This is a genomic window from Sedimentibacter acidaminivorans (genome assembly GCF_017873955.1).
Classification (GTDB): domain Bacteria; phylum Bacillota; class Clostridia; order Tissierellales; family Sedimentibacteraceae; genus Sedimentibacter; species Sedimentibacter acidaminivorans.
Genome location: NZ_JAGGKS010000009.1, coordinates 115343 through 173013 on the forward strand (window position 1 = coordinate 115343; position 57671 = coordinate 173013).

Annotated in this window: 52 protein-coding genes, 2 riboswitches and 1 other annotated feature (2 of these 55 running past the window's edge); of the genes, 19 read left to right on the forward strand and 33 right to left on the reverse strand. The window is 30.5% G+C overall.

The features are described 5' to 3' along the window. The 8 genes from J2Z76_RS14080 to nhaC form a co-directional block, all read right to left on the reverse strand. Positions 1-879, reverse strand: the 5' end (the start) of a protein-coding gene (locus tag J2Z76_RS14080) for an LTA synthase family protein (protein WP_209512712.1). It extends 1164 nt beyond the left edge of the window; only the first 879 of its 2043 coding nucleotides appear in the window; the start codon lies at positions 877-879; its stop codon lies off the left edge, out of view. A 33-nt stretch (positions 880-912) separates the two neighbouring features. Next, a complete protein-coding gene (locus tag J2Z76_RS14085; protein WP_209512713.1) occupies positions 913-1821 on the reverse strand; it encodes a D-2-hydroxyacid dehydrogenase in 909 nt (302 codons plus the stop codon). An 89-nt stretch (positions 1822-1910) separates the two neighbouring features. Continuing rightward, positions 1911-2774 carry a nitroreductase family protein gene (locus J2Z76_RS14090; protein WP_209512714.1) on the reverse strand — a complete coding sequence of 288 codons (864 nt, stop codon included), beginning with the start codon at positions 2772-2774 and terminating at the stop codon, positions 1911-1913. Positions 2775-2877: 103 nt separating this feature from the next. After that, positions 2878-3702, reverse strand: coding sequence for a DegV family protein (locus tag J2Z76_RS14095; protein ID WP_209512715.1), 825 nt, complete (start codon positions 3700-3702; stop codon positions 2878-2880). A 72-nt stretch (positions 3703-3774) separates the two neighbouring features. Beyond that, positions 3775-4023 (reverse strand): GIY-YIG nuclease family protein, encoded by a 249-nt coding sequence (locus J2Z76_RS14100; RefSeq protein WP_209512716.1) that lies wholly within the window; start codon positions 4021-4023, stop codon positions 3775-3777. A gap of 172 nt (positions 4024-4195) precedes the next feature. Next, positions 4196-5821 (reverse strand): amidohydrolase, encoded by a 1626-nt coding sequence (locus tag J2Z76_RS14105; RefSeq protein ID WP_209512717.1) that lies wholly within the window; start codon positions 5819-5821, stop codon positions 4196-4198. A gap of 234 nt (positions 5822-6055) precedes the next feature. Then, a complete protein-coding gene (locus tag J2Z76_RS14110; RefSeq protein WP_209512718.1) occupies positions 6056-7246 on the reverse strand; it encodes a M20 family metallopeptidase in 1191 nt (396 codons plus the stop codon). 32 nt (positions 7247-7278) lie between these two features. Next, positions 7279-8700 carry a Na+/H+ antiporter NhaC gene (gene nhaC / locus J2Z76_RS14115; RefSeq protein WP_209512719.1) on the reverse strand — a complete coding sequence of 474 codons (1422 nt, stop codon included), beginning with the start codon at positions 8698-8700 and terminating at the stop codon, positions 7279-7281. 277 nt (positions 8701-8977) lie between these two features. On the opposite strand from nhaC, the gene J2Z76_RS14120 reads away from it, so the two are divergent. Next, positions 8978-9670, forward strand: a complete 693-nt coding sequence (locus J2Z76_RS14120; protein ID WP_245210472.1) for a 5'-methylthioadenosine/adenosylhomocysteine nucleosidase — start codon at positions 8978-8980, stop codon at positions 9668-9670. Positions 9671-9725: 55 nt separating this feature from the next. Here the strand turns inward: J2Z76_RS14120 and cls are convergent, their stop codons facing one another. Further along, on the reverse strand, positions 9726-11171 hold the full coding sequence (gene cls, locus J2Z76_RS14125; protein ID WP_209512720.1) for a cardiolipin synthase: 1446 nt from the start codon (positions 11169-11171) through the stop codon (positions 9726-9728). Between the two features lie 196 nt (positions 11172-11367). Here cls and J2Z76_RS14130 point away from each other — a divergent pair, with 196 nt between their 5' ends. Further along, positions 11368-12264, forward strand: coding sequence for a DMT family transporter (locus tag J2Z76_RS14130; RefSeq protein ID WP_209512721.1), 897 nt, complete (start codon positions 11368-11370; stop codon positions 12262-12264). Between the two features lie 66 nt (positions 12265-12330). On the opposite strand, the gene J2Z76_RS14135 is transcribed toward J2Z76_RS14130, so the two are convergent. After that, positions 12331-13932 (reverse strand): CTP synthase, encoded by a 1602-nt coding sequence (locus tag J2Z76_RS14135; RefSeq protein ID WP_209512722.1) that lies wholly within the window; start codon positions 13930-13932, stop codon positions 12331-12333. 514 nt (positions 13933-14446) lie between these two features. Here J2Z76_RS14135 and J2Z76_RS14140 point away from each other — a divergent pair. Beyond that, positions 14447-15994 (forward strand): DUF3794 and LysM peptidoglycan-binding domain-containing protein, encoded by a 1548-nt coding sequence (locus J2Z76_RS14140; protein WP_209512723.1) that lies wholly within the window; start codon positions 14447-14449, stop codon positions 15992-15994. A gap of 108 nt (positions 15995-16102) precedes the next feature. Here the strand turns inward: J2Z76_RS14140 and dnaB are convergent, their stop codons facing one another. Genes dnaB through J2Z76_RS14160 form a run of 4 tightly spaced genes read right to left on the reverse strand, consistent with a single transcriptional unit; the run spans position 16103 to position 20890 of the window. Continuing rightward, a complete protein-coding gene (gene dnaB / locus J2Z76_RS14145) occupies positions 16103-17437 on the reverse strand; it encodes a replicative DNA helicase (RefSeq protein WP_209512724.1) in 1335 nt (444 codons plus the stop codon). Between the two features lie 11 nt (positions 17438-17448). Then, positions 17449-17895, reverse strand: a complete 447-nt coding sequence (gene rplI, locus J2Z76_RS14150; protein ID WP_209512725.1) for a 50S ribosomal protein L9 — start codon at positions 17893-17895, stop codon at positions 17449-17451. After that, positions 17892-19901 (reverse strand): DHH family phosphoesterase, encoded by a 2010-nt coding sequence (locus J2Z76_RS14155; protein WP_209512726.1) that lies wholly within the window; start codon positions 19899-19901, stop codon positions 17892-17894. Before J2Z76_RS14155 ends, rplI begins: the two co-directional genes overlap by 4 nt. A 23-nt stretch (positions 19902-19924) precedes the next feature. Beyond that, a complete protein-coding gene (locus J2Z76_RS14160; RefSeq protein ID WP_209512727.1) occupies positions 19925-20890 on the reverse strand; it encodes a YybS family protein in 966 nt (321 codons plus the stop codon). 138 nt (positions 20891-21028) lie between these two features. Between J2Z76_RS14160 and J2Z76_RS14165 the strand changes: the two genes are divergently transcribed. The 5 genes from J2Z76_RS14165 to leuB all read left to right on the forward strand — a co-directional run bounded on the left by J2Z76_RS14165 (position 21029) and on the right by leuB (position 27297). Further along, positions 21029-22402 (forward strand): S41 family peptidase, encoded by a 1374-nt coding sequence (locus J2Z76_RS14165; RefSeq protein WP_209512728.1) that lies wholly within the window; start codon positions 21029-21031, stop codon positions 22400-22402. 150 nt (positions 22403-22552) lie between these two features. Further along, positions 22553-22809: a binding site (T-box leader), on the forward strand. A 61-nt stretch (positions 22810-22870) separates the two neighbouring features. Next, complete coding sequence (locus J2Z76_RS14170) at positions 22871-24388, forward strand: 2-isopropylmalate synthase (protein WP_209512729.1); 1518 nt, start codon at positions 22871-22873, stop codon at positions 24386-24388. A 16-nt stretch (positions 24389-24404) separates the two neighbouring features. Continuing rightward, on the forward strand, positions 24405-25679 hold the full coding sequence (leuC, locus tag J2Z76_RS14175) for a 3-isopropylmalate dehydratase large subunit (RefSeq protein WP_209512730.1): 1275 nt from the start codon (positions 24405-24407) through the stop codon (positions 25677-25679). Beyond that, a complete protein-coding gene (leuD, locus tag J2Z76_RS14180) occupies positions 25679-26173 on the forward strand; it encodes a 3-isopropylmalate dehydratase small subunit (protein WP_209512731.1) in 495 nt (164 codons plus the stop codon). The genes leuC and leuD overlap by 1 nt, the downstream gene beginning before the upstream one ends. 65 nt (positions 26174-26238) lie before the next feature. Then, complete coding sequence (gene leuB / locus J2Z76_RS14185; protein ID WP_209512732.1) at positions 26239-27297, forward strand: 3-isopropylmalate dehydrogenase; 1059 nt, start codon at positions 26239-26241, stop codon at positions 27295-27297. A 169-nt stretch (positions 27298-27466) separates the two neighbouring features. Here the strand turns inward: leuB and J2Z76_RS14190 are convergent, their stop codons facing one another. After that, the gene (locus J2Z76_RS14190) at positions 27467-29455 is read right to left on the reverse strand and encodes a sigma-54 interaction domain-containing protein (RefSeq protein ID WP_209512733.1); all 1989 of its coding nucleotides are present in this window, start codon (positions 29453-29455) and stop codon (positions 27467-27469) included. A 236-nt stretch (positions 29456-29691) separates the two neighbouring features. Here J2Z76_RS14190 and J2Z76_RS14195 point away from each other — a divergent pair, with 236 nt between their 5' ends. From J2Z76_RS14195 to J2Z76_RS14210, 4 genes are all read left to right on the forward strand, one after another. Then, entirely contained in the window at positions 29692-30261 is a 570-nt protein-coding gene (locus tag J2Z76_RS14195) for a M15 family metallopeptidase (RefSeq protein WP_209512734.1), read from the forward strand. Between the two features lie 50 nt (positions 30262-30311). Beyond that, a complete protein-coding gene (locus J2Z76_RS14200; RefSeq protein WP_209512735.1) occupies positions 30312-31697 on the forward strand; it encodes an APC family permease in 1386 nt (461 codons plus the stop codon). Positions 31698-31749: 52 nt separating this feature from the next. Continuing rightward, positions 31750-33390 carry an amidohydrolase gene (locus tag J2Z76_RS14205; protein ID WP_209512736.1) on the forward strand — a complete coding sequence of 547 codons (1641 nt, stop codon included), beginning with the start codon at positions 31750-31752 and terminating at the stop codon, positions 33388-33390. A 94-nt stretch (positions 33391-33484) separates the two neighbouring features. Further along, positions 33485-34654 carry a hypothetical protein gene (locus J2Z76_RS14210; RefSeq protein ID WP_209512737.1) on the forward strand — a complete coding sequence of 390 codons (1170 nt, stop codon included), beginning with the start codon at positions 33485-33487 and terminating at the stop codon, positions 34652-34654. Positions 34655-34719: 65 nt separating this feature from the next. Here J2Z76_RS14210 and yyaC read toward each other — a convergent pair whose 3' ends face one another. The 13 genes from yyaC to ribD form a co-directional block, all read right to left on the reverse strand. Then, positions 34720-35268, reverse strand: a complete 549-nt coding sequence (yyaC, locus tag J2Z76_RS14215) for a spore protease YyaC (RefSeq protein ID WP_209512738.1) — start codon at positions 35266-35268, stop codon at positions 34720-34722. 89 nt (positions 35269-35357) lie between these two features. Beyond that, positions 35358-35678: a putative heavy metal-binding protein gene (locus tag J2Z76_RS14220; RefSeq protein WP_209512739.1), complete on the reverse strand. Its 321-nt coding sequence runs from the start codon at positions 35676-35678 to the stop codon at positions 35358-35360. A 27-nt stretch (positions 35679-35705) separates the two neighbouring features. Continuing rightward, the gene (locus J2Z76_RS17020; RefSeq protein ID WP_209512740.1) at positions 35706-36467 is read right to left on the reverse strand and encodes a DUF975 family protein; all 762 of its coding nucleotides are present in this window, start codon (positions 36465-36467) and stop codon (positions 35706-35708) included. Positions 36468-36538: 71 nt separating this feature from the next. Continuing rightward, positions 36539-37372, reverse strand: coding sequence for a 4Fe-4S binding protein (locus tag J2Z76_RS14230; protein ID WP_209512741.1), 834 nt, complete (start codon positions 37370-37372; stop codon positions 36539-36541). A 560-nt stretch (positions 37373-37932) separates the two neighbouring features. Continuing rightward, positions 37933-38538, reverse strand: a complete 606-nt coding sequence (locus J2Z76_RS14235; RefSeq protein WP_209512742.1) for a DNA-3-methyladenine glycosylase family protein — start codon at positions 38536-38538, stop codon at positions 37933-37935. A gap of 59 nt (positions 38539-38597) precedes the next feature. Further along, a complete protein-coding gene (locus tag J2Z76_RS14240; RefSeq protein WP_209512743.1) occupies positions 38598-39251 on the reverse strand; it encodes an HDIG domain-containing metalloprotein in 654 nt (217 codons plus the stop codon). Between the two features lie 105 nt (positions 39252-39356). After that, on the reverse strand, positions 39357-39725 hold the full coding sequence (lpdD, locus tag J2Z76_RS14245; RefSeq protein WP_209512744.1) for a prenylated flavin chaperone LpdD: 369 nt from the start codon (positions 39723-39725) through the stop codon (positions 39357-39359). A gap of 2 nt (positions 39726-39727) precedes the next feature. After that, entirely contained in the window at positions 39728-40300 is a 573-nt protein-coding gene (locus J2Z76_RS14250) for a UbiX family flavin prenyltransferase (protein WP_209512745.1), read from the reverse strand. Positions 40301-40376: 76 nt separating this feature from the next. Beyond that, positions 40377-41498, reverse strand: a complete 1122-nt coding sequence (locus tag J2Z76_RS14255; protein ID WP_209512746.1) for a GGDEF domain-containing protein — start codon at positions 41496-41498, stop codon at positions 40377-40379. A gap of 310 nt (positions 41499-41808) precedes the next feature. Beyond that, positions 41809-42276, reverse strand: a complete 468-nt coding sequence (gene ribH, locus J2Z76_RS14260) for a 6,7-dimethyl-8-ribityllumazine synthase (RefSeq protein ID WP_209512747.1) — start codon at positions 42274-42276, stop codon at positions 41809-41811. After that, complete coding sequence (locus tag J2Z76_RS14265; protein ID WP_209512748.1) at positions 42277-43482, reverse strand: bifunctional 3,4-dihydroxy-2-butanone-4-phosphate synthase/GTP cyclohydrolase II; 1206 nt, start codon at positions 43480-43482, stop codon at positions 42277-42279. Positions 43483-43501: 19 nt separating this feature from the next. Continuing rightward, entirely contained in the window at positions 43502-44146 is a 645-nt protein-coding gene (locus J2Z76_RS14270; protein ID WP_209512749.1) for a riboflavin synthase, read from the reverse strand. Position 44147: 1 nt separating this feature from the next. Beyond that, on the reverse strand, positions 44148-45251 hold the full coding sequence (gene ribD, locus J2Z76_RS14275; RefSeq protein ID WP_209512750.1) for a bifunctional diaminohydroxyphosphoribosylaminopyrimidine deaminase/5-amino-6-(5-phosphoribosylamino)uracil reductase RibD: 1104 nt from the start codon (positions 45249-45251) through the stop codon (positions 44148-44150). A gap of 88 nt (positions 45252-45339) precedes the next feature. After that, positions 45340-45457, reverse strand: a riboswitch (FMN riboswitch). A gap of 276 nt (positions 45458-45733) precedes the next feature. After that, positions 45734-45864, forward strand: a riboswitch (TPP riboswitch). Positions 45865-45946: 82 nt separating this feature from the next. On the opposite strand from ribD, the gene J2Z76_RS14280 reads away from it, so the two are divergent. The 7 genes from J2Z76_RS14280 (at position 45947) to J2Z76_RS14310 (ending at position 51245) form a co-directional block, all read left to right on the forward strand. Continuing rightward, entirely contained in the window at positions 45947-46243 is a 297-nt protein-coding gene (locus J2Z76_RS14280; RefSeq protein WP_209512751.1) for a thiamine-binding protein, read from the forward strand. Further along, entirely contained in the window at positions 46212-46988 is a 777-nt protein-coding gene (locus J2Z76_RS14285) for an ABC transporter permease (RefSeq protein ID WP_209512752.1), read from the forward strand. Before J2Z76_RS14280 ends, J2Z76_RS14285 begins: the two co-directional genes overlap by 32 nt. A 22-nt stretch (positions 46989-47010) precedes the next feature. Next, complete coding sequence (locus J2Z76_RS14290; protein WP_209512753.1) at positions 47011-48012, forward strand: ABC transporter substrate-binding protein; 1002 nt, start codon at positions 47011-47013, stop codon at positions 48010-48012. Between the two features lie 24 nt (positions 48013-48036). Next, the gene (locus J2Z76_RS14295) at positions 48037-48777 is read left to right on the forward strand and encodes an ABC transporter ATP-binding protein (protein WP_209512754.1); all 741 of its coding nucleotides are present in this window, start codon (positions 48037-48039) and stop codon (positions 48775-48777) included. A gap of 183 nt (positions 48778-48960) precedes the next feature. Continuing rightward, positions 48961-49851 (forward strand): dipicolinate synthase subunit DpsA, encoded by an 891-nt coding sequence (gene dpsA / locus J2Z76_RS14300; protein WP_209512755.1) that lies wholly within the window; start codon positions 48961-48963, stop codon positions 49849-49851. Between the two features lies 1 nt (position 49852). Then, the gene (locus J2Z76_RS14305) at positions 49853-50431 is read left to right on the forward strand and encodes a dipicolinate synthase subunit B (protein ID WP_209512756.1); all 579 of its coding nucleotides are present in this window, start codon (positions 49853-49855) and stop codon (positions 50429-50431) included. 142 nt (positions 50432-50573) lie between these two features. Next, the gene (locus tag J2Z76_RS14310) at positions 50574-51245 is read left to right on the forward strand and encodes a YczE/YyaS/YitT family protein (protein WP_209512757.1); all 672 of its coding nucleotides are present in this window, start codon (positions 50574-50576) and stop codon (positions 51243-51245) included. A gap of 90 nt (positions 51246-51335) precedes the next feature. On the opposite strand, the gene J2Z76_RS14315 is transcribed toward J2Z76_RS14310, so the two are convergent. The 5 genes from J2Z76_RS14315 to J2Z76_RS14335 form a co-directional block, all read right to left on the reverse strand. After that, positions 51336-52604 carry a quaternary amine ABC transporter ATP-binding protein gene (locus tag J2Z76_RS14315; protein WP_209512758.1) on the reverse strand — a complete coding sequence of 423 codons (1269 nt, stop codon included), beginning with the start codon at positions 52602-52604 and terminating at the stop codon, positions 51336-51338. Next, a complete protein-coding gene (locus tag J2Z76_RS14320) occupies positions 52604-53470 on the reverse strand; it encodes an ABC transporter permease (RefSeq protein WP_209512759.1) in 867 nt (288 codons plus the stop codon). The genes J2Z76_RS14315 and J2Z76_RS14320 overlap by 1 nt, the downstream gene beginning before the upstream one ends. 32 nt (positions 53471-53502) lie before the next feature. Then, on the reverse strand, positions 53503-54543 hold the full coding sequence (locus J2Z76_RS14325) for a glycine betaine ABC transporter substrate-binding protein (protein ID WP_209512760.1): 1041 nt from the start codon (positions 54541-54543) through the stop codon (positions 53503-53505). Positions 54544-55267: 724 nt separating this feature from the next. Then, entirely contained in the window at positions 55268-56626 is a 1359-nt protein-coding gene (locus J2Z76_RS14330) for a transglutaminase-like domain-containing protein (protein WP_209512761.1), read from the reverse strand. 30 nt (positions 56627-56656) lie between these two features. Continuing rightward, positions 56657-57671, reverse strand: partial view of a UDP-N-acetylglucosamine 1-carboxyvinyltransferase gene (locus tag J2Z76_RS14335; protein WP_209512762.1) — the 3' portion only. 251 nt of this gene lie beyond the right edge of the window; the window shows 1015 of its 1266 coding nt (coding positions 252-1266); the start codon falls outside the window, past its right edge; its stop codon occupies positions 56657-56659.

The window sequence follows — 57671 nt, forward strand, 5'->3', positions numbered from 1 at the left end:
TCTAATTTTTACGTTTTGCTCATTTTTAATTAAAGAATCAAAATCAATATTCATAACATTGTATTCTATTTTAGGTTCTGGTTTTTCATCATTTACTAAATTTTGATCGTTTTCTATACCCTTATTGCTTTTATTATTCTCAACAGCTTCAACTATGCTGGTATTTGTTGTAGATTTACCAATTGCATAAACGTTAGCATCTTTTTTGTACTGCTTTTTATTATTTTTTTCCCTATCTTCTAATAACATTAAAATTAAATTTTTGCAATCAAGCCTCTCTGTTGTCAAAAGTCCAAAGCTACTTACGGATTTATCTATAATAAATGACTCTGAATACAAATAATGATGACTTATCTCACCAGTATTTGAATTTATAACAACGAGTAATATAATAATATGAACTAATGATGCAATTCCAACAATTTTTAATTTAAGTTTTTTATTGTAGATATATATAGGTTTTATCTTTTTATTAAAAATAATAATTAACACTAACGGTAAACATAAAAATATAAAAGAACCGATGTCTTTTGATATTGCTCTTATAATTTCTTCCCAAAACTGCATAGCTTGGCTAGCACCTATAAAAGAGTATAATGATAAAAAGGTTGAAAAGATTTTATAGTAAATATATTGAATTATATAAATTGTTGATAATAAAATTAAAAGCAATATCAATACTATCTTATTTTCTTTTTCGCTGAAGTTCGTAATCAGCAAACCCATTAACAACCCTATTGGAACAGAAAATAATATCATATTTATATATCCTAAATCAAATAACGTTTTAAATACTGATATTCGTAAAACACTTTCAAAATAAATTATAACAATAGGGAAAAAAATAATATAAATTAAATTTTTTTTCAAATTTTCCATTTAAATATCCTACTTTACCTCTACAATATTAATCTATCTAACTACATTTGCCAATTGATCACTTTCAATGTATCTTTTAATATTTTCAACTATTAATTTTTTTAGTCTGTCTTTATTGTTCTTTACAACCCCTGACGCATGAGGAGTTATATATACATTATCTAAATCCCATAACTCATCTTTCTCAGGTAGAGGCTCAATTTCAAAAACATCAAGACCAGCATAACTTATTTCGTTATTTTTCAACATTTCTGTTAAATCTTTTTGATTAATTACACTTCCTCTTGCTATATTAATAATAGAAGCTTCCTTTTTCATGTTTTTTAAATTATTCTTATTTAGCATATGATATGTATCTTTATTTAAATCAACTGTCATTACTATATAATCACTTAAGGATAAAATTATATCTAACCCTTTATGTCCAGAATATACTTCGTCAAAATACGGTATAGTGGAAACAGGTGTCCTTTTATATCCAATTACTCTTACTCCAAAGCCTTGAAGTCTCTTTGCAATCTCTGTTGCAATAGAACCAGTTCCTATGATTCCTATGGTTTGAGAACAAAATTCTTTTCTCTTAAAACCCTTTGTCCATGTGTGATTTTTTTGATTTTTTATATAATCCAGTGCATTTGTATTATGCATAAGCATTTTACATATTACATCTTCTGCTATTGGTACTGAATATATATCTTTTCCATTGGTATAAATTATACCTCGATTTTTTATATATTCCATATCTATAGTGTCAAATCCTGCACGCAGAGATTGTATCCACTTAAGATTAGAAAGTTTTTCTAACTTATCTCTTGTAATATGATGTGGTTCACCAATTAACACTTCTGATTCTGGACACTCTTCTTCCACATCAATAAATTCTATTTCCGGAAAAATTTCAGAAACATACTGCAAGTATGGCTTAAAAATAGATATTTTCACTGTATTTCCTCCTCTTATAAATTTATTTTAACAAACCCGCTTAAATATTAAGCGGGTCTTATATTCATTATATGATAAATGTAATATTATTATAAATTACAATATCCAACTATTGAATACTCATCAGGTATATTGTATTCTTTTTCTGGTTTTCCAATATTCCATTCTACGTCAAGCAATGTAGCGTCAATTACTGATTCGAAAAATAACATTATAATACCAGTATCTATTTTAGCTTCATAGTTATTAACATAAGCATCTGACCTTAGAGCTAAAACTATAATTCCATCATCTACAATAAATCTCCAAGGTTGTCTATTTAGTGTTGATGGTGCAAGTCTAGCATATGTAAATCCTTCTAGTATACCTCTATTGCTTAGGTCATCAGCAGTTGCATTGTTACCCCACTGCCCAATATATACTACTTCTTCAACATCTAATCTATATGAAGTATTATCTTCAACTACCTTAATATCTGCTCTAGATGGGTTGTATTCAGAAACATTGTCATACACTATTTTAGTTTTATTATTATCATATCCTAATGCTATAATTGCTGTAAGCTTCTTTTCAGACTCAAAATTAAGTTTTTTCTTTATTTCATCTCCGTTTTTAAATGTTATCCAGCAAGATCCAACACCAAGTTCAAATGCTTTTAACATTATGTTTTCGCATATATAACCAGTATTCTCTATGTAATAATCGCCTTCGTTAGAAGCAACTATAAGATAGTGTGGCGCATCTATCATATTTTCCTTATATCCTGCAATGCCTTTAAGTTGTTCAAAAACATCCTCTCTATCTTTAACAATAACGTCTACATCAATACCTTCAATTAGTTTCCTTTCATTTTGATAAAAACTTTTAATCTCATCGAGAATTTGAGGACTTACTAAATCGGCCTTATAATCTCTAACTGATTTTATTTTAGGTATTAAATTTTTATAATCCATAATATTCCTCCGTTTTTTAGCTTATATTTATTTCTTATATATACCCATTATTTAAGTAATTTAACATTTTTATTAACCACTCAAATTATACTACGCAAAAATATCAAAAAGCAATTACAATTCCACCATCATAAGCATAAACACTACTTAATCCACTTGCCGTGAAAATTTTAATATCTTTAAATGGATATTTTGCTTTAATTTCGTCTCTTAATTTTTCTGCCTTTTCAAAACAATTACAATGAGTTATTCCAAGTGTTGTATTTTCAAAATCCACATTATATTCACCAATCATATCCACTAATCTTGAAAAAGCTTTTTTCTTTCCCCTAATTTGCTCTTTTAAAATAATACTACCATTGCCGTCTTCTCCCATTATAGGAACAATGTGAAGAACATTTCCAATTATAGCTTTAAAATTAGTTATTCTACCATTCTTAGCTAAATTATCTAATGAATCCAAGATAAAAAATGTTCTAAGTTTTGAAATATACTTATTTGTATTTTCAATTATTTCAGGTATATCTATATTATCTTCAATCATCTGCTTGACTTTCAAGGTAACTAAAGATTCACCTGCAGCAGCAGATTTAGAATCAAAAACATGCACAAAATTTTCCGGAAATTTTTCTTTCATTAAATTGACAGCTAACATTGCACTGTTGTATGACCCGCTCAATGCACTTGAAATTGTAACTGCAAAAGTATCCTTGCATTTTTTAAATGCATTAATAAAATCTTCAGGTGAAGGACATGCAGTTTTAGTGTGACTTTTACTATTTTTCATTTTCACTAACAAATCCATTGTATCAAGATCTGAATCAATAAGCTCTTCATCTTCAATTATTATTTTAAATGGTATTTTTTCTATATCCTTTGTATCGATATTACAATCAACACAACTATCTACAATCAAATTAATATCCATGTAGTATCGCTCCTATATAATATTTACTATATTATAACAAAAAAACAATTGTTATACAAATCAATTTTAAAATTATACTTTAAATTTCTCAATAAGCTCGATTTTTTTTATTTTTTTTAACTTCTTTATTTCTGATTCTCGCCTTAAAGCATCATTTTTTGAATCAAATTCTTCATAATACTTTAACACAAGCGGTGTTCTTCCTCTAGTGTACTTAGCACCTTTACCTTTATTGTGAACTTTTATTCTTTTTTCTAAATCTACTGTAAATCCAGTATACAATGTTCCATCTCCGCATTCTGCGATATATATATAATACATCTATATCCCCTTAATTTTATTATATTATATATATTACCACTATTTATAAAAAAATAAATGAAAAATTTAATTATTTATATAAATATATAGTTAATTTACGATAAAAACCCCTTTGTTTATATAAACTAAATTATATCCAAAGGGGTATCATATGAATTTTTAAAAGTTCTTATTATCCATAAACTTGTTTTCCTGCTACAAATGTTTTTAACACTTTTATGTTTAAAAGTTCATCCTCTAAAGACTCAAAAGGATCTTTTTCAAAAACAACCATATCAGCAAACTTACCAACTTCTAATGTACCTAATTTATCCTCTTGACCGGTTGCATAATGAACATTTTTTGTAAACAGCAAAAATGAATCATAAACAGATAGCTTTTCTGTTGGCATATACCCTCCATCTGGATATCCATTCATGTCTTTTCTCGAAGCAGCACCATAAATTCCTTTCATTGGGTCAAAGTACTCAACAGGACAGTCTGACCCCCCAGTTTGTATTAAGCCTGCATCCTTCATTGTTTTCCAGCAGTAAGCATTTTTAGCTCGCTCACTACCTATTCTATCCTCAATCCAATGTAAATCTGTACATAAAAATATTGGCTGTATATCAAGAACTAAAGGAAGTTTTTTCATCCTATCAAGTAATTCTTCATCTATCATTTGTGCATGTATAATTCTAAATGGCAACCTTGAATTTTGTTCTATTTCTGTCATACCTAATTTTCTAGTAGTTTCTAATGAATACTCAATAGCTGATAAAGTCATATCTAAAGCGGCATCACCTATTGCATGAATTGCAGGTTGGAGACCTTTTTTGTAAGCAATTAAAACTCTTTCATTTAATTCATCTTGAGTACATATTACAAAGCCTTTATTTCCTACATCATCACAATATGGCTCCTTTAGCGCTGCCGACCTTGAACCTAATGAACCATCAGTAAATAATTTATATGAACCATATTGAACCATCCTGTAAGGATCATCCTTTTTTTCTTGAGTTATAAATTCAGGCTCAAAAAGTTCATCTAAACATACTGTAACTCTTACAGGTAATTCTCCTTCTTTTTCTAGAGTTCTATATAATTCTATATCCTCATCATATCTCCATATCCTAGCTGCATATGTGTGAATCGTAGTGACTCCCTTTGATGCCATATCTTTTAATACTTCCTGCATTATCTTTCTTTTTTCTTTTTCATCAAGTAATGGATCTGGAATTATTTCATCAAATATTTTAGTGCATTGTTCTCTAAGTATACCATTTGGTTCATTATCTGAATCGAACTCCACAATTCCACCAGTTCCTCCGTCATATCCCTTCGCAACTCCAGCAAGTTTAAGCGCCATGGAATTCGCAACAACAGCATGTAAACAACACCTTTTTATTACGATAGGGTGCTCTAAACTGATTTTATCTAAATCATATCTAGTTGGAAATCTATTTTCTTTAAACTTGCTCTGGTCAAAATTAACTCCTTTAATCCAATTGCCACATGGTGTGTCTTTTACTTTTTGTTTCATTAGATAGATCATATCATCAATACTTCTAGCTGATTCTAAATTTACTGAAGTTTGATTTTGGCAATAAGCATACATATGCATGTGAGAATCTGCAAGACCTGGAACTACTGCTCTTCCCTCTAAATCTATAATTTCACTGCTTTTAAAAAATGATGCTTCTTCATTTGTTCCTAAAAATTTAATTATTCCATTCTTTATGCCAATCGATTCGACTCTTTTACCATCTGCTTCCATGGTATATATTTTTCCATTTATAAATAGTTTATCTAATTGCATCTATTTTCCTCCATTTTTTCAAAATAAATTTAACAGAATATCTCTATATTTTATTATACCATAACGGTCTATAACGGTGTGTATTAAAAGCTCACCTTACGTTTCAAGATTACTAACGTTAATATTTAATAGAAAAGCAATATGTATTCCTTTTTATTTTCATAATATAATAACTTGAACAAAAAGGGAAGACAAATTTAATCGTCTCCCTTCTACTTATTTCAAATTAATATTTTATGAACATAACACCTTTTCAAGAAAAGCATAAACAACTTCCGCAGTTTTTACAACTGAATCTAATTCTACATTTTCATCACTTCCGTGAAAATTGCTGCCAGCAGCCCCAAAAATAACAGCTGGTGCTCCTAACCTTGAACCCAAATAATTAAAATCTCCAATACTTTGAAAATATGAAATACTTGGTTTTACTTCGCATATATTTTCAACTGTCTCTATAAAATCTTTTGCAATAGGCTCCTTTCCTGTTATTGTATAAGGCATGAAACCCTTAGACCCTTCGGAAGGTGCCTCCCTAAAATTAATTTTATATTCACTTTTTATATTTGCTCTTTTTATTGCTTTTTCAATTTCTCTAGTTATTGTTTCTTCACTTTCACCTACAACTATATGCCAAAACAACTTAACTTTAGCATAATCAGGTACACTACATGCTCCTCCGTCGCTTTCAATTGCTACAACACAAGCTGAACCCTTCCCTAAATATGGATCAACTATATAATCCACATTTTTTAGTTCTCCTACAACCTTAGATGCACACTCTGCCGCATTTAGTCCAAGTTCTGGAGTAGCAGCATGAGAAGACTTTCCAAAAAACTCTATTTCTAGTCCATATCCACCACGTGCTCCAAGGCAAATATTAGGGAATTTATTGCCTGTAAATCCTGAACTCGGCTCGGTTATAATTGAAAAATCGATATCTTTAATAATTTCTTCTTCGATTAAGGCATTGGTTCCCATACCATAAGGTCCTTCTTCTACCGAAACATATGTGGCAATAATTTTACCATTAAAATCCTTATGATTTTCAACAAAAGCTTTTAATGCAATCATTGTTGCTGCACATCCAGATTTCATATCTAAGGCACCTACTCCATAGAGTTTATCACCTTTTATTTCTCCTTTTGGATTGGCAGTCCACCCATTGCACAATTTAACGGTATCCAAATGTCCATTTAGGCATATTACAGGGCCATCTCCTTTACCTTGTAGGGTTACAACAACATTCTTACCCTTGAAGCCTGTAACTTTTTTTTCATGATACTCATGAATATAGACTTCTATGTTGTTCTGTTGAAACCAGTTATAAACGTACTCCATAATTTTTTGTTCTTCAAAATATGGACTTTCAATTGAAACTAGATCCATCAGTAATTTTGTTGTTTGTTCCTTCTCGATTTTATACATTTTTTATACCATTTCCTTTTTAATGTTACTATTTATTTTGATACATTCTTTACACTATTTTCGTCTTCTTTCCAAATGAATTTTCCTGTAAATGCGTAAATTATAGCTACAACAGGAGTTAAATAACATAGGAATGCGTATGGAAGATACTCTAAGGTACCTACTCCTAATGCTCCTGCAAAGAATACTCCACAAAGTCCCCAAGGAACTAATGGAGAAGTTACTGTACCTGAATCCTCACAAGTTCTTGAAGCTACGTCGCCTCTTATACCAAGTTTCTTATACGCTGGAAGGTACATTCTTCCCGGAATAATTATAGCTACATACTGACTAGCAGATATAAAGTTTATAACAATTGATGACAGGATGTGAGTTGTTATAAGGTTTCTTGCACTTTTTGTTAAACCAGCCATCTTGTCTAATAAAGATTCCAAAGTTCCTGTTTTCTCAAGTATACCACCATATGAAAGTCCTAAATAACCTAAAGATACCGTCCACATCATTGACTGAATACCGCCTCTATTTAAAAGCTTATCGACATTAGCAATACCTGTGTCTATAACAAATCCATAATTCATAAATGACATCATTTCTAAAATATTATATCCTTGAGTAAGCATTGCAAGCAACATTGCAATAATTGATGCTATTACCATAGCAGCTAAGGCACTTATTTTTTTAATAGCCATAAATATAACAGCTGCAAGTGGAATTAAGCTAATTAACGCATACATAGGTTCTACATTAAAATTGCTTGAAATACCTGCCAAAATAGCATCAACTGCAGTTGTGTCAATTGTAGATGCTGTATATCTCATGCCTAAAATTGTATATATTACTAATGAAATAATAAATGCAGGTACAGTTGTAAAAAACATACTTTTGATATGAGCAAAAAGATTTGTTTCACAAACCCCTGCAGCTAAATTTGTTGAGTCAGATAGTGGAGATAACTTATCTCCGATAACAGCACCCGAAACTACAGCACCTGCTGTTAACGCTGGTGGTATTCCAAGTCCCATACTTATTCCCATAAAAGCTACACCAAAAGTTCCACCTGTAGTCCAGCTACTTCCTGTACATATTGATGAAATACTACATATAACTGCGGCAGTCAATAAGAATACCGATGGGTTAATGATTTGAAGTCCATAATAAATTAACATTGGGATTGTTCCTGCTGCAATAAGAGCCGGAATGAGCATTCCAATAAACATAAGTATCAACATTGGAACAGTTGCAATTTTGCATCCATGCATGATACCGTCTTCCACTTGAGACCACTCTGTTCCAGTCATCATGAGAAGCAATACAGCAAATGCAATTGAAAATACAAGAGTCATGTGGATATCTGGGCTACCAGCCACAAGCACTTGAGCTACGATAATTACAAATAAAAATGCCACTACTAATAGTGAGATTGAAAAAGATGGTTTCTTTGAAGTATTTTCCATAAATTATTCCTCCTTTATAATATATTATTATTATATACTAATAATGTTGTAAACATTGTGTCATTACATGTTTTAAAATTTAATTTTTAAATAATAGTTTTTATAAAATAAACGTTTTTTTAAACATGTTTTAAACTTATGTTTAAATTTATGTTCATTTAAATTTATATGGAAACAATGTTTTCTACTATAAAATATCATTAACTTACCCTATCAATCAATTGACAATTCAATTATACTATATTAAAATGTTTATATTACTTTCGGAGGTCAAAAAATGATTACAGGCATAATAGGAGCTATGGAAATAGAAATAGCAGAACTTAAAGAATCAATGGAAGATATTACGCAAGAAGAAATAAGCAGTATTATATATTACAAAGGCAAAATTCACGGGAAAGATGTAGTTGTAGCTAAAAGCGGTGTAGGAAAAGTACATGCTGCAGTATGTACTCAAACTATGATAATTAAATATTCACCAAATTTAATTATTAATACAGGGGTTGCAGGAAGCCTCAATTCTAAATTAGATATTGCAGATTTAGTAATTTCTGATTTTGTAGTCGAACATGATATGGATACTTCTGGTTTAGGAGACCCCCTAGGATTGATATCAGGATTAGATATAATAAAAATACCAGTTGCTAGTCATGTCATTGATAAAATAAAAACTGCTGCTAGTTTCATAAAAGACACAAATACTTATATTGGAACAATTGCAACAGGTGATCAATTTATTTGTAGTGCTGAGAAAAAAAATCATATAGTTGATAACTTTGACGCTTTGTGTGCTGAAATGGAAGGTGCCGCTATTGGACATGTGTGCTATTTAAATCATATTGATTTTTGTATAGTAAGAGCAATGTCAGATAAAGCTGATGGAAGTGCTCACATGGATTTTCCATCGTTTGTTAAAGTTGCAGCTAAAAAATCAACAGAATTAATACACAACTATTTAAAAAGTTTATAAAAACTAAAACGAGGATACTATTTGCATCCTCGTTTCTCATTTCTAGCTTATTATTTTACAAAAGTGGAGCCAACAATCTTGATATTGATTCTTTAAACCTTATCATAATACCTCTCTCTAAGTAAACTTCCCTAGTCAACTCAAGTGAATAATTTAAATCATCTATAAAGTGATTTTTTAACTTAGTTGATATTTCAGTATCATAAATTATTGCATTACCTTCAAAATTAAGTTTAAAGCTTCTCACATCGAAATTTGCTGTTCCTACAGAAGATACAATCCCATCTATTACAAGTGTTTTTGCATGAATAAAACCATTTTCATACGTATAGACCTTTACACCATATTTCAACAACTCTCCACAATACCAATATGTAGCCCAATAAACAAATGGATGGTCTGGCTTACAAGGTATCATAATACTAACATCCACACCCGAAGAAGCAGCAATTTTAAGCGCCTCAAGAACGCTGGCATCTGGTACAAAATACGGAGTTTGAATACAAATACTTTCTTTTGCTGAATTAATCATCTTTACATAGTTTCTTTTTATGGCTTCATCTTGTTTATCTGGACCACTACTTATAATTTGAATACCAACTTTACCATCATTGCCTGTGTCAGGGAAATATTTAGGACGATACATCATATCCTCCTTTGTTGCATGACCCCAGTCTAAAAAAAATCTAGTTTGCAAATCAATAACCGCATCACCTTTGATTTTTATATGCGTATCTCTCCAATACCCTATTTTAGTATTCAAGCCAATGTACTCATCACCTACATTAAACCCACCTATAAACCCTATTTCACCATCTATTATTACGATTTTTCTATGGTTCCTATAATTTATTTTGAAGTTTAAAAAAGGTATGCTACTAGAAAAAAACGATGCAACCTTTACTCCAGATGCTTTAAGTTTGTCTATTCTATCTTTAGTTATATGTCTACCCCCTAGAGAATCAAACATTAACCTTACTTCAACGCCCTCTTCTGCCTTTTTTTCAAGTAGATTCATAAATCTATTTCCTAAATTATCGTTCTTTAATATATAGTATTCAATATGTATGTTACGTTTAGCTCTCTCTATGCACTTAAACAATTCATAAAATTTTTCTTTCCCATCTACAAATATTTCAACATCATTATTTTGAGTGTATGATGATTTATTAGTAAACAAATTCATTTTTATCATGTCTTTATATGATTCAACATTTTTATCATTAAAAACTAAAGCACCAGAATTAAATAATTCTTCTTGACATTTAATATAATCACCAAAAGTTTTTTTAGCATAAATTTTCATTGTAAATAATTTTTTTCTGCTAAAATTCTGTGATAATAATAAATAAAAAACAAAGCCTCCAACTGGAAAAACAAGCAAAACTAAAACCCATGCTAAAGTTGCAGTTGGATCTTTTCGCTCAAGAAAAATAACTACTAGTGCCATAATAATATTTAATAAATAAAATGTGGAAATTGAGCCTACAAAGTTAATCATATTTCCTCCATTATTTGTTATAATTTCAAGTATTAACAATTGTAATTATAGCAGATTTCATTAGTCTTTGCAATTATCATAATTATATTTAATAATGTTTTTATATATTTATTTTATTCTATTTTGAAACAAATATTGAATATATATCCTAAATATGATACTATTCTAAAATATAGATCAGTTAGGTAGGTTTAAAATGGAAAAATCATCAGCAAAATATTTAGTGCTAATAGGAGTATTTTTTACTTCTCTTTCATCAATAATAGTACGTATATCTCAATCTCCATCCCTTGTAATATCCTTTTATAGAATGCTTTTTACAGTTTTTTTACTATTGTTTCCTGTAATTTTGAAGGAAAGAAAAGTTATAAAAAGTATAACAAAAAAAGATCTTATTTTATGTATTGTAAGCGGGACATTTCTTGCGTTGCATTTTGCTTCGTGGATTGCATCAATAAATATGACTACTATATCTAATTCAACTATCCTTGTATCTTGTAGTCCTATTTTTGTATCACTAGCAAACTACCTTATATTAAAGGAAAAATTTACATCTAAAATGTTGATAGGGCTAACTATGTCTTTAATCGGAACTGGAATTATCGCAATGGGCAGTAGTGGTGGAAGTACTAATGATATGATGTTAGGAAATATCCTTGCGTTTATGGGAGCAATCTTCGTAGCTGGTTATTTCGTTATTGGGGGAATAGTACGTAAAAATTTGAGTGCTGGTTCATATGTATTTATTGTTTACTCAGCTTCAGTAGTAGTGCTATTTTTTATGTGCTTATTAACTAAAACACCCATATATCCATATTCACCAAAAGAGTTCTTGCTTTTTTTTGCCTTAGCTTTTTTCTGCTCTATACTTGGTCACACTGTTTACAATTATCTTATGAAATATATTTCAGCAACTATGATTTCTATATCCACATTGTGCGAACCTATCTTTGCAAGTATTTTAGCTTTAATTATTTTTAAAGAAATACCATCTATATATACTTTAATAGGTGGAACAATTGTATTATCTGGAGTATTTTATTACATATTATCTCAAACCAGTAAAAAAATCAAAAAACAAAATATACAGTGATCTATTCTATCTATAAAAAACGGGAGGTGCGTTTCTCCCGTTTTTTATATGTTTAATTCTTATATTCTATTTGTTTTCTATTGAAGCTTTAATTAAATTTTTAAACAAAGGATGACTTCGTGTAGGTCTTGATTTAAATTCAGGATGGAATTGAGCACCTATAAACCATGGATGATCTTTAAGCTCTACAATTTCTACAAGCTTATTGTCTGGTGAAACTCCAGATATAATAAGTCCATTATCTTCACACACCTGTCTAAATTGATTATTAAATTCATATCTATGTCTATGTCTTTCAGATATTAACTCTTCACCACTGTAGGCTTCACTAGCTTTTGAACCTTCTTTTAATTTACAAGGATAGCAGCCTAATCTCATAGTCCCACCCTTATTTTCAACATCTTTTTGATCGTTCATCAAATCAATCATAGGATATTTTGTATTTTCATTAAATTCTGTACTATCTGCATCGCTATATCCAAGCACACCTCTTGCAAATTCAGAAACTGCCATCTGCATACCAAGACAAATGCCAAGAAATGGCTTCTTATTTACACGAGCATACCTTGCAGCAAGTATTTTTCCTTCTATACCTCTGTCTCCAAACCCGCCTGGAACCAATATTCCATCGCAATCCTTTAACATTTCATTATAATTTTCTTCTGTTACATTTTCTGAGTGAACCCACTTTATATCTACCTCAGAAGAATTATCTATACCTGCATGTCTCAATGCCTCAGCAACCGATAAATACGCATCCTTTAATTCACAATATTTACCCACTAATGCAATTTTAACTGAATGAGTTGGTTTCTTTGAACGGTTAACCATATCACTCCACTCTGCAAGGTCAGGCTCTTTGCACTTAATATCGAAGTGCTTGCAAACTAATTTTGCCAGACCCTCTCTTTCTAACATTAACGGAACATCATACAATGAATCTGCATCTGCATTTTGTATAACATTTTCTTTATCTACATTACAAAATAATGCAATTTTTGCTCGTAGATCAGACGTTAATTCCTTTTCCGTTCTACAGACAAGCAAATCTGGCTGAATGCCTAAGCTTAGAAGCTCTTTAACGCTATGCTGAGTAGGTTTAGTTTTGAGTTCTCCTGCTTTTGACAAATATGGGAGTAGAGTAACATGGATATACATAACATTTTCTCTACCAACTTCATACTTCAATTGTCTTATTGATTCTAAAAATGGTAAGCTCTCAATATCTCCAACAGTACCCCCAATTTCTGTTATTACTACATCAACATCTTTAATTGTTGAAACCCTTTTTACCATACTTTTAATTTCACCAGTTATATGAGGTATTACTTGAACAGTTCCTCCAAGATAATCTCCTCTTCTTTCTTTATTTAAAACAGACCAATAAATTTTACCAGCAGTAACGCTACTATATTTTGTAAGATTTATATCAACTATTCTCTCATAATGACCTAAGTCTAAATCTGTTTCTGCTCCATCATCTGTAACATACACCTCGCCATGCTGATATGGGCTCATTGTACCTGGGTCCACATTTAAATATGGGTCAAATTTTTGTAATGTTACCTTTAGACCTCTAGCTTTAAGCAATCTTCCCAAAGACGCTGCTGTTATTCCTTTTCCTAGTGAAGATACAACTCCACCCGTTATAAAAATGTACTTTGGCATTTCATCCTCCTGAATTTCCTAAATCTTATAATATACTTAATTATCTACAATTATTTTTATCATAATAAACAAAAAAATCTTCACCATAGACAAATATGGTATAGATATCCTATGACATAAAAAACAGAGACAAAAAAGGGGTTTTTTTTTTAGTCTCTATTAAATCTATTCCTATATTAACATTATTGTTGTTTTTCTGCTAAAGCATCAGAACAGTACATATAATATTTAGTTGTAGTCAAAATTTATTATAAAACAAAATTTATTATTTACTAACCAATTTTATATTAAAACAGGCAAAAGGTCAATGATTTTTTAAAAAATTTTATGTTTATGTTGTACTATTGAATAAATTTTAGCATATATATTTATAAAAGAATGCAATCTATTATCGACTCGTGTGTAAAGCAAATTTCGTGCGTACACAGTCTGGTTAAAATACATGCTTTTTAATATTTTAACCGTTAGGTAATATTAATAAATAAAATAACAAGCATTTAAAGGAGGATTTAATTTGTTTAAATTATTAAGCGATACTTTTATTATTAATGAAATTATTGATTCAAACACTAGTGAAGCTTTGTTAGAAAATGAAATTTCAATTTCTGAAAACATGCCCGATATAGAAAAAATAATTTCAACTGAAGGAAAAATAAAAATTAACAGTGTTACTGTTCATAATAACAGTGTAACTGTTAATGGAGACTTAATCCATAACATTATATATCGTTCAAACGATGAGGATGTATCGGTAGCTTCAATGTCAGGCAAAATAAACTTTACAGAAGAAATTCCAATGGATGGAGCAACAGAAGATATGGATGCACAAGTTAATTCTTTTATTGATTATATCGATTCAGAATTATTGTCTGAGAAAAACTTTTTAATTAAGGCTGTTGCAAATATTGATGTTGACCTAATACATAAAAGACCAGTAGACTTTATTTCAAGCCTTGAATCAGACGGAAGTTTTCAAGCAAAAACAAAAAATATTATTTATACTGATATTGTATCTCATAGCTCAGAAGATATTACTGTTAACGACTCAGTAGAACTTAATCAGAGCACAGATAAAATTAAAAGCATACTAAAATCTGATTGCGATGCTTATATCACTAATGTTGATATTATGAATGACAGAATGCTTGTTGAAGGTATATGCAAGGTTGGCTTCTTGTATACAGAGGATAATAACTTATCTACAACTGGCTATGTATCGGAAGAATTTCCATTTACTCACTACATAGAGCTAAAAAACTCAAATTCTGATATGCTCCGAGATATTAATGTAACTTTTAACGATTTATCATACACCATAGATGAAAATTATGATGATGAAGATAAAATAGTATCATTTACTGCAAATTTTACTATTGATGCAAAGCTTTATGATACTGTTGAAAAGAATATAATTCTAGATGGATATTCAACTGATTCTGAAATAGAAATTGATTCATCTAAAATAAATTTAGTATCAACTCGTAGTATAAAAGATGTAATAACAAAATATGAAAATAACTTTGATGTGATGACTGGAGCAATTAAAGACATTTATACAATAGATATAAGTCCTAAGGTATCAGAAAAAAGAGTTTTTGATGACAAATATGTTGTAGATGGTTTTTTAGATGTTAACTTATTATACTTAAATGGTGATGTTAATAAAATTGATAGAGCTTATGTATCAATGCCATATACTACTACAGTAGATTTATCAGATGAGGAAAAGGATTGTGATATAGTTTCAGATGTAAAAATATCTAAATGCAGTGCATATAGAAAAGGAAATAATTCAGTTGTTGTTAACTGCGACATCAAAATAGATATGAAAATGAAAAAGAGTGACGAAATATCTATCATAAGTAATATAAATGAAATTGGTCCTATTGATTACGGAAAAATGCCTAGCTTAATTTTCAGAGTAGTTCAACAGGGCGAAACAATTTGGGATATAGCTAAAAACTACAGCGTATCAATCAATTATCTAAAAGAATTAAATGAATTATCCGAAGATGAAGCGTTAATACCAGGAGATAAAATTATAATAGCTAGAAAAGTATAAAAACAAAGGAATACACTACAAAACAACAGAACAACATTTAAATAACAATAAAGAGACGCCTTAGCGTCTCTTATTTTCATACAATTATTCACTATCATTGTACTATTTTTATTTTTGTATGTTTCCAAATTTTGTATATTGTCCTATCCATGCAAGTTCAACAGTTCCTACCGGGCCATTTCTTTGTTTTGTTATGATTACTTCTGTGATACCCTTTTTTTCTGATTCTTCCTTGTGATAGTACTCATCACGATATAGCATCATTACAACGTCTGCATCCTGTTCTATTGCTCCAGATTCTCTCAAATCCGACATTATAGGTCTATGGTCTGTCCTAAGTTCCGGAGCACGAGATAACTGAGACAGTGCAACAACAGGACAATTTAACTCTCTAGCCATTGCCTTAAGCCCTCTTGATATATCAGAAATCTCTTGTTGTCTATTGCTGTTGTTCTTGCCACCGCCAGACATTAATTGCAAATAGTCTACAATAATTAAATCTAATCCTTTTTCTATTTTTAGTCTTCTACACTTTGACATCATTTCAAATAATGTTATAGATGCAGTATCATCAACATGAATTTTATAATTAGATACGACACTCATAACAGATAAAAGTCTGTTCCAATCCTCATCATCTAAGTTTCCCGACCTAAGCTTACCGCTTTCAACCATAGATTCCATGCTTATGATTCTCTGTACATATTGTTCTTTTGACATCTCTAAACTAAATAAAGCTACTGAAACACCTGTCTTTACTGCATTAATTGCAATATTAAGAGCAAGTGCTGTTTTCCCCATAGATGGTCTAGCTGCTAGTAAAATTAAATCTGACCTTTGTAATCCAGCAGTCATCCTATCTAGGTCTTCATAGCCTGTTGTTATTCCAGTTAAGCTTCCTTTGTTCATAGCTCTTTCTTCAAGCTGATTAAACACTTCAAGCAAAACATCTTTAATTTCAGAAAAACTATTTATATTTCGATTTTGCGAAATTGCAAATATTCTAGTTTCGGCAAGTTCTATGATCTTTTGAACTTCATCATTTTCTTTATAGCCTTTTTCAATTATTTCATTTGATGCATTAATAAGTTTCCTTAATGTTGACTTTTCTTTTATTATATTACAATAAGCCTCAACGTTTTTTGATGTAATAATATTTTCTGTCAACCTAGCTAAATACTCAAATCCACCTACATAATCTAGCTTTTCTCTTTTTTTAAGCTCTTCGGTTACCGTAAGTGCATCCACAGGAATATTTTGCATGTTTACATCTTTTATACTTTCAAATATTTCCTTATTAGCTTCATAATAAAAATCTTCAACATTTAAAAGATTAATAATCTTTTCAACTGCTGTATGATCTAACAACGCGGATGCTAATACAGTTTGTTCAGCCTCTGCATTATGAGGAGGAACTTTACCGAAGTTAGTTAATTCTGACATATAGTCACCTCTTATTTTTCCGTAACTATAACTTGTATTTTAGCTACTACCTTTGGATGAAGTTTTATTCTAACAGAATATTCTCCAACAGATTTTATCGTATCATCTAATTCAAACTTTCTTTTATCTATACTTATTCCACTTTTTTCTTCTAACTGCTCTGCAATCTCTTTAGTAGTTATTGAACCAAATAATTTACCATTTTCACCAGCTTTAGTTTTGATAACTATAGCAACTTTCATTAATTCTTCTTCAAGCTTTTTTGCTTCCTCAAAAATTTCCGCTTCTTTTTCTTCTTGTTTTCTCTTAGCGTTTTCTAATTTTTTTAGATTTGCTGGTGTTGCTTCTATTGCTAACTTTTTAGGAAATAAGAAGTTATTAGCATAACCATCCTTTGCATTTATCAATGCACCTTTTTTCCCTACATTTTTTACATCTTCTAATAATATTACTTTCATTTGTTTTGACTCTCCTTTTTATATCTATTTATAGCATCATATAATTCTAGTTTTGCTTTATCCATATCTGTTGTTTGTATTTGAGCCCCAGCCATATTAAGATGACCGCCTCCACCCAAGAATTCCATTATAATTTGAACGTTTATTTGACCCGTAGAACGTCCACTTATATTTATATAATCCTTGTTTCGCACAAGAACAAAGCTTGCTTTTACATCCTTTATAGTGAGTAATTCATCAGCACTTTGTGCAGCTATTACATTTGAATTTTCGTCTAAATCATCTATATATGATATTGCAACATCTCCAAAAACTATTTCTGACTTTTCTATGATTTCTGTTTTCTTTTTCATAGAATCTAGGCTTTCATTAAAAAATTCCTTAACATCAACTGTATCTGCTCCATTTCTTCTCAAAAATGATGCCGCTTCAAATGTTCTTACACCAGTTTTAAATGTAAATGAATTAGTATCAACTATGATTCCAGCCATTAGTGAATCCGCCTCAAATTTAGTCAACTTAATATGGTCATCCATGTATTGTATTATTTCTGAAACTAGCTCACATGTTGATGAAGCATAAGGTTCTATATAGTCAAGAAGCGTATTTTCAATATACTCTTCACTTCTCCTATGATGATCTATAAGCACAACCTTCTCAATTTTATTTAACAGCTCAGGAGCTTCTGTATAGCTACCCCTATGTGTATCAAGAACTATACAAAGTGTATTTTGATCTGATAAACTTAAAGCAGTTTCTGTGTCAATCAAGGATTCTAGATACTGAGAATCTTCACTTTTCATTCTTTCATGCATGTTTTTCAAAGCATAATTAATTGTGTTTAAAACAATGTATGCTTTTTTACCTCTACTTTTAGCAATACTATATAATCCAATAGATGCACCTAAACTATCCATATCACCTATTCTGTGACCCATAATAATAACATTTGAACTTTGATCTATAATCTGTCTCAATGCATAAGATATAATTCTAGCTTTAACCTTAGTACGCTTTTCAACAGCTTTACTCTTTCCACCATAAAATTTTACTGAATTTATTTTTTTTACAACAGCTTGATCTCCGCCCCTACCTAATGCTACATCTAAAGCACCTTTAGAATATTCAATAAGCTGTCCTAAATTTTTAGCAAATGCCCCAACACCAATACTTAAGGTAAAATAATAGTCTGCTGAACCTTTAATTGCTTTAACTTCTTCCAATATAGAAAACTTCTTTGATTCAAGGGATTCAAGATATTTATTCTCAACCATCATGAAAAATCTAAATGTATCATATTTTAATACAAAACCATTCATTTCAGAGGCATATTTATTTAATATTTTCTCTACCTCTGCAGTCATTGCAGATTTTTCACCCTTATCCATCTTTTCAGAAATTTCATCATAATTATCTATTTGTACCAACATTGCAATTGGACGTTCATCATTGTATTTAGTTTTTAAATTAGAATATACCGTATTATCAATCCAATAAAGTACGAAAGATTTACCGTCTCCAAACTTACCCTCCTTAAGTACATTATATGGTATATTATAACTTTTACTAATTTGAGACATTTCTATGTTGTTTATTATTCCATCTATACTAGCATCGAGTGTTTTAATAGGGAACTCCGGATAGTAATCTAATAGATTTTCTATTTCTTCAATTTTTTCTCCTACCAAATCTCTAAATTTAGAATTATACCAATGTAATTTTCCTTGTTCATCAACTATACTTATAGGCATTGGAAAATTCAGAAAAGAACTAACTGACAAATTTTCAATATTATTAGTATAGTCTATCATGTATTTTTTAAGCTCTTTTTCTCTATGCATCTGTTTCCGGAATGTCATAGCAGATACAATCAATAAGGCAACTGCAGAAGCAATAGCATAAAAGTACATTTTTTCAATAAGCAAAACCACAATTATTAAAGTTAATAAGATGAAATAAACAAAACTATCATCCTTTAAAAACTTTGGAGTTTTAATATTATCCAAATTGACACCTCCAATACATTTAGTTATACAATTTTATGCCTTATTTTCCTTATATCAAATACTAAATCTACTATGCCTACTAGTGCAAGTACTTGCGCAAATCCAACCATTAGAAATATTGATATTAAGATTAAGGTTCTTCCAACTTTGTTAACATTCCACTTAATTAAATAAAATTTTGCTACCGCGAAACCTTGAATGAACATAGCCATGTAGCAAATCATAAATAAATTCATCTGAACAACATTAACATTTACATTGAATATACTTAGCAAATATGATAATAATAACAATCCTGCCATAGCTAGTATAAATGTATTTGGAAATGAAAAATTACTTAGTCCTTCATGTTTTCTCATGTCAATTGAAAATCTTTTAGCAAATCTTTCTACCGCAAAATAATTTATATATGAAGTTAAAACAGACGCACTAATCAGCATTGAAGGAAATTGCTGACTAACAAAAGTTACCATTGCCATGCCAGTTTCCTCAAAATACTTTAAAGTCTCTTTAAACTTATCTGAGTTAGTATCGCCCGCTGTTTTCAATAGTATTTCTTTAGACATATTAAAGCTTTCTTTTGTAATTTCAACCATTTGTTGAACGAAATTTATACCCATTACAACCTGTATCACCAATATCATGGCTACAAATGAAACCATAAAAGCTATTGCACCGTACATAATTGTTTTATTTGGATCTTCATCCTTGCAAATTCCATATGAAATAGCAATTGCCAACGGAGAAAATAATATAACAAAAGTTATTCCAATTTGCACTCCTAATAGCATAATAATTATTAAATCAGCTGCAGCTAATGACAATACTGCATATTTCAAACCCCTTCTTTTAGCCAAAATTATCGCAGGTACTGGATAAAAAAACATTAATAGTGAGATTAAAAATGATGATATATAAGCAAATAATACAAGTATACCAGAAATCATTGCAGCTTCAGTCATACTTGAAGTTTTTATATTTCTATTCATACTGCCCTCAATTCTAATTTAAGTTTCTAATTCTATTATTTTACCCTAAAACAGTAATAAAGTCAAAATTAATTTTTCCTTTACAGTTTGAGTTTTTTTAATTATACTGTATAAAAGAACGAAAAAAGAGGTGTCTATATGAAAAAGAAAATTTGTATGTTAATTGTTGTTTTAATATTAATTTCTTCAATATCTTTTAGTGCTTTTGCACAAGAATTAGATAAAGAAAAATTTGATTCTGATGTTGATTTTATGAAAAATGTAATATACTTTGTACTTAACCAATATCAATATGATGTTGACCAAAATGAAATAATGAATGGCCTATACAATGGTTTTTTTAGTGTTTTAGATGAATACAGCATTTACTACACTGAAGAAAAATATCAATCCCTAATTACCGATACAGCTGGTGAATTTGTTGGTATAGGAGTGCAAATTATAGATTCTGATGGAAAAATTGTCGTTGTAACTCCATTACCTAACTCTCCTGCACTTGAAGTTGGTATTAAGGCTGGTGATACAATAAAGTATGTCGATGATATTGATATTACAGGTTATACAAGTTCCGAAGCTGCTAACAAACTTATAAAAGGGAAAGAAGGAACCCCTGTTAAAATAGGTATAGTTCGTGATGGCAAAAATTTAACATTTGATATAATTAGAAGAACTATTGTAACAAGTAAAGTTGAAAGTGAGATTATGGACAATGAAATAGGTTATTTAAAAGTTACTGAATTTTCAGATAATACAACTGACCTTGTAAAAAAAGAATTGTCAAAATTTGACGATAATAATATTAACAAGATTGTTATCGACCTAAGAAATAATGGCGGAGGAACACTAGGCGCAGCTGTGGACATGTTAAACCTATTTGTAACCGAAGGACCCTTAGTATATGTTGATTACGCAACTGGTAAAGAAGACATATATACAAGTGACTTAAAAGAACAAAAATATAAAATTGCCCTGCTAATAAACAGTGGAAGTGCAAGTGCAACAGAAATATTTGCTGGTGCTGTCAAATATAAAAATGAAGGAATACTAGTTGGAACACAGTCATTTGGTAAAGGTATAGTTCAATCTCTCTATAAGCTAAATGGAGCTGGAGTAAAATTTACCACTGCTGAGTATTTTTCTGTAAACAGAACACCTGTACATAAAATTGGAATTACTCCTGATATACTTGTTGAAAACCCAACTATTGATTTTGCAAAATACCCTCAGTTCAGCAAAGAAAATAAATCAAATTTAGGTGATGTAAGCCTTGATGTACTATCTGCAGAAATGATACTTCAGACATTAGGATACTCAGTGAATAAACCAGATGGAGTTTATGACAAAACATCATTTGAACAAATACAAAAGTTCCAAGATGATAATAATTTATATGCATATGGTATAATAGATATTACAACTCAAAATACATTATATGCAGCACTAGATAATTATGCTAAAAATAGTTTGCCAGATTTACAACTTCAAACAGCAATAGAGCAATTAAATAAATAATTATAGTTAGTACTATCTAAGGAGCAGTATATTGCTGTTCCTTTTATATTATAAAATTATTCTTATCTATGAAATTTAATTCATAAATAAATTTATAAAAAACTATTGACAAACATATATTTAGAATGTTAGAATCATAAAAATCAATTAATACAAGCTGTGAAGGAGAAAAAACTTTTCTTTTATGACAAGTTATAGAGAGTCGGCGTATGCTGGAAGCCGATACTGTCAAGAAAACACACTCACTCCCGAGCTTATTTTCTGAAATTAGTAGGAAAATACGTGTGCTGCGTTACAAGCTAAGATTTGTTAGAATCTGAATCGAGCAGGTTTTCTTTAGTGATATAATAATATATTGTTAATGAGAGCAATTTGGGTGGTACCGCGGAACTATATCCGTCCCTGATAGCATATTTATATGCATCATGGGCGGATTTTTTTTATATAAACTTTAAAAGGAGATTAACAATGGCTAAAACAATTAAAATTTTTGACACTACATTAAGAGACGGTGAACAATCACCAGGGTGTAGTATGAACTTAAAAGAAAAAATTGAAATGGCACAACAACTTGAAAGAATGAATGTGGATGTAATAGAAGCAGGCTTTGCGGCAGCTTCACCTGGAGACCTTCACTCTATTCAGGAAATATCAAAGCACATTAAAAACTGTACTGTAGCAAGCTTAGCTAGGGCCCACAAAGATGATATAGACAAGGCGTGGGAAAGTTTAAAGTTTGCTGAAAAGCCACGTATCCATGTTTTTTTAGCAACATCACCTATTCATATGGAATACAAGTTAAAAATGACCCCTGAAGAAGTACTTATTTCTTCGGAAAAAATGGTGACATATGCAAAATCTCTTTGTAATGACATTGAATTTTCAGCAGAAGATGCAACTAGAAGCAATGTTGATTTTCTTGCACAAGTTTTTGATAAAGTTATTAAAGCAGGTGCTACAACAATTAACATACCAGATACAGTAGGTTATACAACCCCTGATGAATATTATGACTTTTTAACAGCAATTATTGAAAAATGCCCTGCTTTAAAAACAATTGACATATCTGTTCATTGTCACAATGATTTAGGACTTGGCGTTGCAAACTCTATAGCTGCAATTAAAGCTGGAGTTACTCAAATTGAATGTACTGTAAATGGAATTGGTGAAAGAGCAGGCAATGCAGCTCTTGAAGAAATAGTTATGTCTCTTAACACAAGAAAAGATTATTATGATATTGAAACAAGAATTGACACTAGACAAATAGTCAGAAGCAGCAACCTTTTATCAAGAATAACAGGGGTGAAAGTTCAACCAAATAAAGCAATTGTAGGAGCTAACGCATTTGCACATGAATCTGGCATTCATCAACATGGTGTTCTTAACAATAAAGAAACATATGAGATTATGACTCCAGAATCAATAGGTCTTGATACAAATAGATTAGTGCTTGGAAAACATTCTGGTAGACATGCTTTTAATGACAAATTAACTCAGCTTGGTTATGAATTAACAAAAGAAGAATTAGATATGGCATTTAAAAAATTTAAAGACCTTGCTGATAAGAAAAAAGATGTATATGACAAGGATATTGATGCATTAGTTTCAAGACAAAAAATCGAAGTACCAAAAATATTTGAATTAATAAATTATGTCATAAATTCTGGAAATGTAATAACATCTACTGCAACATTAACAATCAGAAAGGGCGATAATCTTATAGAAGAGGTTGCGGTAGGGGAAGGTCCTATATATGCTTCATTTAAAGCTATTGAAAAGGTTATTGGAAAAGATCTTGAATTAGATGACTTCTCATTAACTTCAGTAACAGAAGGTGAAGATGCATTAGGAGATGCTGTTGTGAGGCTAAAGGAAAATGGACGTGTTTATGTAGGTAGAGGGCTAAGTACAGATATAATTGAATCAAGCATCATAGCATATATAAATGCTTTAAACAAAATGATGTTTGAAAATGAAACTATATAAAACAGGAGGCAATATTATGGGAATGACAATGACACAAAAAATCCTTGCAAAGCACGCTGGATTAGAAGAAGTAAATGCAGGTCAATTTATTGAAATGGATTTAGATATAGTTTTAGGTAATGATATAACAACACCTGTAGCAATAAAAGAATTCGAAAAGATGGGTGCTAAAAAAATATATGACAAAGACAAAGTCGTCGTTGTGTTTGACCACTTTGTGCCTGCTAAGGACATCAAATCAGCAGAGCAATGCAAAGTTTCAAGATGTTTTTGCAAGGAACAAGGGGTAACAAATTTCTTTGATGTAGGACAAATGGGAATCGAACATGCATTATTGCCAGAAAAGGGATTGGTTGTTGCTGGTGACACTGTAATTGGAGCGGACTCTCACACATGCACATATGGGGCTTTAGGTGCATTCTCCACAGGTGGAGGTAGCACAGATATGGCAGCTGGAATGGCAACAGGTCAGCTATGGTTTAAGGTCCCTTCAGCTATTAAATTCAATTTGACAGGAAAATTAAATAAATGGGTTAGTGGAAAGGATGTAATTCTTTATATCATAGGTAAAATAGGTGTTGATGGTGCTTTATATAAATCAATGGAATTTACAGGTGAAGGCGTAAAGGAATTATCAATGGATGATAGATTTGCAATATGCAACATGGCAATTGAAGCTGGTGGGAAAAACGGTATTTTTCCTGTAGATGAAAAAACTATAGAGTATATGAAAGAACACTCAACCAAAGAATACACAATATATGAAACTGATAATGATGCTGAATATGATGAAGTTATAGATATTGACTTAAGCACTTTAAAATCAACTGTATCATTCCCACATCTTCCGGAAAATACTAGGTCAATTGACAATGTTGGTAACGTAAAAATTGATCAGGTAGTAATTGGCTCATGTACTAATGGAAGAATTGAAGATATGAGAGTTGCTGCTGAAATATTAAAAGGTCATAAGGTTCATCCAGATGTACGCACAATAATTATTCCAGCAACTCAAGCTATATATAAACAATGTATAACAGAAGGCTTAACAGAAATATTTATAGATGCTGGAGCTGCAGTAAGTACTCCAACATGTGGACCATGTCTAGGTGGATACATGGGAATATTAGCCGAAGGTGAAAAAGCACTTGCAACTACAAACAGAAACTTCATAGGACGTATGGGGCATCCAGGATCAGAAGTATATCTTGCAAGCCCAGCAGTAGCAGCAGCTTCAGCAATAGCTGGTAAAATTGCAGATCCTAATTTCATCTATGGAGGTAACAAATAATGAATGCACAAGGAAAAGTTTTTAAATATGGTGATAATATAGATACAGATGCAATAATTGCTGCAAGATACCTAAATACACCAGACTACAAAGATTTAGCAAGCCATTGCATGCAAGATATTGATACAGTATTTGCTAAAGCGGTAAAAGAAGGAGACATAATCGTAGCCATGAAAAACTTTGGTTGCGGTTCATCTCGTGAGCATGCTCCAATTGCAATAAAGGTTGCAGGTATTTCATGCGTAATAGCTAAAAGTTTCGCACGTATATTTTATAGAAATGCATTTAATATCGGACTTCCAATCCTTGAATGCGAAGAAGCAGCAGATAAAATAGAAGCTGGCGACGAAGTTAGCGTAGACTTCAAAAGCGGAAAAATAACAAATGTTACCAAAAATGAGACTTATCAGGCTGAGCCATTTCCTGATTTTATTCAACAAATAATCAGCAGTGAAGGATTAGTTGGCTACGTTAAAAATAAATTATCTAAATAAAGATATGATGTGGTGTGAGGAACGAATTGTATATGCGTTCTGCTTAAAACATTGAGGAGGAAGAAATGAAATACAAAATAGCAGTAATAAAAGGAGATGGAATCGGACCAGAAATTGTAGATGAAGCCATCAAAGTTTTAAAAAAAATGGGTGAAAAGTACAATCACAACTTTGAATTTACTGAAGTTTTAGCAGGTGGAATTGCAATAGATAAGACAGGAAAAAATCTTCCTGAAGAAACTTTACAAGTATGTAAGGAAAGTGATGCAGTAATACTTGGTGCTGTAGGTGGACCAAAATGGGATAGTCTACCAGGAAATGAACGTCCAGAAAAAGCACTTCTTGCATTAAGAAAAGAATTAAATTTGTATTCAAACATTCGTCCTGCAGTTATGTTTGATATATTAAAAGATACATGCCCTTTAAAGCCTGAAATAGTGGAAGGTGGTATGGATATAGTTATAGTTAGAGAACTAACTGGCGGAATATATTTTGGTAAGAAATTTACTGAAGGAAATTATGCCTGCGATTGTATGGAATACTCGAAATATGAAATCGAAAGAATTGCTCATCAAGCATTTAAAATAGCACAATCACGAAACAAACATGTAACTAGCGTAGATAAGGCTAATGTTCTTGAAACATCAAGACTTTGGAGAAAAACAGTTGAAGAAGTTGCAAAAGATTATCCGGATGTAAAATTAAATCACCTTTACGTTGATAATGCCGCAATGCAGCTTGTAGTAAATCCAAAACAATTTGATGTAATAGTTACAGAAAACATGTTTGGAGATATACTATCAGACGAAGCTAGTATGATAACAGGCTCAATAGGTCTGTTACCATCTGCATCACTAGGAGATAATAATTTTGGTATGTATGAACCAATACATGGCTCTGCACCAGATATTGCAGGTCAAGGCAAAGCTAATCCCATAGCTACCATACTTTCAATTTCAATGATGTTAAAATATACATTTGGTCTTCAATCAGAGTCTGACTGCATTGAAAATGCTGTTAAAAAAACATTATCAGATGGACACAGAACCGCTGATATAGCTAGAAAAGGTGAAAAAATAATTACTACAGTTGAAATGGGTAATATAATTGTAGAAAGTATATGAAAACTATATAAAAAAAGGGAGTTTGTTCTAAATGAACCCTCCCTTTTGAATGCTTACTACAAAATTCAAGCTTCCTCTTTTCCTATCATATTATTCATATTGAGTTAAAGTCATTTGTTCCACTGGTTTCTCTTATATTTTGAGCCTTGATTTATATAGTATTTCAATCTCAAAATTTATCTAAATAATCTATACCTTGCTGAGTTATTCTGTTGCCTGATCTTCCTTTTCGTGTTTCTATATAACCTTTTGTATTTAACCATTCAATTATTGATCTAACCTTAGAATCGCTTATTTTAATACCCTTTTCCTTTAACAAATATGTTAACTGGGTTCTGCCTATTCCATGAAAACGATCAGTATTATCCTTTATAATTTCTAAAATATAATATGTATTATCATACAAAATATATTTTTTTGAATTATTAGTTAGTTTATTTATTATGTAATTTGGGAATTCATCTAATGTTTTATAATAATTTGTAGCGCTTTCTAACTCTCTGACGTTGCCAGGCCAGTTATAACTTAAAATAGCACTTTTTTCTTCATCAGTAATATTGGAATAAGTTTCGCCTGAAAAGTTTTCTAGTAATAGAAATATATCTTCTTTTCGTTCTCTTAGGGCTGGTATTTCTATTGGTATTACATTGAGTCTATAAAATAAGTCGCTTCTAAAATTCTTTTTTTGTACTTCTTCTTCAAGATTTTTATTTGTAGCTACTATAATTCTAACATCAATATTTATAAGCCTGTCACTTCCTATACGCATGATTTGTTTTTCTTGAATTACCCTTAACAGCTGACTTTGAAAGTTAGAAGATATATCACCAATTTCATCTAAAAACAATGTTCCTGTATTAGCTTGTTCAAATAAACCTACTTTTCCGTTTTTTCTTGCCCCTGTAAATGAGCCTCCTTCATATCCAAACAACTCGCTTTCTAATAATGTTTCTGGCAATGCTGCACAATTAACTGCCACAAATGGCATATCTTTTCTATTCGAAAAATTATGAATTGATTGTGCTAAAAGTTCTTTTCCTGTACCGCTTTCACCTTGAATTGATATGGTATAATCTGTTAGAGCAGCTTTTTTTGAAAGTTTTATCAATTGCAACATTTTATTTGATTTGTATATTATATTTTCAAAAGTATACTTTGCAAAAAGACCTTTCTTCATTAGATGGTTTTTTAAACTTATTTCTAATTCTCTTATATCTTTTTCATTTCTTAAAATAATGCTGTATCCAACAATTTGATCCATCAGCATTACATTATTTTTTTCAACTGTGTAATTTTCATCATGGATCTTAATGAATTTGCTTTTTGATTCCATATCAGTTATTTTTTTAAATACTTCTATATCCATAAAACTTTTTATATTTTTTTCGGAATTATTATCTTCAATGTTGAAAGTTTTATTTAACTTTTCATTTGAATAAACTAAATTATAATCACTGTCTGTTAGCAATATTCCTTCATAAGAATTGAAAATAATTTTGTTTAACATTTCACTTTTTAAATAACTATTTAGATAATTGCTTTTAAATGTTGCATTAGGCTCTACTATATCATCCATGTGTTTAATAATATTTCTATTTACGGATTTATAACTAAGCTGTTGTTTTTGCATTATCTTAATAAAAGTATCATAACCAATTTCTCGGTACCCTATATTTATAATGGTTTTAATAAATTTTGGTACCATGTTAGTTTCATCAGGTGTTATAGCTATTTTAATATCACTATAATAATTATTTACATCTAACTTTTCTTCGTAAGGAATAAAGTTAATGTGGCTTATTCCAAGTTCATAAAAGGTATTTGTCGTTTGTATTGTGCTTTCGTAAGAATCATTTACTACTAAAACATCTGTGTTGTTTGGAATATTTCGAATTTCATTGATATATTTTCTGCTTATACCTCTTGTCATAACTACTACGTTGTTAAAATTTTTAATGTGTTTTTTCAAGGGATAAATCATTTGCTCAAATAAAACTAAATATATGTCACCTTCAATTATTTCATGTTCTTTAAGCTCGTTTAAAAAAACATTATTTACTTGTACATATTTTTCGAAAATAGATTCCAAATTACTTTTTAAATATTCTATAACCGGCCAATTTTCTCTATTGTTATAAATCATCGATATTGTTTTCATAAAGTGATACCTCCAATTCCATATCCAAACTAATTATAACATAAATATGGTTAAATAATAGGATTAACTTGCGGAGTTATCCTATTATTTTTATTAATTTAAATATTTAAAATATAAATATCCACTGTTATTAATGTATTTAATATCTTTTATATATGGCACATAAATTGCTAACATATGTATGATGATAAAGTTTATCTACAAATATAAATAATAAATTTTTAAGGAGGTTATAAATGAGTGACAAAGATAGCTTAGTCAGGTTATTAGATTTAGATCCTGAATTTATCATTGACATTAAGTATGCAACAGACAACAATTTTACAAAACAAAGAGTATATAATTTTAATGATTGTTACTTAAACAAGGACACTGCAATATTACTTATTAAAGCAAAGAAAATATTTAAAAAAGATGGGTATAAGGTAAAAGTTTGGGATGCATACAGGCCTATAAGGGCACAAAAGCTATTGTTTGAAATTGTCCCAATTGATGATTTTGTTGCAACTCCACCAGATATGAGAAAACCAATTATTTTTGAATACAGCCATATGAATGGTTTAAGTGTAGATATAACTTTGGTGGATTCAAATGGAAATGAACTTGAAATGCCAACAGAATTTGATGATTTTACGGAAATGGCAGGGCTTGGGTGCGATAAAATACCACCTCAAGCAAGAAAAAATGCTGAATATTTAAAATCGGTTATGGAAAGTGTAGGATTTAAAGCTTATAGAAACGAATGGTGGCATTTTAATGATGTTGTTACAAAAGCTACACCATATTCTGATGTAGAATTTAATTAAGTTTATATTTAAAGTTATATGAAAAATAATTACTAACAAGGAGATATAAAATGAGTGATAAAGTTAAAAATTTAGAGCCTGTTAAATCAGAATTTAAACAAGAAATTGGAGTTTTTGGCGGCGTAAGTATTATTGGCGGTATCATGGTAGGTTCTGGTATATTTTATTTAGGTTCATATGTTTTAATGCGTACAGGCATGAGCTTAGGTCTAGCTTTATTATGCTGGGTAGTTGGTGGAATAGTATCACTGCTTGGAGGATTGTGTTTTGCTGAACTTGGTGCTTCTAGGCCTGTAGCAGGTGGAATGGTTGTTTATTTAAATGAAGCTTATCATCCTATTGTAGGTTTTTTGTTTGGATTTGTTAGCTGGTTACTTAGCGGTGCTGGATCTATTGCAGCAATTGCTGTTGCACTGCCAACTGCCTTAAGAACTTTTTTTGACCTTAGTGATTCGGTAATTAAACTTATAGCAATTGTATTGATTGTAGCTCTTACTGCGTATAATTATTTTGGAGTAAAAAAAGCATCTATATTACAAAATGTTTCAATGGTTGCTAAATTAATTCCAATCGGAATTATTATGTTTGGTGCTTTAATGTTTGGTAAGCAAACACCTGATTTAAGCCTTTTACCTCAAGATGGCAGTGTTGTAAGTTTTGGCAGCATTATAGGTATGATTGCATTTGCTACTGTTGCAACATTGTGGGCATATGAAGGATGGACTAATTTAAATACCGTAGCTGAAGAAATGAAGAACCCTAAAAGAAATTTACCTCTTTCTTTAGTTGTAGCAATTGGAAGTATTTTGGTTTTATATACTTTATTTAACTATTCAATATATAGAGTTTTGCCACATAATGAAATTGTCACTATGATTAATGATGGAAACTACTATCTTGGTACTGAAGTAGCTAAACGTATTTTTGGTAATGTTGGTGGTACAATAGTTCTAGTTGGTATGATAATTTCTATGTTTGGTTCATTAAATGGAATGATACTTGCTTTCCCAAGAACTTATTATGCAATGTCTAAAGAAGGACATTTCTTCAAAAGTTTTGGTAAATTGCATCCTACATACAAAGTTCCATCTTCTGCATTAATAGCACAATGTATAATAGCAGTAATTTTAGTATTATCTAGAAATCTTGATCAATTAACATCAATGGTAGTGTTTACTGGTATGTTATTTAATGTTTTAGTTGTTGGAGCTGTTTTAATTTATCGTAAAAAATATCCTACTTTAGAAAGACCTTATAAAATATTTGCATATCCAGCAACAGTAATTATAACTATATTAATTTTTGCTGGACTTATGATTAACACATTTATTGAAGATCCAGTTACTGCATTAATAGGATTTGTTGTTCCCGCTATTGGTTGTTTCGTTTATTATTACTTTGATAAACAACTAAAAAAGGATAGTAAAGGTATATAACTTTTAATAAATAAAAACATAATAAAATACAAGTTATTTAAGGAGAAATAAAATGATTACTTTATTTAAAAATGGTAACATTCGTACAATGGATTGCATGCATCCAAATGCTGATTGTTTTGTAGTTCAAGACAATAAATTTGCATATGTAGGTACTGAAGATGTTGCCCTTGAATATATCGAAGCAAACAGTAAGGATTTTGAAGAAGTTGACTTAAGTGGACATTGTGTTTTACCAGGTTTTAATGACTCGCATATGCATTTTATACATTTTGCTAAAAGTTTGCGCAGTATAAATTTAGTTGGTACAAAAAGTATTGATGAAATTAAGGAACGCTTAAAGGAAGGTATTAAAAATCGAAAATCAGATGATAAAACTTGGTTTGAAGGCGAAGGATGGAATCATGATTATTTTTTAGATGAAAAAAGATTCCCAAATAAATTTGATTTAGATGAAGTAACTGGTGATGTACCTACACTTATTATGCGTGCTTGCTTCCATATCGGAGTACTTAACAGTGCTGCTATGAAAGCTGTAGGACTAAATAAAGATACTGCATCTAAATATGGTAAGTTAGTTGGACTTTTACCTAATGGAGAACCAGATGGCATCATAAAAGAAAGTTTGTTAGATGATGTTAAAACTGAAATTTCCAGCTTAACATTAGACATTTTAAAGGAAATAATTGTAGCAGCTCAAGATAAAGCTTTTGCTCAAGGACTTACATCAGTACAAAGTGATGATGTAGGGTACACGCCTAACTATGATTATGATTTGCTTTTTCAAGCTTTTCGTGAATTAGACGAGGCTGGTAAGTTAAAAATTCGTGTTGGTGAGCAATGTTTATTACAAAAAACAGAAGCCATTCAAAAATTCTTTGATAAAGGATATAAATATGGTTTTGGCAATGATAAATATCGTGTAACTTGCGTTAAGCTGCTTAGCGATGGCTCTCTAGGTGCACGTACTGCTGCTTTGAGAAATAATTATGCAGATGATGCTAGTACAAATGGTATATCAATGTTTTCTCAAGAAGAATTAAATAAATTAGTGCTGCTTTCTCATAAAAACAATTGTCCTGTTGCAATACATGCTATAGGAGATAGAGCTATTGAAATATCATTGAATGCAATTGAAAATGCTCAACAATTGGATCCAGATCATCATCCTCGACATGGCATTGTACATTGTCAAATTACTGATTATGCTTTGCTAGATCGTCTTGTAGAATTGGATGTGTTAGCTTTTATCCAACCTATATTTATAGACTATGATATGAATATTGTTTATGACAGAGCAGGTGAAGAATTAGCAAAAACATCTTACGCATGGAAAACTATGATTGATAAAGGGATTTATGCATCATTTGGAACTGATTGTCCAGTTGAATCTTTCAATACTATGCCAAATATTTACTCAGCTGTAGCGAGAAAAAATATAACTGGAACTGAGAAGAAAACATATCTTCCTAATGAAAAGCTGAGCATTTATGAAGCAATAAATGCATATACAGTTGAAGGAGCATATGCTTCAGGGGAAGAACAAATAAAGGGAACAATTTCAGTTGGAAAATTAGCAGATTTTATTTTGCTAGATAAAGATTTGTTTAATTTACATTCTGATGAAGAAATTCTTGATACAAATGTAATTGAAACATATGTAGATGGGAATATGGTTTATACAAGTAGATAGAAATAATAAACCCCATGCAATATAGTAAGTATGTTGCATGGTTTCTATGTTTCTTTAACAAGTATTAAATAAGTTAAAATTAAGGAGATTAGATATGGAAAATTGTACAATTTCAATTTCTGATAAAAAGCAAGGTTCATTGGCTGTAGTTGGACATGTAGGGGTAGGTCATGTTCATAGCCATAGTTCATTTGTACAAGATGACTCAGCAGGATTTGCAGTAGTTGCATCTATAATGAAAAAAGCATTAAAAGTTAATACTCGAATTAAATCTGTTACAGGTGACTCTTCTACAGGGACAATAACTGTTAAAACATACGAAGGGGGAATTGGAAGAACATATTCTAGACGTGGATTAACACCTTATGAAATTGAATTATTGAATAGAGTTGTTGATGAAGATGGGATATATACACAAACTGCAGCAATAAAAACTTTTGGAAGAATGTATGGCCAAGGAGTGATGGAAACAGTAGTTTCTCTTCAAGGAGCTATCGCATTATCTGTGCTAGATTCTTTTTATAAAAAAGCTCCTGATAAAGTTTATATAACTACAGATAAGTTTGAAGGATTAATAGATAAAATGGCAGCAACAGTAGTTGATATAAATGGAATTCCTGTTTCACTATTATTAAATATTAATGGTTCCGATGGTGGTATTGGCCCAAATGAAGATAACGAAGGCAATACTTTATTTGGACAAAAAGGTGAATTGATGAAAATGTTAGGGATGGACAAGGTTCCTAATATCATTGTTGAGAGTAAAGCATGCATACCAGATATGGCTAAAAACATTCCGATGAATACATTTTTATTTCGTGCCCAAGATGAAATTGACAATTTGTCTGTTGCTAATGCATTAGTAGATGCAGCTGAATATTTAGATATTCCTTATATACTTAAAACAGATTCACTGCCTTTAGTAAAAGGTCAACTTGAAAAAGCTACAAAGGATTTTGCTGAAAAAATAGTAAGCTTAGGTGAATGTTTAAAATTATCTGATACTTCCAAAGATAAGGTGTCTTACATAGCTGAAATAGCAAAGTTAATAAGCGAAGACGCTGGAGGCATAAGTTTTATGTCAAATAGCCTCCATGAAGTGGTAAGGTCAGCTGGAATAGTGCCAGGCACCGCAGCTATTATTTCTTTATTAGTACCTCAAGAATATATAAATTATTGGAAAATTCCTATTTTGGATCAAGAAGATGTTTCGAAATATTTAGAAATAATTTTACTAGCTATCACAAAAATATATTTTAAATAAGAAAAGAAAATAAATAAACCTCATGATAATTGTTGAGCAAACGAGCTTGTCAAGTTAAATGCTTACTACAAAATACAAGCTTCTTCTCTTCCTATCATATCATTCATATTTACTGCAGTTACTATTCCTTCAGTTATTACCTCTGACATTTCATATATAAAAGACAATCTCGTATCTTGTACCAAATTATAAAAATCTTTATCATTAGAATCCACTATTCCAATTATAGATAAATCGCCTATTTCAGGCAATATTTTCCCGATGCCTTTTCCAGGCGTTATTGGGCCTTCTCTTACTTCAACTATTCCTTGGCTTTTCTTTGAACTCAAACAAGCATCTATAGCAATCACATTATCATAATTTTTACTTTTTATAGTTTTTATATACTCATTCATATTAATTGCATGAACAGGTTTATCCAAAGTTCCATATATGTCAATTTCTATATTTTCCTTTGTAAGCATAGTTCCTACTAAAGGGCCTAAACTGTCAACTATGCATTTATCAGTTCCTATACAAATAATTGCCGTGTTGCTACGTATATGTTCTGCTAAATAATGACCTATTTTTATTGCTGCAAAACTGTTTTTGTAATGAACTTCGATCGGATTCAAAAAAAACACCCCCTATGTATACTAGTATATACAAGTAGGGGGTATATTATTCTCTATTTAAACCTTGAAAGGTTTAATTTGCAGACAAATTATCCTACTACAACAGCTGTTCCAGAGGCTGTAACCATGAGCATGTTATTTGCTTGACCTAATACCTCATAATCAATATCTACGCCTACAACTGCATTAGCACCCATACTACTAGCCCTTTTCTTCATTTCTTCAATTGCATTTTCTCTAGCTTCTATTAATTCTCCTTCATAAGAACCTGACCTGCCACCAAAAAAATTAGTAAGTCCTGCAGCAAAATCTTTAATAAAGTCTACTCCCGATATAACCTCACCAAATACAATACCTTTGTATTCAGTGATTTTTTTACCTTCCAAAGATGGTGTTGTTGAAATAATCATAATAATCCTCCTGTAAAATTATTTTTTTTATTCTATGTTATTTATATCATAGTCAAATACTATTTTTTCATAATTATCATATTTATTTTCTATTGCATTGTTACGCAATACCAAATATAATTCAGCTTCTGTTGCAAATACATATGGATATACAAATAATATTCCTACACCTAAAGCTAATGCACCTAAAAGAAACCAGCCAATAAAAGATAAATCTAAAATAAAGATATCAAATTTATGTCCTTCTGTCATATCCATACTTAATTTAATTGCATCTTTAGACCCTATGATAGGATTATCCGCCAAAATATAGGGTACCATCCTATATTCATAATATTTAATTATACCTGGTATAATTAGCAACAAAGTCCATAGTGCATTATAAATAGCCTTGCGAATCATTGTACCAACTATATAACTATAATTTGGCCCCGTAAATGCAAAATTAAAGCAATTTTTGCTATCCATATATCTTGCAGATTGAACGAAATATTTTCTCCCACCAATTTCTAGTGAAAATCCAATCAAAATACGAAAGGCTAACGTTGCCAAGACAAGTCCAATTATTATAATAAAAAATTCTCGGTTATCTAATGAATAATTAGTAATTTCATCAATTGCATGTCTAAGAAAACCTCTAGAACTAGCTCTGTGTTCATTTACTTTATAATTAATTTCATCTCCATTAATTGACGCTATAACAATTACTATACTAATCAAAAAAGACTTCCAATAATTTATTGCTAAAACTGCCTTTGCCCTAGATTTTAATTCCTCTCTAGTCCACACTAATATGTTCCCCCTTAAATTCTTTGAAATTATTACTATATCAAATCATTATAACATAATTATTCTCAATATCATTTGTAATTTAATCTATTCTTTGGAACTATATTTTCGCAAGGAACAGCAACTTGACATTTTCCACAGCCATATCTAGGATTGTGTTCTTCAAAAATACTATCCAAAAATTCAGAACATTTAATATGGTCTTTTCCATTTTCAATTGATATAGCACCAGCTGGACAATTCTTTGAACACACCCCACACATAGAACAATATTCATAAATATCATCATAGTTTTTTTCACAAGGTTCCAAATATAATTCGGTAACTATACTGCCCAATCTCCCAGCCATACCTTTTCTAGTTATAATACCTTTAGAAAGTCCAAATGTTCCTAATCCACAAATAAATGCAACATGTCTCTCAGACCAATTGCTTGAAAAAGATGACTCTATTTTATCACTTTTTGTACTTGACCAAAATTTATTATCTAAAGCTGGAACAACACTATCAAATCCAGCTTCTTTTAACTTTGAATTTAAATATCTACAAAAACTGTTTAAAAATACTTGACCTTCAATACGCCCATGAAGCCAACCTGCTGATGGCCATATCATATCTATTTTATTACTTTCCCTAACTGCTTCGCTAAAAGGCAAAAAGAAAGAAACCACAGTCCTTGCTCCTGGCAACCATTCTTTAGGTAATATAAAATGTTCACCTATTACTGATGTTTCCTTAAGTACTTTAAAATTATTATCATCTGCACTTCCAAAAGCAAAAATAGGTTCTTCAAAAATTTTCATTCCCATTAAATTTTCTGATATTGCATTTTTTTCTGATATGTAATTTCCCTCTGATTTTTCAATGAAATCTGATGTAATCTTTATTATTTCTGATTTTAACATTAGAACCATCCCCTAATTTTTTTAATATACATTACAAGATATCATATCATAAAGCAAGCCAGAAACGGCTTGCATCACAACGATTCAATAAATACATCAAGACAAAGACGAATATCTTTGTTTCATTAATTGTGTTTATTATATCATATAAACTTAAAATAGGAAACAAATTACCCCTTATGACATCTTTATAATTATTAATATAATACCATATATTATATATTATGACTTACCTTTGTTGCATAGAAAACACAAAAAAACACTTCCTAATGTAATTATAAAGATAGGAAATGTTATTTTAATATGCCAAATTTTCGACAGTTCTTGTATGTTTTTATTTATATAAATAAGATTTCTCTTGCTTCATCTGGTGTAGCTATTTCACCTCTTAGCAAAATAGCCATTTTTATTTGTGTTACTCTATTAATTGGTATATTAACCAGAAGTATGTTTTAAAACAAAGTTTATTTAATATTTATCAGGGAAAATTTCTCTTTTAAGATTTATACGTTGTTATTTAAAAAATATTCAATTTAATTTACTGCTTATTCATTTATAATTTAACTTTCTACCGAAAGTGCCCAAAGATAAAGTGAAGCAACCGATCCATAGGGAGAATATCTTTTCTTATAACGCTCAAATTGTGTTTTAGTTAGTTCCTTGTGATGATATAAATTACACATCCCTCTTCTTATTGCAAGATCTCCCCAGCTTACGACATTTGGTCTTTGCATAGAAAAAATCATCAACATTTCGGCTGTCCAGATTCCGATTCCATGAAGTGCTGATAGTTCTTTAATTATTTCATCATCAGATAGGTTATGAAATTCATCAACGTTTAATTCCCCACCATAAACCTTTTCACCAATGTTCTTTATGTAGGACGCTTTTCTGACACTCATACCACATTTTTGTATGTCATTTATATCTGCCTCAACTATTGATTTAGGTGTGACTTCTCCAACAAGGCTGCAAAGTCTACCCCACACAGTAGCTGCCGCTTTGTTAGAAATTTGTTGACTTACAATACTACTTACAAGTGCAGTAAATAAATCTGGGGTTACCTCCCGTTCAATTTTTCCAATCCTATCAATGGCAATTGATAACTTTTTATCTTTTTTTTTTAAATAATTAATTTCCATTTCGCCATACATAAATATTTCCACTATAATACTCCTTAAACAAGTTCTTTAACTTCTAATTAAATCAGTATTCAATAAATAATTTATTCATCACTACACTTTTTAATGAAATTTGCTATATTGTTTTCTTCTTCTCTCACATTTACATTTAGTCTTCCTAATCTATCACATAATCCTAAAAGAGCAACTTCAAAGATATTTGCTTGCTGCTTCATAGTTTTAATATCTGCAAATGGTAAATTCTTTACAACATGTAGAATTTGCATATGCCACCTAACTAAAACTGACACATCTTCAATAAATTTATCTTCCGTAGTAAATTCCCTTAAGAAATCTTTCGCTAAATTAGCACCTATTTTATCATGGTCATAGGATGTAATTTTACCTTTTCGATTTTTAGTAGTACTTGGTTTTCCTATATCATGTAATAAAGCAGCCCACATAAAAACTTTCTCATTATTACTTTTAGCTTTATTTTTTGATGCATGATCTATTACTAGCATTGTATGATTCCAGACGTTGCCCTCTGGATGATGTTTCGGAGATTGCTCAGCCTCTTTTAATTTATATAATAGTTGAAGAGGATACTGTTGAAAAAAATTCATGTTCACTATGCTATTTAAATAGTTTGATGGTTCTTCATCATTTAACAAGTGATAACTCATTTCATTAAAAATGTCCTCTTTAGAACGTTCTGAATTAATTTCAATTTTTTTATTTTTAGTATTAATTGTCATGTAATTCTCCTTAATATAATTAATTTAATAGTTCCATTTATTAAGTAGAATGCCACTGCACTATAAAATTATACTTTTATATTATTACACTCGGTATCATAATAATTATAGCAAACTATCGATTAGTTTATTTGTAAATTCTTTTATAAGTTCTATCGTAATATTAATTTCTTCTTGTGTAATATAATCAAGATGAATTCCGCAAGTTACAACAACAGTTTTATTTAATTTAGATGAAAGATCATTAGATACAACCCTCGCTACTTCATCATCCTTATGTCCAACTAAGTTTAAAACAGAAGTTGTGGCACTAACAACACTTGTATCTGACAAGCTAGGTCTTGGGACGCTTATAGTTACACATCCTATATGGGGGCTCTCTCCACCGGATATTATTACACATAAATCCTCGCCAATTAAAAAAGCCTTCATATTTAATTTTATTCTATCTCTTTCTAAATTAAATTCATACATACTTAAACCTCTTCACCCCATCTTTTAAAACCGTGTACCTCGATACCGAATTTATCCAAAATTTTCGCAACAATATGTTTATTCATATCTTCAATACTTAAAGGTTTATTGTAATAAGTTACCATTGGAGGTATAATCATCGCTCCAGCCTGAGCTAATGTTAGCATGTTCTTTAGATGAATTACACTTAAAGGGCTTTCTCTTGAAACTACAACTAATCTTCGTCCTTCTTTTATGGTAACATCTGCTGCTCTTAGTAACAAATTATCAGAATATCCACTTGCAACACCAGCAATAGTTTTCATACTGCATGGAATTATAACCATACCTTCTGTTTTAAAAGTTCCGCTAGCTAAGCTATCGCCAATATTATATATATTATAGACCTTATCAGCTAGTTTTTCTACTTCTTCAATTGTGTATTCGGTTTCGTCTCTTATTGTTAGCTCTGCACCTTTCGAAATAACTAAATGAGTTTCCCAATCTGAGAATCCCTTCATCGTTTCTAATAAATTTATACCTAATATGGCACCACTTGCTCCACTTATTCCAACAACTAGTCTTTTTTTATTCATTTGATTTTCCAAAACAATCCCGTAACTTTAATATAATATGTATCTTTCATACTTGCTTTCTCCATTCCTCAATGATTTATATAAGTATATTATCTTTTTTACGTATGTTTAAGCCTTTCAATCTTGCTTTGTGTTCATACATAGCTCTATCTGCTTGCATAATTATATCATAAATACTTGCACTTTGTTCTTTGGTATATTTAGCATATCCATATGCAAATATTATTTTAACTATATTTTTTTTATTAAATTCATTTGAAAATGCTTCCAATTCTCCTAATGCTTTATCAATTATTTCATTGGAAACATTGAAGCAAATAACACAAAATTCATCACCACCAAGTCTATACGGCTCACCTATATTTTTAAAACTTTGTTTTAAAATTTTTGCGGCATTATAAATTGCATTATCACCAAATTTATGTCCTAAATTATCATTTATTTTCTTAAAGTCATTTAAATCAAACATTATTATAGTAATATTATTATAACTTTTTTGATATTTTTCTATTTCTTTTTCAAATGTTTCTCTATTCTTAATTCCACTTATCGTATCATACTTAAATTGTAACTCTCTAAGAAAAATATAAAATATTAACAATGTTAATGCTACACTTCCCCATATTATAAGAAGCCCAGGAAAGATAGTTTGCAAAATTGTTGAAAATATTGGTATTGTAAAGAGAAAATTCAAAAATATCTTATCATCATTATCAAACACTAAATTATTTTTTGCTAAATTTATTATCAAAATTAAATAATAAATCATACCTATTATTGTAGTTATGTAGAAAAAGTTTCCTCTAACATATTGGCTCTGATTATTGAAATAAAAAAGCCAACCCGTTCTATAACTTAAAACACTTATTAAGGCATTAATTAATAATGGAATAGCCATAATTATACTATTCCTATCAATTTTCTCCTTGATAAATAATATAAATATATATGGAACTAATGGAGACATTGAAAATCCAATAGCATTAACAATTTTATTTAATATTAATACATTATTTATATTTGAAGACTCAAGTAAAATAGTTGTAATTTCTAAAAGCAATAAAATAATTGTAACTGCTGACGCATATAAGTAAATTTTCGTTTTATAACTATCAACTATAGTATTACGAACTGCTAAATTTATTGTAAAACAAAGTGCAATAATTCCAAGAACATTTGTGCTGATTGAAAAATTCATATAAAATCAGTCCTCTCAAATTAATTTTATTTCTAGTAATTAAAGCTGTTAAAAAGAATAAGTAAAATTTATTATATTTGTCTAATGATAAATAGTGTTATCTTACATTTAAAATTTTAATAAATATACAATATAATTATACTACAATTAAGTATACATTTCTACCATTTTAAATATAGATAAAACAAAAATCTTCTACTACAGAAGATTTTTTGCTCCAAAAATTATAATTCTATGTCGTCACAACTTTGTGAATTTGAAGTTGTAAAATAGTTCATCACATTCAAATAGTCAATCCTTAAATACCCTTTTATCTTTTAAGTTCGCTAATTAAGTTTACCATCTCAATTGCTGTACAAGCTGCATCATATCCTTTGTTCCCTGCTTTTGTACCAGCTCTTTCAATTGCTTGTTCAATCGTATCAGTTGTTAATACTCCAAATATAACAGGTATGCCCGATTCTAGCGAAACATGAGCTATACCTTTTGTTACTTCACTTGAAACATAATCAAAATGAGGAGTTGAACCTTTGATTACAGCTCCTACACAGATTACTGCACTATATTTATTTAAACCAACCATTGTTTTTGCAATCAAAGGTATTTCAAAAGCACCTGGAACCCATGAAATTTCTATATCATCTTCTGATACACCATGCCTTTTTAATGCATCTAATGCCCCTGAAAGAAGCTTTCCACCAATAAATTCATTAAATCTACCAACAACTATCCCATATTTTTTATTATTTGATACTAATTTACCTTCATAAATTCTCATTTATTTGTCCTCCTTAAATTTCAATTCATGTCCCATCTTCTCTTTTTTAGTTCTTAGGTAAAATTCATTTTTTTCATTATGATTTAATTGAATATTTTCTTTGTCTACAATATCAATCCCAAAACCAGATAATCCTATTATCTTCTTCGGGTTATTTGTCAATAATTTTACTTTTCTTAATCCAAGATCATAAAGTATTTGTGCACCAATCCCATAATCTCTTAAATCATCTTTAAACCCTAACGCAATATTTGCTTCCACTGTATCAAGTCCTTTATCTTGGAGAGCATAAGCTTTTATTTTATTAATTAAACCTATCCCTCTTCCTTCTTGTCTCATATACAAAAGCACTCCACGACCTTCTTTTTGAATTCTCTTAACAGCTTCGGCAAATTGCTCTCCACAATCACATCTTGAAGAACCAAAAGCATCTCCAGTTAAACACTCAGAATGTACACGAACCAATACAGGTTCATCAGTAGCAATATCACCTTTAACTAGTGCAACATGATGTTCACCATTCAATTTATTTACATATCCAACAATTTTAAAATCACCATATTTAGTAGGTAATTCGGCAGTAGCTGCTCTTTCAACGAGAACTTCCTTTTTTCTCTTATATTCAACTAAATCTTTAATAGTTATCATCTTAAGGTTATGTTTTTTAGCATAATTGATTAAATTCGGTACTCTAGCCATCGTTCCGTCTTCATTCATTATTTCACATATTACACCAGCTGGACAAAATCCAGCCAATCTTGCAAGATCTACAGAAGCTTCAGTATGACCCGTTCTCTCTAAAACTCCACCATCCTTTGCTACAAGGGGGAAAATATGCCCAGGTCTATTAAAGTCATTTTCCTTTGCATCTTTTTCTAATAGATGTTTGATTGTTTCTGCTCTTTCAAAAGCGGAAATTCCTGTAGTAGACCTTACTGAGTCAACAGACACAGTAAATGCTGTATTTTTGGGATCAGTATTTTTATATACCATATTACTTATGTTTAATTCATCTAATCTTTCTTTCAACATAGGGACACAAATAAGACCTCTACCATACTTAGCCATAAAGTTTATTGCTTCAGGTGTAACCTTTTCTGCTGCCATAAGCAAATCGCCTTCATTTTCCCTATCTTCATCGTCTACCACTATTATCATTTTTCCTTCTCTTAAATCACCTATCGCTTCATCAATTATATTAAACATTTCATCCTCCTAGATGTCTTTATAAAAAACCATTTTCTTCTAAAAAATTCATATTAATTGTATCTTCCTTAACTTCTTTAAAGGTTAAAAATCTTTCAATATACTTTCCTACAATGTCACATTCCAGATTTACTTCATCTCCAACTTTTTTCTTTAATAAAATTGTCTCTTCTTTTGTTATTGGAATTATTGAAACTCTTAAAAAATTATCAACTACTTCAACAACTGTTAAACTTGTGCCATCAATTGCAATTGAGCCTTTTGGTATAATATATTTTATAACTTCTACATTAGTTTCAATAATTACCCATGTTGCATTATCTTCAACTTTAAAATCTCTTATAACACCTGTTCCATCAACATGTCCGGAAACAATATGACCTCCAAGTCTATCATTTACTTTCAGAGCTCTTTCAAGATTAACTAAACTACCTGGTCTTAACTTTCCAAGATTTGTTTTTCGCATTGTCTCAGGCATAACGTCAACTGTAAAAGTATTGTTAGTGAAACTTGTAACAGTTAAACAAACACCATTGGTACTAATGCTGTCACCTATCTTTATATTTTCAAGAATCTTACTAGCTTTCAAAGTAAGTTTCATGGATTTTTCTCCATTAACTGATCCTTCCATTGTCCCTATTTCTTCTACTAATCCCGTAAACATATTAACTCATCTCCTCTCTGGTATATGCTTCTATCATAATATCTTCGTCAAAATTACTTATTTGAATATCATGTAATATAACTGCATCGGTAAGTCTTTCAAATCCATCTCCTCCAATAGAAGTTTTCGCATCTTTTCCACCTATAATCTTTGGTGCTAAAAATGTAATAACCTTGTCTACAAGACATTCCTTGACAACAGAAAAGTTTAATGTTGACCCACCTTCGACCAGCACGCTGTCTATACATTTTTGCCCTAAATAATCAAATAGATATTTGAGATCTACTCTATATTCTTTCATAGGCGCTACAACTACTTCTACACCTTCAATATTTTTTAATTTCTCTATTTTTTTACTATCTGCATTCTTAGTAGTTGCTATAATTGTGTTCTTAGGTGAATTTATATTTAATACTTTTGATTTTAATGGTATTCTCAAAGATGAATCCACAATAATTCTTGTAGCATCTATCCCGCCATGTTCTAATCTAGTTGTCAATGATGGATTATCAGATATTATTGTGTTAACTCCTACCATTATTCCCGAAACTTGATTTCTTAATTCATGCACATAACTTCTAGATTTTTCATTAGTTATCCACATTGATTCGCCAGTTTTTGTGGCAATTTTTCCATCAATGGTCATTGCTGTTTTAAGTATACAAAATGGTTTTTTATCTCTTATATACTTTAAGAAAATTTCATTTACTTTTCTTGCTTCTTTTTCAAGGATACCTATAACAACTTCTATTCCGTTCTTCCTAAGAATTTCTATTCCTTTGCCTGCAACTTTAGGATTGGGATCTATCATAGAAATTACAACTTTAGATATTTTTTTACTCACTAATAAATCTACACAAGGAGGTGTTTTCCCATAATGTGAACAAGGCTCTAAAGTCACGTATATAGTAGCACCTTCGACATCCTCCTTTGCACTTTTAATTGCATTTACTTCTGCATGTGGACCTCCATAATATTCATGGTATCCTTCCCCAATTATTTTTCCATCTTTAACTATAACAGCTCCAACCAAAGGGTTTGGGCTTGTTTTTCCAATGCCATTCAAAGATAAATCCAAAGCTCTTTTCATATAAACATTATCCATATTTACCTCCGTAAAACAAAAATAGGTTCTGAAATAAAACTTCAGAACCTATTACTATTCAATATAACAAATATACTAAATCATTTGTTAATTTCTTCTCCCATCCAGACTTTACTGTCGGTCTTGGAATTACACCAAGTCAACCACAATTGTGGTTCGTGGACTTTACCACCGGTCGGGAATTTCACCCTGCCCTGAAGATTTATTCAATTTTATGTAAGTATAATACTTCTTAAAATAAAAGTCAAATATTTTTTTAAACTATTTCATAAACTCAATTTAAACATATAAAACGTAACTAATATTATATACTAACATTAATTTTGCTTAACTTCTTATATAAATATCTACTTTTCTTTGATTCTTCACCCTTTCCCATAATTAAATTATACCACATTTTTAAATAATCAAACAACTAATCTCAAGAAAATACAAATAATTCAAATTTTATACTTGACAATACTATTCTATTGTACTATATTTAAGTGGACTAGGGGTGCCTAATGAGTTAGGCTGAGAGGAAACTATGTAATGTTTTAAACCCTGAAGCGGTGAAAACTGCTTTGCACCTGATCCAGATAATGCTGGCGTAGGGATGTATATATAATTGCTTGCAGGGCCTTTTAGCAAATGTACATACACATACCTCTCCGGTAATTGGAGAGGTATTTTTTATTAAAAAAGGAGGAAATAAAATGAATGCAAATGTAGCAATTCAAGTTTTACCACATGTTAGTACAGATGAGGAAGTTATAAAAATCGTTGATGAGGTAATTAATTATATCAAAAGCACAGGATTTACATATTATGTAGGTCCATGCGAAACAGCTATTGAGGGAGATTACGAAGAATTAATGGAAGTAGTTAAAAATTGTCATTATATAGCAATTAAAGCTGGTTGTCCAAAAGTAGCTTCTTATGTAAAAATTAGCTTTGCACCAGAGGGCGGTGTACTTACAATTGACAAAAAAGTTACAAAACATCATAAATAAAATATCGCCGATATTAGCGATATCAATAATATTAATTGTGTGGCAGATACTTTCATCAACTGGAATAGTTCCAAAATTTATGCTTCCATCTCCAGCTGATGTAGTAATGGCATTCATTAATGATTTTGGACTTCTAATGTCCCATGCAAAAACAACACTTTCAGAAGCTTTCTTAGGATTATCAATTGGTATATTGTTTGGATTTATTGTAGCAGTAATTATGGACAGATTTCAGGTTGCCTATAGAGCAATCTATCCAGTTCTAGTTATTACACAAACAGTTCCTACAGTAGCAATTGCTCCCCTATTAGTGCTTTGGATGGGGTATGGAATACTTCCTAAAATTACGTTAATTGTCATTACATCATTTTTCCCAATTACAATTGGACTATTAGATGGATTCCGTTCCACCGATAATGATGCCCTAAATCTCATGCGATCAATGGGTGCAAATAGAATGCAACGTTTTTTTCACATTAAACTTCCAAGCTCTTTGAGTCATTTTTTTGCAGGACTAAGAATTTCGGTATCTTATTCTGTAATTGGTGCAGTAGTTGCAGAATGGCTGGGTGGTTTTAGTGGACTAGGTGTTTACATGACAAGAGTGAGAAAATCCTATTCGTTTGATAAAATGTTTGCTGTAATATTTTTTATTTCGCTAATTAGTTTATTATTAGTTTTAGCTGTAACATTTATACAAAAATCAACAATGCCATGGGAAAGAAAAGAATCTATAAAAAATTAAGAAAAAAAGAGGTATTAAATTAATGAAAAAGATAATATGTATATTGTTAATAGCTGTTTTAGCATTAACATCATGCTCAGGAAAAGAAAATAATCAAGGTTCAACTGGAACTTCTGATAATAAGGAAAAAGTACGAATTGTTCTTGACTGGACCCCTAATACAAACCATACTGGATTATATGTTGCACAAGCAAAAGGATTCTTTGATACAGCAGGATTTGAAGTAGAAATTATGCAGCCACCAGAAGGAAGTACGACATCTTTAATTGGATCTGGTGGAGCAGAGTTTGGTATTAGTTTTCAAGATACATTAGCACCTGCTTTTGCATCTGATAATCCTATGCCAGTTACAACTGTAGCAACTATTATTCAACACAATACTTCTGGAATAGTATCTTTAAAAGATACCGGTATTGATACTCCATCTAAATTAGCTGGTCACTCATATGCTACATGGGATTCACCAATTGAGCTTGCAATTATAAAAAAGATTGTGGAAGATGATGGTGGAAGTTTTGATGATATTAAATTAATTCCAAATACAGTAACTGATGTAGTAACTGCGCTTCAAACAGATATAGAATCAGTTTGGGTATACTATGCTTGGGACGGAATTGCAACAGAAGTTGCAAATCTTGATACAAACTATTTAAATTTTGCAGACTTTGGCAAAGAACTCGACTACTATAATCCAGTTATTATAGCAAATAATGATTATCTTAAAAACAATCCAGACCAAGCTAAAAAAGTATTAAATGCAATAAAACAAGGTTATGAATATGCCATAGAAAATCCTGATGAAGCAGCTGACATATTGTTGGAAGAAGTGCCTGAATTGGACGAAAAGCTTGTAAAAGCTAGTCAAAACTGGTTAGCAGGACAATATAAAGCAGAGGTTGAACAATGGGGTTACATTGACCCAGCTAGATGGGATGCTTTCTATGCTTGGTTGTTTGAAAATGGTTTGATAGAAAAGGAAATACCTGCTGGAACAGGCTTTACTAACGAATTTTTATCAGAATAATTTTAAAATTGAAAGGATTTATATATGAAAAAGCTAACCGCTAATAATATCACTGTCAGCTATGATGGAATAAAAATTATAGAAGATATTTCTATTGAATTAAATAAATATGAAATTGTATGCCTTTTAGGTATAAGCGGTGGTGGAAAAACTACATTATTCAATGTTATTTCAGGTTTATTAGTTCCTGATACTGGAAATGTTATATTAGATGGAGAAAATATTACTGGTCAAGCTGGAAAAACCAGTTACATGCTTCAAAAAGATTTGCTTCTACCTTTTAAAACAATTATAGATAATGTTTCTCTTCCTTTATTAATTAAAGGAATGAAAAAACAGACAGCAAGAGAAACTGCTTCGAAATACTTTGATGAGTTTGGTTTATCTGGAACTAACAAGAAGTACCCTCATCAATTATCAGGTGGAATGAGGCAAAGGGCAGCATTACTTAGAACATATTTATTTTCAAACAAAGTCGCATTGCTAGATGAACCATTTAGTGCGCTTGATACAATTACAAAAAGTAGTATGCACCAGTGGTATTTAGATATAATGGAACAAATTAAGCTTTCAACGCTATTCATTACTCATGATATTGATGAAGCTATTTTATTATCAGATCGAATTTACATTTTGTCTGGAAAACCTGGGAAAATAGTAGATGAAATTAAAATTAAAGAATCAAAACCTAGAAATAAAGATTTTATTGTAAGCGAAGAGTTTATGAACTATAAAAGACATATTTTAAAAGTATTAGAACAATAAAACAACTAAAAAGCAGTAAAGATATGGAGTATATCTTTACTGCTTTTTAATTATACCAATATATCACATAATGTAAATTGACCTAATAATTAGAGCATAAAGTAATTATCATTATAAGCAACGGTAACCTTTATCAAAATTCTACATAAAATACAAGAAAATTGTAAAGCAAAAGGAGGCCTCATGCATTTTCAATATGATGCTGCCATAATCGGCGGTGATCTAAGACAAATTTATTTAGCTTATATTTTAGAAAAAAACGGTTATAAGATAATCACTTTTGGACTAAATTATATTATTCCGAACTTTAACCTAAACTTTACAAGCTCTTACGAACAAGCAATGTCATCAAGCAATACAATTATTTCACCTATTCCTTTTTCAAGAGATAAAATTTATATTACTGGTCTAGAAAATAATACTTCTAATGATAATAATAAGTTATCTGTAGAAGCATTTTTAAAAAACCTACAACATGATCATTATTTAATTGGAGGTAATATTTATAATGAAGTTATTGATATCTGCTCAAATGAGAACATCCCCTACTTTGATTTAATGAAAAACGAAGATATTGCACTACTAAATGCAATCGCAACAGCAGAAGGTACTATAGCAGAGGCAATATATAAAAGTAGCATTAATCTTCACAATAGTAATGCTTTAGTTTTAGGTTATGGCAAATGCGGAAAAGTATTAGCATCAAAATTACAAGCAATTGGGGTTAACGTCACAGTTGCCGCTAGAAAAAAAAATGCATTAGTAGAAGCATATACTAATTGCATCGAAGGCATAAAACTTTATAAGATAAAATCAGAAATCAAAAATTTTAATTTTATTTTCAATACAGTACCCTCTCTTATCTTGGATGAAAAACTGCTTTTATCTATATCTCCCGAAACTACAATTATAGATATTGCATCCCAACCTGGTGGAGTTGATTATGAAACAGCAAAAAATCTTAATTTAAATGCACATTTATGCTTAGGTATTCCAGGTAAAATATCACCAAAGTCTTCTGCTGAAATTTTAGCAGATGTTATTTTGCCAATCTTAAAAGAAAGGAAAGATTAAATTGATATTATCAGGTAAAAATATAGGAATTGGTATTACTGGTTCCTTTTGTACTTTTGATAAAATAATACCCCAAATTGTAAAATTAGTTGAACAAGGAGCAAATGTATATCCAGTTTTATCTAGCAATGCAAAGTCTATTGACAGTAGATTTGGAGATGCAAAAGATTTTATTGAAATAATATTTGATATTACAAGAAATAAATTAATTACTACAATTGAAGATGCAGAACCAATAGGTCCAAATAATATGTTTGATATTTTTTTAATAGCGCCCTGTACTGGTAACACAATGGCAAAGCTAAGTAGTGGAATAACTGATACCCCTGTTTTAATGGCGGCCAAATCTCACCTTAGAGTCAATAAGCCTGTTATAATTTCTATTTCAACAAATGATGCACTTGGATTGAATTTTAAAAATATAGCTAACCTCTACAATACAAAAAATATTTTTTTTGTTCCATTTGGGCAAGATAACTACAAAACAAAACCTAATTCAATGGTAGCTAATATTGATAAAATCGTTCCAACATTAGAAATGGCTTTAGAAGGTAAACAGATTCAACCTGTTATTTGTTAGTATACGCATATTTTAAGTAATCGCTGTAATTCAATTATTGAGTTTACAGTGATTTTACTGTTTTCCCAAATATTCTATTGTTTATTTTATTAATATACTATATAATCATAGCTAGATAGCAGTTGAAATTAGGGGGTATATTTTGAATGATTTTTTTGCAAGAACCATTAAATTAATACTTGGATTATTTCTTTATGCTCTTGGATTGGTATTCAGCATCAATGCAAATATTGGTCTTGCACCATGGGATGCCTTCACAATTGGTGTATCTCGTGTATCTGGTATGTCATATGGAATAGTTAGCATTATCACCGGCATCTTAATTCTGTTTATCGTTGTGAAATTTTTAAAAGAAAAAATCGGTATAGGCACTATTTTAAACACTGTACTTATAGGTGTATTTGTAGATATACTACAGTACTCAAATTTAATACCTTACATGACCAATTTTTTTCTAGGGATATTAATGCTCTTATGCGGACAATTTGTTGTTAGTTTAGCATCGTACTTCTATATAAGTACAGGTTTTGGTTGTGGCCCTAGAGATTCACTGATGGTTGGACTTAGCAAAAAGTTTACAAGTATTCCAATTGGTGCTATACGTGGAGGAATAGAAGGAACTGTTCTTCTAATAGGATGGTTTCTAGGCGCTAAAGTCGGATTAGGAACAGTCATTGCAGTTTTTGGAATGGGTTTTATCATTCAAACTACTTTTAAGTTATTAAATTTTGATGTTAAATCTATAGTTCATGAAAGTATATTTCAAACAGCAATAAATTTTAAATTATATTTATGTAAAGTTGAACCTAAATAATATATATCCAATATTGAATATTTCATCAATTATAAAAGGCTATACATTTAAAATAAATGTATAGCCTTTTATACGCATTACTTACTCAATCTATACCATAGAAGAAAGCACAGATGTTTTAGTTACAATTCCTCTTAGTACATTATCATCATTTACGACAGCAATTGGAAAACTAGCTTCCACTGCAAGTGGTAAAACATCATTAATTAAAGTATCCTCAGTTGTAGTTACAGTATCACCAATTATAAAATCAAACAAAGGTAAATTTTCTTTATTTGCTTTGATTGCTGAATCAATTGTGATAACACCCTTAAATCTCATCTTACCATCTACCGCATATGCGCTAGATACAGAATTTTGTCTCATTTCACGTATTGCATTAATGGCTGAATCCTTTTCTCGTACAAGGCATGATGGTGTAATCATAATATGCTTAACACTTAATACTCTTGTTTTATCTGCACTATCAATAAATCTCTTGACATAGTCATCAGCTGGATTTGCAGACATGTTTTCTGGTGTATCTATTTGAATAACCTTACCATCCCTCATTATTGCTACGGTATCACCAAGCTTAAATGCTTCATTAATATCGTGTGTAATAAATATTACGGTTTTTTCTAATTTTCGCTGAATAGATAATAATTCAAACTGCATATCCTTTCTTACTAGTGGGTCAAGAGCAGAGAAGGGTTCATCCATTAATAATACTTCCGGATCATTTGCTAATGCTCTAGCTAGTCCAACTCTTTGTTTCATACCACCTGAAAGGCTTGTAATCAAATTGTTTTCCCAGCCTTCAAGACCTACAAGTTTTGTCATATCCGTGGCCTTTTTTTGTCTTTCATCTTTAGGTACACCTTTAACCTCTAATCCATATGCTACATTGTCCATTACACTTCTGTGAGACATTAAGCCAAAATTCTGAAATACCATTGATATTTTATTTCTCCTAAACTCTAACAACTCTTTTTTATCAAGCTTTTCTACTTCTTTATTCTCGTAAGTTATTTTGCCTGATGTTGGTTTTAAAAGACGATTAAAACATCTAACCAATGTAGATTTTCCCGATCCAGATAACCCTATTATAACGAAAATTTCACCACGCTTAATTTTCATAGATACATCCCAAAGTGCTATTGTAACACCTGTTTTCTTTAGTACCTCTTCTTTTTCAGCGCCTTCTTTCATCATTTTAGTAGCTTCTTTTTTATTCATTCCATATAACTTAGATACATTACTTACTTCTATTATATTTTCTGCATCTCTAGCTTCAACAACATTATTAATATTTATATCTTCACTTAAAGAATTTATTTTATTAGTTTCATTAATATCCTTAGCTTGTTTGTTTTCCATTATTCAATCACCTCACTATTCTTAATTAATCCTTGTGTAAGGCGGTCGAGTATTATTGCAACCATAACTATTGCAACGCCTGGCAACAGTGCTTTACCCATTTCTACTCTATTTGTTGCAAGTAATATTTCTAATCCTAATCCTTCTGCACCTATTAAAGCACATGTAACAACCATAGACATTGCCATCATAATGGTTTGATTTACGCCTGTCATAATAGTAGGTATCGCTTGAGGAATTTGAACTTTTACAAGAGCTTGCATCCTTGTAGAGCCAAAAGCTATAGCAGCTTCCTTTACTTCTGGATCTACGTGCATTATACCATGACTTGTCATTCTAACCATTGGTACTACTGAATATATAGTAGTTGCTAATAATGCGGGGGTTGATCCTGTACTAAATAAAATAACTGCTGGCACCAAATATACAAAAGTAGGCATTGTTTGCATTAAATCTAATATTGGCCTAATAACTTTTTCTGCACGTTTACTCATAGCAATAAATATTCCTAGTGGAAAACCAATTGCTAATGATAAAGTTACAGAAGCAATTACAATGCTTAGTGTTGCAATCATGTGTGTCCACAGTCCACTGCTTCCTATGAAAATAAGCATAGCCCCGAACATTAGTCCCACATATACTTTTTTACTTATTCGATACCCCAAATATGCAATTATCAACACTAGTATAAACCAAGGAATCATGGTTAATAACCAATTGATTCCTTTAATGGAGTCTATAATGACAGATTTAATTGCACTAAGTATTTCACGGTTATTTCTACTAAATAGTTTAACCGCATCATCTATTGTCGATCCCAAATTAAATTGCCATGATTCTGGAAACGAAAAAATGTAATTATCCAATTATGTCAAATCTCCTTTCATGAATAGTTAGACTAAAGTATTGCACGAACTTTATCTGCTTTATCTTTTGGTAACCATTCATCTAATAAATTGTCATGTTCCTTCAATAACCATTTTGCGGCTTCTTCATGAGTAGCTTTTGTTTCATCAAGATATGCTAATGCCTCACTTATTACAGCACTCCCAGTTTTGTATTTTGTAAAAAACTCAAGCAATTCAGGTGCCTTTTCAGCAAAATTCCTGCTAGTTACAATTTTAAGTTCCTGTGATGGATATGCACATTTTCCTTCAATATATAAATCTGGATCATAAGGTGCATCCTCAAGCAATACTATATCCAATTTACCACTAACCCAAGTTGGTTCATAGCAATACCCAACCCATGGTTCGCCTAAATTATATGCTGATACTAATGATGCAAATAAAGTAGCTTCACTACCTAATCTTGTGTATTTGTACATTTCATCTAAACCATAGTATTCATATTTTTTGTAAAGAATTTCATCTGCCATCCAGCCTGGAATTCCACCATAGATACGTCCCATTGATTCATCTTCGTCATCTGGAAAAAGATCTGCATATTTTTTTAAATCTTCAACTGTTTTTAAATCTGGAGCCATTGGCTCTATACCACGTTCAGCATCTCCTTCAATAACATATCTAGGAACATATACTCCCTGGTTGCTATCCGGAACTAAAACTCCTATATCAACAACATCTCCATTAGCTAAATCATCAGGATAACTAACAACATTGTCTGTCCAACTTTCAATATCAATATCAATATCGCCCGATACTAATGCCTGCCAGTTCATAGTAGATGAACCTGTTGAAGTCTCAAACGTATATCCTTCATAAGCATTTTCAACTATTAATTTAGCTATTTCATTATGTAACATTTGGCTATCCCAACCATTACCTGTTGCAATAATATTTACAGGGTCCTTATTCTCCTCTTTTTGTTGTTCATTTGCTTGTCCATCTGGTTGCTCTGTAGCTGTCTCTTTTGAACAGCCTGTAAACATAAACACAGAAATAACAAGTACCATTAGTAATGCTAATACTTTTTTCATACTTTCCTCCATTAGTTTTATTTATTTTTATTATCGAAACCAAGAAAAGGTTAACAATAATCCCAATTAATGGGCTTGTTAAACGAAAACATTTGCTTGTATAAACAAACATTTTATTTTTTACATTTAGTCGTAATTATTAAAAGACAATAAACATATTTAGTAATATGTTTTGCTTATCTTTTTATTTTATCACTGTTTAATAAAATAGAATTTGTGATACATTAATAATTTATAATTAATGTAATAAATAAGGTTTTAAGAATATCTTAATATACTTGTTCACTACCTTTTAATTAACAAGAATAAAGGTCAAAGTATATTTGATAGCTATGATATATTAAATATATAGGTCGATTATTAAGCTATATACAAATTGTATAAACTGTACAATTAATTATAACACAATATTTATGCTTGTCAACTAAAACTTAGTTATGTCCAATCTTGTCTAAATTAGTAATGTGCATTTTAAGCCAATTTTTATTATCCGTTAACTTGTTAATTATATGTCAAAACACAAGCAAAAATATATGCCATTATTTTTTTATGCATATTTTTATTTTTATTCACCGCAATGTATTTAAATAATTTCATTAATTATTGAAACTAATTAATATTTTATTTTTAATTTGACCTTTATTCTTATAATATTTTTGTAGATATAATTATATAAAAACCTCCAAATTATGATTAAAATTTGGAGGTTTGATATAATTTTTATTTAAATCTGATGCATATCAATTAGTTCTAATTTTACTTTGAAATCTTCTCTCAACAATCCGTAGTCATCATATTCGCATTCTCCTACCTGATTGTCATATGGGTCATATCTAAGATGTTTTTTTGGTGGATCGAATTCATGTTGAAATTCAGAAGCAGCTGGCATTCTAAATGGGTCTAAGTTTCCAAAATAAAAATTCCAACTTTCCTTGTCACCCCTTCTATATGCACTTCCTCCAAATGAAGGATCTGCAAACAACCATCCATATGGTTCTATGTAAAATTCTGCCCAATCATGGCAGCCCACATAATATGGAGTAACATATAATCCCGATTGCCATCTAGCTGGGATCCCAACATACCTGCACAAAGTTATAAACAACAGAGCTTGAACTCCACAGTCACCCTTTAAGTTTAAAGCTGCATATTCTGGTATATTAGTAATAGTAAAATATTTCCTCATATATGAATACATTATTTTTGTAGTTATAAAGTCATAAATTTTTCTTGCCTTTATTAATGGGTTTGTTTCATCCCCAATTAATTCCTTGGCTAACTCTTTTATATACGGAGTAAACATAATATGTGGTGCATGTTCCTCTGTATCAAAACTTGGTTGAATTTCATTAACTTTAGATTCATCTAAGTTAACATATTTCAAATAGTTTTCATATGTATATTCTACTGAAAATTCATGATCATCTCTTAATTTTTCTTCAAAAAATGCTGTTCTTTGTGGGTAATCATGAGATGAAATATATTTAGCTTGAGTTTTTAATATATTTATATTTTTTACCTGTCTATAACCTATTGGTAAAGGTAGGTGAACTTTAATATTTTCATTTACCCTTGAATATTCTTTTTTAATCTTTAACGAAGTTCTTAAATGTATAAAATAAGATACTTCACCTTTTTCCTTCATCATCTTTATATTATCAATCAAAAGTTGTTCTCTTTCTTCATTAGCTAATCGAGCATCTTTGTCAACTAATCTTTTAACAATATCAGGTCTTGTTTTTAATAAGTTTCCATAAAAACTCTCGTTGAAATAAACCTTTCCATTAACTAAAATCCAATCCGCCGCACTCTCTTCTTGCAAAGTAATAAGTTCATCTTTAGCGAAATTTTTTACATTAGATTGCATTATGCTTAATGCTTCTTCAAAAGAGTATGGATACTCTCTCTGAATAACTTTAATAATATTTTTTTCAATTTCTAATCGTTTTCTTAGAGCAAATGGAATTTCTTTTTTGAGTTTAAGGTCTATTAACCTTATTGTACCAATAAAATCGCCATTAGATTTCAATTTCAAAATATCCTCTGGCAAACTAACCTTTAAATATTCCAAATCATTATACATACAATCACCCCTGTTTATATAATATTAGTCTTATATTTCTTCTTTTACTCTTCTTATTTTAGCACCTAAATTCATGAATTTATTTTCAATATGCTCATATCCTCTATCTATATGATAAATGTCTGTTATTTCTGTTAACCCTTCAGCTACTAATCCTGCAATAATAAGTGCTGCTCCTGCTCTTAGGTCTGTTGCTTGTACAACAGTCCCCATTAATTTATTTGTTCCTTCAATTTTAGCATGTTTTTTTGTAAAATCTATATTTGCACCCATCTTTTTTATTTCATTAACATACTTAAATCTATCTTCCGATACACCTTCTACAACAATACTTTCACCATTTAAAGATGATAACAAAACAGTCATTGGTTGCTGTAAATCTGTAGGAAAACCAGGATATGGCAATGTTTGAATGTTTACAGGTTCTAATTCTCTTTCATAAAAAATCCTCATAGAATCTCCATACTCTTCTATGCCCATCCCCATTTCCTTTAGCTTTGCAGTAACAGGCTCTAAATGTTTTGGAATTATATCATCAATTATTATATCTCCCTTAGTCGCAGCAGCTGCTATCATATATGTTCCTGCTTCTATTTGATCGGGAATAACTCTGTATGTGCAACCAGAAAGTTCCTTTACTCCATTTATCTTTATAACATCTGTACCTGCACCTTTAACATCTGCACCCATTGAGTTCAAAAAATTAGCAGTATCAACAATATGTGGCTCCTTAGCTGCATTTTCAATAACTGTTTTCCCTTCAGCATATATAGCAGCTAACATAATATTAATTGTTGCTCCAACACTAACTACATCTAAATAAATTCTATTCCCAATCAATTTGTCAGCTTGTACATTTATTCTTCCTTCTGGCGTTATATCAACTTTTGCTCCTAAAGCTTCAAAACCTTTTATATGTTGATCTATAGGTCTTTCTCCAATAGCACAACCACCAGGCAATAAAGTTGATGCCTTCTTAAATCTTCCTAAACCGGCACCAAGCAAATAATATGAAGCTCTTATTTTCTTTGATAGACCATTTTTC

What these genes read in the sequence shown, in the direction of transcription:
- cls (WP_209512720.1), bottom strand. Translation starts at nt 11,171, where the DNA reads ATGATTAACTTTGTAGGCTCAATTTCCACATTTTATTTATTAAATATT.
- J2Z76_RS14240 (WP_209512743.1), bottom strand. Translation starts at nt 39,251, where the DNA reads ATGACAATTAATACTAAAAATAAAAAAATTGAAATTAATTCAGAACGT.
- J2Z76_RS14250 (WP_209512745.1), bottom strand. Translation starts at nt 40,300, where the DNA reads ATGAATAAAAAAAGACTAGTTGTTGGAATAAGTGGAGCAAGTGGTGCC.
- leuC (WP_209512730.1), top strand. Translation starts at nt 24,405, where the DNA reads ATGGGAATGACAATGACACAAAAAATCCTTGCAAAGCACGCTGGATTA.
- J2Z76_RS14330 (WP_209512761.1), bottom strand. Translation starts at nt 56,626, where the DNA reads ATGTATAATGATTTGGAATATTTAAAGGTTAGTTTGCCAGAGGATATT.
- ribH (WP_209512747.1), bottom strand. Translation starts at nt 42,276, where the DNA reads ATGAGAATTTATGAAGGTAAATTAGTATCAAATAATAAAAAATATGGG.
- J2Z76_RS14210 (WP_209512737.1), top strand. Translation starts at nt 33,485, where the DNA reads ATGGAAAATTGTACAATTTCAATTTCTGATAAAAAGCAAGGTTCATTG.
- dpsA (WP_209512755.1), top strand. Translation starts at nt 48,961, where the DNA reads ATGCATTTTCAATATGATGCTGCCATAATCGGCGGTGATCTAAGACAA.
- J2Z76_RS14160 (WP_209512727.1), bottom strand. Translation starts at nt 20,890, where the DNA reads ATGAATAGAAATATAAAAACTTCAAGTATGACTGAAGCTGCAATGATT.
- J2Z76_RS14090 (WP_209512714.1), bottom strand. Translation starts at nt 2,774, where the DNA reads ATGGATTATAAAAATTTAATACCTAAAATAAAATCAGTTAGAGATTAT.
- J2Z76_RS14110 (WP_209512718.1), bottom strand. Translation starts at nt 7,246, where the DNA reads ATGTATAAAATCGAGAAGGAACAAACAACAAAATTACTGATGGATCTA.
- J2Z76_RS14270 (WP_209512749.1), bottom strand. Translation starts at nt 44,146, where the DNA reads ATGTTTACGGGATTAGTAGAAGAAATAGGGACAATGGAAGGATCAGTT.
- J2Z76_RS14130 (WP_209512721.1), top strand. Translation starts at nt 11,368, where the DNA reads ATGGAAAAATCATCAGCAAAATATTTAGTGCTAATAGGAGTATTTTTT.
- rplI (WP_209512725.1), bottom strand. Translation starts at nt 17,895, where the DNA reads ATGAAAGTAATATTATTAGAAGATGTAAAAAATGTAGGGAAAAAAGGT.
- J2Z76_RS14190 (WP_209512733.1), bottom strand. Translation starts at nt 29,455, where the DNA reads ATGAAAACAATATCGATGATTTATAACAATAGAGAAAATTGGCCGGTT.
- J2Z76_RS14165 (WP_209512728.1), top strand. Translation starts at nt 21,029, where the DNA reads ATGAAAAAGAAAATTTGTATGTTAATTGTTGTTTTAATATTAATTTCT.
- J2Z76_RS14205 (WP_209512736.1), top strand. Translation starts at nt 31,750, where the DNA reads ATGATTACTTTATTTAAAAATGGTAACATTCGTACAATGGATTGCATG.
- J2Z76_RS14230 (WP_209512741.1), bottom strand. Translation starts at nt 37,372, where the DNA reads ATGTTAAAATCAGAAATAATAAAGATTACATCAGATTTCATTGAAAAA.
- J2Z76_RS14280 (WP_209512751.1), top strand. Translation starts at nt 45,947, where the DNA reads ATGAATGCAAATGTAGCAATTCAAGTTTTACCACATGTTAGTACAGAT.
- lpdD (WP_209512744.1), bottom strand. Translation starts at nt 39,725, where the DNA reads ATGTATGAATTTAATTTAGAAAGAGATAGAATAAAATTAAATATGAAG.
- J2Z76_RS14220 (WP_209512739.1), bottom strand. Translation starts at nt 35,678, where the DNA reads ATGATTATTTCAACAACACCATCTTTGGAAGGTAAAAAAATCACTGAA.
- dnaB (WP_209512724.1), bottom strand. Translation starts at nt 17,437, where the DNA reads ATGTCAGAATTAACTAACTTCGGTAAAGTTCCTCCTCATAATGCAGAG.
- J2Z76_RS14295 (WP_209512754.1), top strand. Translation starts at nt 48,037, where the DNA reads ATGAAAAAGCTAACCGCTAATAATATCACTGTCAGCTATGATGGAATA.
- J2Z76_RS14095 (WP_209512715.1), bottom strand. Translation starts at nt 3,702, where the DNA reads ATGGATATTAATTTGATTGTAGATAGTTGTGTTGATTGTAATATCGAT.
- J2Z76_RS14120 (WP_245210472.1), top strand. Translation starts at nt 8,978, where the DNA reads ATGATTACAGGCATAATAGGAGCTATGGAAATAGAAATAGCAGAACTT.
- J2Z76_RS14265 (WP_209512748.1), bottom strand. Translation starts at nt 43,482, where the DNA reads ATGTTTAATATAATTGATGAAGCGATAGGTGATTTAAGAGAAGGAAAA.
- J2Z76_RS14170 (WP_209512729.1), top strand. Translation starts at nt 22,871, where the DNA reads ATGGCTAAAACAATTAAAATTTTTGACACTACATTAAGAGACGGTGAA.
- leuB (WP_209512732.1), top strand. Translation starts at nt 26,239, where the DNA reads ATGAAATACAAAATAGCAGTAATAAAAGGAGATGGAATCGGACCAGAA.
- ribD (WP_209512750.1), bottom strand. Translation starts at nt 45,251, where the DNA reads ATGGATAATGTTTATATGAAAAGAGCTTTGGATTTATCTTTGAATGGC.
- J2Z76_RS14315 (WP_209512758.1), bottom strand. Translation starts at nt 52,604, where the DNA reads ATGGAAAACAAACAAGCTAAGGATATTAATGAAACTAATAAAATAAAT.
- J2Z76_RS14255 (WP_209512746.1), bottom strand. Translation starts at nt 41,498, where the DNA reads ATGAATTTTTCAATCAGCACAAATGTTCTTGGAATTATTGCACTTTGT.
- J2Z76_RS14200 (WP_209512735.1), top strand. Translation starts at nt 30,312, where the DNA reads ATGAGTGATAAAGTTAAAAATTTAGAGCCTGTTAAATCAGAATTTAAA.
- J2Z76_RS14135 (WP_209512722.1), bottom strand. Translation starts at nt 13,932, where the DNA reads ATGCCAAAGTACATTTTTATAACGGGTGGAGTTGTATCTTCACTAGGA.
- J2Z76_RS14290 (WP_209512753.1), top strand. Translation starts at nt 47,011, where the DNA reads ATGAAAAAGATAATATGTATATTGTTAATAGCTGTTTTAGCATTAACA.
- J2Z76_RS14325 (WP_209512760.1), bottom strand. Translation starts at nt 54,543, where the DNA reads ATGAAAAAAGTATTAGCATTACTAATGGTACTTGTTATTTCTGTGTTT.
- J2Z76_RS14195 (WP_209512734.1), top strand. Translation starts at nt 29,692, where the DNA reads ATGAGTGACAAAGATAGCTTAGTCAGGTTATTAGATTTAGATCCTGAA.
- nhaC (WP_209512719.1), bottom strand. Translation starts at nt 8,700, where the DNA reads ATGGAAAATACTTCAAAGAAACCATCTTTTTCAATCTCACTATTAGTA.
- J2Z76_RS14100 (WP_209512716.1), bottom strand. Translation starts at nt 4,023, where the DNA reads ATGTATTATATATATATCGCAGAATGCGGAGATGGAACATTGTATACT.
- leuD (WP_209512731.1), top strand. Translation starts at nt 25,679, where the DNA reads ATGAATGCACAAGGAAAAGTTTTTAAATATGGTGATAATATAGATACA.
- J2Z76_RS14105 (WP_209512717.1), bottom strand. Translation starts at nt 5,821, where the DNA reads ATGCAATTAGATAAACTATTTATAAATGGAAAAATATATACCATGGAA.